The organism is Nocardia sp. NPDC058518 (genome assembly GCF_042719655.1).
In the GTDB taxonomy this organism is placed as follows: Bacteria; Actinomycetota; Actinomycetes; order Mycobacteriales; family Mycobacteriaceae; genus Nocardia.
This window is the reverse complement of sequence record NZ_JBHXNJ010000008.1, coordinates 1-54,623: the sequence shown is the minus strand read 5'-3', so window position 1 is coordinate 54,623 and position 54,623 is coordinate 1. Positions and strand designations below refer to the sequence as shown.

Below are 54,623 nucleotides of genomic sequence, written 5' to 3'. Positions count from 1 at the left end.
ACCGCGCCCCCCACACAAACACACACCTCCACCCCGCCCCCACACCGTCCCACCCCCCCCCCCGCCCCCCGGTCCGCCCACCACCCCCACAGGGGCAGTGTCGGTTTCGGGCTCGGTCAGGCGTTGCGTGCCCAGTCGACAGTCACGGCGAGCGCGTCGTCGAGGGGGGTCGGCTTCAGCTGGAGCTCCTCCTCCGAACGGCTGGAATCGACCACATACGGCTGGGTCCACTGGTGCAGCACGTCGGCCATCTCTCGCATATCGGGCACCAGCACTCCGCCTGCCCGGACCAGCCACGCCGGAATCGCCCGCGCGGTCACCTTCGCGACACCGGCGACGTCGGCGACTCGCGCGGTCATCTCGGCCATGGTCAGTGGCGGACCGGTGGGAGCGAACAGGAAGCGGTTCGACTCGGTAAGGGTCTGCGCCTGCGCGGCCGCGGTTACCATCGCGCGCGCCAGGTCCGGGACGTAGGTGAACGAATGCGGCTGATCGACATCGCCGAGGGCAAGCACGGATTTGCCTGCCAGCACCTTCGGCACGACCAGCGAACCCACATGCGAGGTCGTCGCGTGCGGGCCGAAGAAGTCCGAGGCCGCCACGCTGATCGTCTGCGCCGCGTGCGCTTCCCGGTTGCGCAGCAATTCCACCCGGATCAACGACTTGCCGCTGGTCGCGGTCTGCGGGGAGGTCTCGGTCATCGGCCCGTCCGGTGCCCCGAACGCGTACATGCTCTCGGGGAAGACGATCGGAATGGACCGATCAGCCGCGATATTCAGCAGTGCCGCCTCGATGGGTGGCAGCTCGGCACGCCAGACCCGCGCCGAGTACTTCGAGCCGTGCACCGCGCAGAAGATGGCTTCGGCTCGGCGGGCCAGCGGTTCGATCTGCTCACGTACGGACGCATCGGCGGCGGCGAGGGTGATCCCCGGCAGATCGGGACCGGAACCCGATCGAGTAGCGATCGTCACCGTATGACCCTGTTCGACAAGGATCGACGTGACGGCGCGGCCGACCGGGCCGGAGCCGATCACCAAGTACTCGGACATCTATTTCCTATCGTCTGCTGTTGTCACTGGTCGTGGCGGAAATCTGTTGGAGGGTGGTCTGATTCGCCGAGCGTGGACTAGACCCGCACTCGACCGTCCGGCGCCCGCAATCCGAAGCCGAGCGCGCGGTCGATGCAGATGTGTGCCATCCACGCCAGGCCGACGGTGAACCCGGCCGCTGCCTCGGGAATCGTGCTGGGCAGCAGGTACTCCAGCGGACCTGATATCGCGTCGCCGAACAGGTCGGGGACCAGGGCGAAGTACAGCAGCACCGCCCACGGCCCCGCGGTGCGATGCGCGAGGTTGTAGTAGGGGACGGCGGCCGGCGCCAGACGACCCCGCTCGGGCGGGGTGCGGCCGATGAACAGGGTGAGGTCCGGTGCGATCAACGCGATGATTCCCACAGTCAGCGTGGGCTGACCATGTTTTGCCATCTCGAAAATGGCGAAGGTCAGGCTGAAAATGCCGGCGATCGCATACGCGACCCGACGAATCCACCGCCGGCGTGGTGTAGATGGCATGCGTAGCCCCTTCTCGCGTGTAGGCACAACCGTAATCGCACAAGGAAAGTTCTCGCTACTGGACAAATGGCCAGCAGAAGGAGTGACCTAGACCACCTTACTGACCGGTAATCATCGACGATCGGGGTGATACTCTCAACCTCCCTATTTCGTGCGCGAAAGCCACGGAATCACCCTCTATACATGGCTGGGGCCGGTGGCGGATTCACTACGAAGATTGGTTGTTCTGCGCGCACTGATGGCAACTCCGTCTATCCGACAGGTGCCGAGCGATGAAGTCGTGCCGACGCTCGTAGACGGAATATCGAAACGGCTGAAGCGACGTATCGAGATCACCGCAGCGCCGTTACCACAGCGAATAAGCGCAGCATGGACTTCGACTGTTTCCATCGAGTTCATCGAGTACTCGCGTTCAGTTCCCCCGGCCGCCGCCTTACTGGGCATACTGCACGAGATAGGCCATATCCTCTGCGGGCACGGAACGCATGTCGAAGCGGAACATTCGAACTTGACGGCACTGGCCCCCAGTCTGAGCCCCGAACTGTCCGCACGTCTCCTACGGCGTACGAGCTCACCGATTGCATTGTCCACGCGTGAGGAGGACGAGGCAGAACTCTATGCGCGCATCATCTACCGAAGAATACTTCGCGCCTACGCGATCGAATGCGCTTCGCCGGGCAGTCGCGCCTTCAACCTTGCCGCGACACCATGGAACGACTAACCGCATCCGCTATGGCTGTGACGTCGGTCACTGGCCGTGCAACCCGATCAGCGCTGTACTAAAGTACCAATCAGCACCAACGCCTTCGGTTATACCCCCTGACTATGGCATCTGATTATGCGATAGTCATGTGTGATTGGACTGAACAATGCATGACGAATTTGCCGTGCCCCGTCCTATCGGGTGCCGATTCGGCGTCCTGGGTGAACTGCGACTACTCACGCCGACAGCGCAATCCGTAGCGGTACGAGGCCGCAACGTGTCGGCCTTTCTCGGCGTCCTGCTGGCGAACCCGAATACCGTCATTGCCGTGGACCGCCTCATCGATATCATCTGGAACGGAAATCCACCGGCTCGCGCCAGAGAGGGTGTCCACGTACAGGCGGGCAGAGTTCGAGAAACCATCGAGACGGCCGGTCTCGCACGCAGTGACCTCACGAGTGAAAATGGCGGATACCGCCTGGAGATCGACCCCGAATCGGTCGACTGGGTACGCTTCGAACGAGCCGTCCGAATCGGTCACAACAAGTTTCGGGCCGGATCGCTGGACGGCGCTGTCACCACATTGAGCCACGCATTATCATTATGGCGAGGAACCCCGTTGGCCGGCATATCGGATTCTGATGAACTGCGCGCATTTTCCACCACGATGACCGAGCTATATCTGAGTGCGCGCGAAACTCGAATCGAATGCATGACCGCACTCGGCATGGATCGAGAAATTGTCTGCGAAGCCACCTCGCTGGTGCGCGAACACCCTTATCGCGAAGATCTCTATCGCTACTTGATGATCGCCCTCTATCGCTGCAGGCGACGGACGGACGCATTAATTGTCTATCGGGATCTGCAAACCCTGCTTCGTACCGAACTGGGAATAGATCCGGACCCGATGGTCACCGACGTTTTCCAATGCATTCTCGACCAATCGCCGATTCCTGCTGGCACGAGGATCGGGCACCCCGAAAGGCAGATATATGCAGTCTGAACACCGAATCTGGTTCGTCACCGGCGGCAACGGATTCATCGGCACCCATCTGATCCAGGACCTCGTGGCGCGCGGCATCGAGGTCAGGGCGCTCGCCCGATCCGACCGCAGCGCCGCGACGATCACCGAACTCGGCGCGACGCCGATTCGCGGGGAACTCGACCGCCCCGCCGATTGGGCATCGCAACTCGACGACGTGTCCACCTTCGTTCACCTGGCCGCGGCCCATCCCCCGGAATGGCGCCGCAAGGTGTACCGCCGCACCAACGAAGAAGCGCTCCGGGTTGTTGTCGAGGAGTGTGTCCCGCGCGATATCCGGTTCATCCACATCAGCTCCGAAGCAGCGGTGATGGACGGAACACCCATGGTCGACGTGGACGAGAGCCGCCCGCTCGCGATCGGCGCGAAGGCGCTGTACCCGGCGTCGAAAGCAGCCGGTGAAGTCATCGTCACCGAAGCATGCCGCCGCGGATTGAACGGCATCATCCTGCGGCCGCGTTTCGTCTGGGGCCCCGGCGACCACAGCCTCGAGGCCGTTGTCGCGTCGATCGACGCGGGCAAGTTCAAGATGCTCGGCGACGGCAAGCAGCTGACGTCCACCACGCATATCGACAATCTCCTCCATGCGATCCACCTCGCGGAATCCGCGGGCGAACGCGGCGAGGCGTACTTCGTAGCGGACGAGGGCACCATCGAATTCGGTGCGATGGCCGGTGCGATGGCCGGTGCCCTGAACCGGGAACTCCCCACGGATTCGGTGAGCTTCGGCGCCGCGCAGACGCTGGCGAAGGTTGTCGAAGCCGTATGGCGGCTGCCCTTCACATCCGGGCCACCGCTGACCTTGTCGATGGTGTGGCTCCTCGGGCTCACCGTCACCGTCGACACCACGAAAGCCGCCCGAGACCTCGGCTACCAGCCCGCCACGTCGCGGGCAGCAGGCCTGGAAGCCCTCCGCGCCTGCTATTCCTCCACCGACCGAACGGATTCCCTGTGACTGACGTGCGCGACAGCCCCGCCGACAACGCGTCGGCCGACGAGGAGCACACCTCCGCTCTCCGTTGTCCGTATCCCTTCACCCGAAACAGTGCCGTCGACATTCCGCCCGTCTACGAAGAACTCCGAGCCGAATGCCCGGTCAAGCCGGTGACCTTCCCCAGCAACGACGAAGGCTTCGTACTCAGCCGCTACGCCGATGTCAAAGTGGCACTGTCGGATCCGCGCTTCAGCCGTCGCGCGATGCTCGACGACGGTGCGCCCAAACTGTCGAGCGTGATCTTTCCGGCGAACACCTTGTTCACCACCGATGCGCCGGAGCACACCAGGCTGCGCAAACTGGTGACAGCCGCGTTCACCAACCGCAGGATCACCGAACTGCGTCCGCGGATCCAGCAGATCACCGACTCCCTGCTCGACGCGATGGCCGAAGCGGGATCGTCGGCAGACCTGAATACGGCCTTGTCGTTTCCGATGCCGATCCAGGTGATCTGCGAACTACTCGGCGTTCCGTCCGAAGACCAGGACAAGTTCCGGACGTGGTCCGATGCGTTCGTCTCGCTGACGCATATGAGCGACGAAGAGGTGCACACGAACCGGTTCGCACTGGCGGGCTACCTCAAGGAGCTCGTCGATGCGCGGCGCGCCGATCCCCGCGACGATCTCCTCAGCGCCCTGACGACCAAGTCCGACGAGGACGGCGCGCTCAGTGAAATCGAGGTGGTGATGATGGCGATCACCATTCTGGTCGCCGGGCACGAGACCACGGTGAGTATGACCAGTTCACTCGTGCTGAATGTGCTGCGCGACGACAACCTGCGCGAGCAGATCCTGACCGCACCGGAGAAGACGCTCGGCCTGGTGGACGAACTGCTGCGGGTGAACCCCATCGGCGACGGCGGACCGTACCGGGTCACCCTCGAGGACGTCGAGATCGGCGGTCAGCTGATCCCGAAGGGCAGCGGCGTGATCGCGTCGGTCGCCTCGGCCAACCAGGACGAGGAGCAGTTCCCGCGGGCCAAGTCGGTCGATCTCGAACGCGGCAGCCAGGGACATCTGGCGTTCGGCCACGGAATCCACTTCTGCCTCGGCGCCAATCTCGCGCGGGTCGAACTCGAAATCGCGCTGAACTCGCTGTTCCATCGGTTCCCCGAGATTCGCCTCGACGACTCGGTCGACAACCTCGCGATGCGGGGCGGGATGCTCGTTCACGGCCTCGAACGATTGCCGGTTGCCTGGTAGCCGATGTCGTGGGTTGATGTGGAGGACAAGCCGGTTCGCACGGGCTCGATGTACGAGCCGGCTTGTGTTCGTCCGGAGGGTACGGACTCAGCGGAGATCGTTCAGCGGCGGAAGATTCTGCTTGTGCCGCAGATACCGCACGTACTCGAGCACTTCTTCCACATTCTCGTCGGACAAGTCCCTGGCCCGAAAGTAGATCTGCTGCACGGGCGTATCGGCGAGCAGGCGCAGCAATTCGATCTGGCTATCGATCTTGGCGCGGAGATCGTCGTCGAAGAAGTAGGTCGCCGGGACACCGAACCCTGCCGAAATCGCATTGATAGCACTGTAGGACGGATTCGATTTGCGGCCCTGGGACAGCTGATACAGGTACGCCTCGCTGATGTCGTGCCCCTTGGCGGTCGCAGCGTGGCATACCTCTTTCACGGTCATGCGACGGCCGGTGTCACTCGGCACGGAGTCGAACAACCGACGGATCTTCTCGGTGAAGTCGCCCCCACTATGCGCGATCTTCTCGCTGTCGACGTTCACGACATCCTACCTTTCACCTGGACACAATCGAAGACCGCCGATGCAGGCTGTTCGCTGTTCCGCGGTTGAGATTACACGCGCCAGAGTGATCAAATTATATTATCGTAATAACAATGGTGTTACAAGCTTCAGCGCATGAGTCCGCCTCGGTGCACCCGATCAGGCTGTCAGCGCCAGGACAGGGTCATCGCTTCGAGAGGACCGAATCGATAACTGTTGCTAGAGTAATAGTTGCTGGGCATGAGCGGTTCCGTCGGACCCTGCCGGCTCACCTGCGGTACTGACGAGGATCTGATGGTTGCGCTGTTCAGCTACTTCGCCGGCACGATGGCCCTACTACTGGTGCTGTACTTCGCCTCCGGCACGCATAGCCGCCCACTCGCGGCGGCGCTGGCCATCGCGGCACTGTGCTCCTTCATCTTCCGAGAGCCGGTGGACACGTGGATAACTCAGCACATCTACCCCAAGGTGGGTCACCTCGCGGCGGATTGCTTCATGCTGATCTCGCTCGCTCTGCTGTCCAGCATCGGATCGCCGCGAGCGACGCGACGCAAGATTTTGACGCTGACCTACGCGATCATCGCCGGTTTGTGCGTGATCTTCTTCGCCATCCCGCAAGACGAATTGGTGGATCGGATCTCGGTGCACATGTTCCAAGATCCGCGCTTCTTCGTGTACGCGATGCTGGTGAACATCGGCATCACGCTGCTCGCGCTGGTGATGTGGCGCGCCGAGTGGGTGTCGGATCTCGGTGTCACGCCGGTTCTGCTGCTCATCCGGGCGACGGCGATGCTCAGCATCTTCTATATCGCGTCGCGCATCCTGGCGCCGCTCGGTCTGGTGTCCCCGATGATCGCGGTCGTGGTGTCCACGGCACTGGCATCGATCCTCAGCGGTGGCCTGGCGCTGGTGGTGATCTGGAACATCACGTCGTTGCGCCGCAATACCCGGCGCCGGACTGCCGAACTCGAAGCGCTGCGGGAACATCTCGCCGGGCCGTACCGAATGTCGCTCTGTGAATCACTGTGGGGCCGAGTGAATCCCACCGCACGCCTCGTCGATCTGATCGCCGAACTCTCTGACCGGATCGCATTGTTACCGCCGGACGACCCGATCCGCATCCGGGCGATGGCGGTCGGCTCGGAGTCCCTGTGGGGGTCCTCCAACCGGCACGGCGGCCTTGCCGCGGGCCATTCGATCGCGGCCACCGGCGCATCACTGTTCGCGATAGCCCGCAGCGTTCGCGAAGACAGCCACGGGACGTATCGGGACAGGCGCGCGGGTAGCTCGGTCTCCTAATTCGGCGAGCAGCCGTTCGACCGCTTCCGGCTCGGCCTGAAAATTGGGCGACCTCGGCCTGCGGTCGCCGGCAGCGCCGCCATTGTGTCGGCGACGAGACGGACGATCCGCTGGGCGTCGGAGCGGTCAGGGTCCTGGTCCGGGTCGTAGATAGCCAGGCTCCAGCCAAGACATCCTCCGCATGCCACTGCGGCAGTCAGTGCACGGGTGAGCTGGTCCCAGGTCAAGCCGTGCGGTTCGTCGGCGACGTCAGGTAGGCCCTGGGCCGGGAACTGTTCGGGGTCGAGGACGTCGAGATCGACGTGCAGCCACCAGCGTCGGGCACTCTTTTTCAGGTGGTCCACCGCCGAGCGCGCGAGGTCCTCCGGTGCGGCGGCGACTTCCTGCCAGTCGCGCATCCAGACGCCGCTGTCACGCAGCGAGCCGACGTTGAACTGCTGACGCCAGCCGCCGTCACGCGGGCCGAGGAGGGCGAGCTCGTCGCGGCCGAGCGCGGGTAGTCGCTCGGACAAGGGGCCTTTCATCAGATGCCCGGAGAGCCCGAGCAGCAGGCCGATCTCGGTGTTGGCGGCCTCACCGTCTTCGGAGACGTCCAACGGCATCGTGTCTTCGTGCCCGTCCACGAACAGCACGCTCACCGGTCCGTCAGCACGAAGTGCCGGGATTGTGCCGAGCAGTGTGGTGCAGTCCGCGCCGTACACGAGCGGGAAGCGTCCATCAGTCACCGCCGTCGTGACCCGGGAGCCGACCTCCTCGGTCATGGCCAGCAGTGCGGGTTCGTTGATCAGCGAAGTCTGCGTTCCCCGCTCGGGGCTCCCAGTGGGCAGCACCATGTCGTCACGCTCGACGACCTCGAACGCCGCCAACGCGGCGCCGAGACCGGACCCACGCAACGCCGCGGCAGCGGCTGCCTGATGGCCCGACCGGCCGTATCCGTCGAAGGGAACCCCAACCAGCTCCACCGCAACCATGACATCAATCGTCGCACCTCAACCGGACCGATGTCATCAGCCAAGACATTGCCCAAGGCCGCACGATCGGTGCTCATGGTCTCTTCTGTCCTTTGTCGATGTCGGTCACGATGTCGGCGAGCAGGCGCACGAACCCGGCTAGTTCAGGGTCGATCCCACGATTGCGGTCGACGAGGAAGTGGATGTCGTCCAGTCCGGTCACCTGCATCCGGTGAGTCCAGGCGAGGGACTCGTGGACCTCACCGCGGGCGCGCAGTGCTGCCGCGAGTCCGATCACGCCCTTGGCGTTGCCCGCGACCGCGGCGATCCGCCACTGCTTCTCGGCAGCGTCGAGTTCGCCGAGTCGCTCATGCCGCAACGCCTGTCGGACTGCCCGATCCGCCTCAGCTACTTCGATCGTGGCAGCGCGGCCCGAGGCCAGGGCGGTTGTCACCTTCTCCTCGGCGACTCGATGGCGAATTTCGTGCTCGATCCGCTGCCACCACACTCCCTCGTTCAACGGATTGAGCGGGAATTCGCGATGCCGGTCGATCATCATGAGTACCAATGGCAGCGCGAGGACGATCGGGCCGGTGGCGAGAAGCTCACGAATGGCGTTCACGCGTCGGCGATCTCGGCGCCACCACCGAAACGAGACCACGAGCGTGACGACAACCAGCAGGGCCACGCAGACACCGAAATCCACCCATGGCCGCGCCAGTTCGACCGGCGAGAACGCCTCGATCGTCGTGCAGGTCAGGAACCCGGAGCCGAGCGAACCGGCCAACAGAGCGGTCTTACCAAGGGCAGGACCCCAATCCGGTGGTTCACCCGCCTGAAAGAACACGATCGCTGTGTTCAGTGGATACCTACTCGCTCGCGGATCCAACCATCGGGGCACCTCGATCGGTGGTGCAGAACTTTCGCCTGGTGTTCGCCGATGCACAGGGAATCCCTTGTCACCGCGGAGCCAAACGGTGCACGACGATGCCCGAATCGAATCGGGTGGTATCGAGCAGCCGCAGATGTGTGGTGGCGGCAATGTCGTCGAACAGCCGGGAGCCGGGACCTGCGACGACGGGAAAAACCCAGAAGCGGTATTCGTCCACCAATGCATTCTCGAGCAATGTCCGGGAAAACGACCCCGTGCCGAACTTGAGCAGGTTGCCGCTCGTCTTCGCCTTGAGGGTCCGGACGGATTCGACGACATCACCGTCGAGCAGTTCGGCATTCCAGGACAACTCTGTCGGCTTCAGGGTGGTGGAGGCGACATACTTGGGCAAGGCGTTGATACGGTCGGTGTAAGGATCTCCCGCTGGTCGGCTCGGCCACGCCTGCGCGAAGTTCGCGTAGGTGTGGCGGCCGAGCAACAGCGCATCGGCGGCGAACAGCAATTCCGAAGCGTACGCGGCATGTTCGTCGTCCCAATACGACGCACTCCACTCGTGCGGTGCGTCGACGCTGCCGTCGAGCGTGACGAACGTGGATTCGATCAGCTTGCCCATGGTTTTCTCCCGAATCAGTGGCACGAGCGTCGTGAGGAACGTACTCGGCGCTGCTTGTGGACTTCTTGCGATCCGCGTCGTTCGCGGTCAAAGGATCAGACGGTGTGGTTGCTGCAGATTCATCGGATCGTCTGGGAGGTCGATCGTTCTCGATACCGCCCGAGACGTTTTCGGCCGACCACCGATCATGGTTTCCGCCGATCACTACGCGGCGGGAATCCCCTGCCGACCCCTCGGCATGCCGTTCCGGCAGGGGACCTACGGTCGGGCTCTCAGGAGCAGGCGCCGGAGGTCTCGACGGCGATGTTGATCAGTTCGATGCAGTGGTGAGCTTCATCAGAGTGTCCTGTTCAGAGGCAAGATATCCGCAGGTCACGGAAGGCTGTCGCCCAGTCAGTCGACCGCTGCGACAGTCGATTTCGAGGTCCGGCGGTAGCGGCGACCTGTCTTGTCGGCGCCGCCTGTGACAAGGAAGAGGTGCTGACGGGAGGTGGTGTTCGTCATGACTTCAGTACAGCGTCCAGGTCACTGCGACAACATCATCGTGCCGCTCACTTACATGCGCCGTCGTCTCACAGCCGGCCATCGACACTCCGCTTCGCGCGACGCGTCAAGGACGCCAGGCAGGCGGTCATGCGACCGCGCTGCCGGGAGGATCATTGCCGCGTCGTCGGTCTCGGCGATCGAGCTCAGGACGTGGGCGGGCTGGGCGTGGTCGGTCCAGTTGTCACCCCAGCGAGCCCAATCGCGTTGTCCGGGACCGTCCCACAGCACCAGCGCGGTGGTATTGGCGAGCAGCGCGCCGACGCGCAGCCGGAACACTCCGCGCGGTTGTACCCGTCCGCGCGTAGCGTCGTGGGTTGTTCTGGCGGGCAGATCGGTTTCGGCAGATCCGTCACGAACGCCGCAGTTCGTGACGGTCTTTGCCGTGACCCCAAGACTTTTGGGGCGACCTCGCGTCCATGCGCTGCGGTATCTTCCATGCGATCGCCGCACCTTGGTCGGCGCGCAGAGGAAGCACACACCACATGTTCAACAAGTCCTTTGCGGCCGCCGCGCTCTCGGTGAGCGCCGCGGCCGTCCTCGTGGCACCGCCCGCCGCCGCCGACCCGGTCAACTGGGGCGCCGCTTCCCTCAGCGTGTGGGGCAACGTCTACGCGTTTTCGGTCAACCACCCGACGGAAGCCGACGCCATTCGAGCCGCCGACCGAGCGTGCAAGGGTCAAGGCATCATCGACTGCCGGATGGTGGTGACGTTCGCGAACGGCTGCGGTGCAGTCGTGACGAGTCCGCTCGCGATCGTCGCAGGGTTCCCGATCGTGGGCTTCGGTAAAGGGGCGAACCCAGGGGAGGCATACGCAGACGCCACCCGCAACCTCCCCACCGGCACCGGAAGCGCCGGCGCGTTCAATGGCGACCACGCCTGCACCCGGCCTTGATCTAGTTCCCGCACGGTCCTCGCTAAAATGTCGGGCTGACACCGCTCCGCAGCTCAGTGGTAGAGCACTCGCCTTGTAGCGAAAGGTCGTCAGCTCAATCCTGACAGGGAGTCGACACCTCAGGTCATGGCCCGTGAGCTATTGACGGACGCCGCTTCACCCGGCGCGGCATACGGACGGTCAGGTCGAGACGTGGGTGTGATACCACGGCCCGCGCCAGTGCTCGAAGTGAACCTGTATTGCACCGTCAATTCGTGCCCCAGCTTGTGGTCCCCGCGGAAGGTAGCTGAAATTGGCGCCGTAGTACAGCCTGTCGCTGAGCTGGAAGACGCAGCCGTTTCCCGCGGTCGGGTGGGTCTCCTTAACGTAGAACACACCGATCCGGGTGTGCTGCGCCGTGCACTGTGCCGCAGCGTCGCGCAAGGCGGTCTCGGAGAGCCGCCAGCCCAGCCAATCCGGTACTCCCGACAGCAACAGTGTGGCAAGGACGATCGCGATGAGCGGTGCGACCGCTATGCGCGGCCAGGGATTCCGGTAGCGGACGATGCCGATGATCGCAAGCACTGCCCACCCGAGCGCTGCGGCCATTACCAGCAGCAGCGCAAGCAATGCCATATCGAGGCTGGGAAAGCCATCCCCATCACTGGTTATCGTCGCGAAGAGGTAACCGCTCGTCAGTGAATTCCACAGCAGCCCAACCGCAGCCCACGCGCCGAGCAGCGGGACACCCACGCCGGTAGCGATCCGCCAGCTCCGTGCCGGACCCGGGCGCACTCGCTCGGCCGAGGATGTGTCGTACATAGCCATATGATGCCAGCGCCCGGGCTAGGGCCTTGGGTTCTAGCGGTCGTCACAACACTCTCGATGACTGGACCCGCTATGCGGTAGGGCCCCGGCCACGGACACCGTCCGGTTGGACACCACCAACTCGCGACAGTTGATTACGCGAGCCCACCAGTACCGCATGTCGCGCCGAAGGCGAAACCTTCGAGCTGTCGGCCCACAAAGACAATGACGCTGCCCGCCTATAGCGGGTAATGGGCTTCGCCGGTCATGCGCGCGCCGCTGACGGGCTCGGGTGTTGTGAGCCTTCATTCTAGATTTCACTAGCTTCGCGCCTGGCAGGATCGGGCGGCGTGCGCCACATCGGTAACCGACCTCCCGCTGTTGCTTCGGGACTGCCGATTGCGTTCTACCCCAGGCCGATAGCGGGTGAGTCTCTCTTGAGCTGCATCGATTGCGTCGGCACCTCCTTCGACATCAGCCGGTTGGCCGCCGCCGTCGTAGTAGCGCCGTTCGGCTCCGGGGCCGAGGAGGCTGGTGAAGTCGCGCATGGCTTGTGGCGATAGTTTGAAGTAGCGGCGTAGGTTCTCGGGTTTGCGGTGCCGGGACTTGGCCATCAGCTCGAGCAGGCCGGCCCCGGATTCGCATAGATGCGTCAGGCTGGAATGTCTGAGTTCGTGCAGTTCCCAATCGGTTCCGGCGCCTTCGATCGCGGTGGCGGCGTCGAGCAGATCACGCGCCTGGTCGTAGGACAGTCGCGCCAGCCCGGTGTCGGGGCAGACGTCGCGGTCGGCGAGATACTTGCCCGGCCCGGGGCGGCGGTGGGTGACAAACACGGGCCCCGAGGTCCGGTCCTTGATGAGTCCGGCGGGGTAGACCGGCCGCCGTCGCGGGAACGGTCGGTGCGTCCCAGCCCTGTTCGCGGCACCAGCTCAGCCACTTGCCCACCGCGGCGCATCGCGCGTTCCAGGTATTTACCGCCGGAATACGCGGCGGCCAGCCACCGGCCATAGTCGAGCCCGGCGGTGACCGGCTCCCACACTGTCAGCCCCTACCCGTCGCGCTCGTCGGCGTCCCTCCCGACGACAGAAATGCTCCAGGAAACTGATCAGCTAAACTGATGATATGTATACTGCACGTATGTCGAATGCCGTGGATCCCGCCGAGCTGTCCGAGGACATCCGTGCCCTGATATGGGCATACACCCGTCGCTTGAGCGGGGCGTCGCAGGCTGTCGGCGATCTCACCCTTTCGCAGCAGACCGTGCTGGCCCGGCTGCATCAGGCACCAGGTGCGACCAGTGCCGAGCTGGCCCGGGCGGAGTACGTGAGCCCTCAGTCGATGAGCAGCACGGTCTCCACGCTGGTCGACGCCGGCCTGGTCGCCGTGTCGCCGGATCCGCGCGACGGCCGTCGCCGCAGGCTGGACCTGACAGACGAGGGCACCGCCGCGATCGAGGCGGTGCGCGCCCACAAGACGGACTGGCTGCGCGGCCGGCTCGTCGCCGAGCTCACCCCGGCTGAGCAGCGGCAGGTGGCCGACGCGGTTGTTCTGCTCCGGCGCCTCCTCGTCCTCGACACCGTCTCGACCACCCCACCGAAGGGACAATCATGAGCATCACCAGGATCGACCCCGTCAGTGCGCTGATCGCGATCGACCTCCAGAACGGCATCCTCGCCCTGGCCGAGGCCGAGGACGCCCGGCGCATCGTCGAGCGGACCGCCGAGCTGGCCGACGCCTTCCACGCGGCCGGGCTGCCGGTCATCTGGGTGACCGCCCTCGGCCGACCCGCAGGGCGCACCGAGGTGCCGCTTCCCGGCGGCGAGCCCCCGGCCGACTTCGCTGTCCTGGACGCGCGGCTGCCGGTTGCCGAGACGGACCTGCAGGTGGCGAAAAGAGCCCTGAGCGCCTTCACCTCCGCAGAGGTCACCGGGCTGCTGGCCGACCGGGCAGTGACCAACGTCGTCGTCACCGGCATCGCGACCGGGATGGGCGTGGAGTCCACGGCCAGGGCGGCCTACGACGCCGGGTACTCCGTCACCGTCCCCACGGACGCGGTCACGGACCTGAGCGCCGAACGCGAACGGCTCAGCCTCACTCTCGCCCTGCCTGCCATCGCCGAGACCGGCACCACCGCAGACGTCCTCGCGGCCCTGCGCCGGACGAGGGCCTGAGCCATGCCGCGCACCACCACCCAGGAAAGCCGCGTCTTCAGCCGCGGGTTCACCTGGACCCTCCTGTTCGGAGTCACCCTCAACCCGATCAACTCGTCCATCATCGCCACCGCGCTGGTGAGCATCGCGGACGACCTCGGCGTGACCGCGGTCCAGACAGCCCTGCTGGTGTCCGCGTTGTACCTGGTCAGTGCGATCTGCCAGCCGCTGATGGGCCGGCTGGCTACCCGCTACGGGGCGCGGTCGGTGTTCCTGGCCGGAATCGTGCTGGTGGGGGTCGGCGGCGCGGTCGGCTGGGTGGCGCCGAACATCTCCTGGCTGGTGGCCTCCCGCCTGATCATCGGGCTGGGGACCTCTGCGGCCTATCCGACGGCGATGATGATGATCAATCTCGAGGCCGAGGCCGCGGGGGTTCCCCTCCCCAGCCGGATTCTCAGCCTGGTCGCGGCCGCCGGCCAGGTGACAGCGGCCATCGGCCTGCCGATCGGCGGCGCCCTGGTCGCCGGCTTCGGCTGGCGGTCGGTGTTCGTCATCAACGTGCCGCTGGCCGTGGTGAGCTTCATCGCCACCCTGGTGTTCGTTCCTCGGGGGGCCCTCGACCGCCGGGACCGCAGCGCCTCGTTCACCCGGCACATGGATCCGGTCGGGATCCTGCTGTTCGCCGGCCTGATGACCGTCCTGCTCGGGTTTCTCAGCGACCTGGCCGATCCCCGCTGGTGGCTGCTCGCCGTCTTCGCGGGAGTCGCTCTCGCGCTGACGTACTGGGAGCGGCGACAGCGTTCCCCCCTCGTTGATGTGCGGATGCTCGCGAGCAACGGAGCCCTGCGGCGCACCTACGTGCGCCTGATCATGACCTTCACCGTCATGTACGGCGCGCTGTACGGCGTGGGGCAGTGGCTGGAGGAGGCCCGCGGCGTCGATCCGGGCAGGATCGGCCTGCTGATGCTGCCGATGTCGGTCATGAGCGCCGTGGTCGCCCTGATGCTCGGCAGGAGCCACTCGATCCGGCTGATGCTCGTGGGCACGGCGGTCTTCGTCGTGGCCGGCGGGGGATTCCTGTGGCTGTCCGGCGCCCAGGACCGGCTCGTCTGGCCCGTGATCGCGATGACCTTCCTCGGCGTCGCGATGGGACTGGGCAACGTCGGCAACCAGGCCATGCTCTACCTGAAGAGCTCACCCGACCAGATCGGCGTGAACAGCGGGTTCTACCGAACCGCCTCCTACATCGGAGGGTTCATCGCCACCGGCCTCATCGGCGCTACCTTCGCCGACGGCGCGACCAACGGCGGCATCATCCTCTTCGCGATCGTTTTCGCCGCACTGGGCGCAGCACTTCTCCTGATCAGCCTCGCCGACCCCCACATCCCGACCTCGGCACCCCACAAACTCTCGAAGGGATCAACACCATGACGACATAGGCCACGGAGGAGATGCTGGCCGAATCCGGCATCACCCACACGATCTTGCGGCACGGCTGGTACACCGAGAACTACACCGCCGAAGTACCCCGCTACATCGCTCGCGGAGTGCTCGGCCGCCGTCCCCAAGCCGCAGTTCAGGTAGAAGAGGTCCGCGCTTTCGCAATGCTGCACCAGATTGTGGCCCACAAGTCCGACATTGCTATTCATTCGCAGCTCACGGCAGCGTATTCGGTCTCATCACCGCCGATCAGCGACCGAAGCGGCGCCGGGCGACCGGGTACAAGGCCACCGCAAGCCCGAGTCGCACCGCCGGTCCCCGCCCGCGCGGTGTCACGAACGCGATGTCGGCCGGGGTCGGCGTGAAGAACCGGAACAGCTCCTCGCGGCTGATCTCCGGGAACTCCCGCAGGCGCGCCGACTCTTCATCCGCGAACACCGCGTCGCCACGAACGCCGATCTCCCAGCTGCTGATCAACTCTCGCCAGCAGCCGAGCACCAATCACATTGCCCCGCACCACGAACCGTACGACCAGCAACGATACGAACTTCGTTGTTTTCTGCGCCGGTACTACCGGAACCCGAGTTGGAGTCGACCTTCGCGCTGGCCTCGGTGACGCTTGCCTTCACCGGCGCGGGCCGCTACACCCTCGACGCAGGTCGCCCGTGGGAGCGCAAGAGCCTGGGACCGCCGGCCTCACACTTACACTGGCGATCGTCACCGCGCTGTCGACCCTGATCCTGAAATGGGTGCTCTAGCACGGCGACAACCCCGGAGCACGGCCTGTCTCAGTAGACGGTGATTCGCAGCGCGCGCATCTTGGCGTAGAGCGTGGTGCGTGAGATACCCAAGGCCTGCGCTGTTTTGACTTTGTGTCCGTCGAATCTACGCAGGGCCTCGGTGATGACCTCACGCTCGGCGCGGTCGAAGGGTGCCAGCTGCCGCATCGGCTGCTGGGTGCGGTAGGCCTCGGGCAGATCGTTGAGGACGACGGCGCCGGTGCGCCGGTTCCGAACGACCTCTGTGACGACCGCGCGCAATTCGCGTAGGTTGCCGGGCCAGTTGTGCGCGGAAAGGGCAGCGAGCGCGCCTGGGGTGAAGTGCAGGGAACCTGCGGTGTCCGCCTCGCGCAGCATCGCCGCGACCAGTGCCGGGATCTCGCTGCGGCGGCTGCTCAGGGGAACGAGTTCGACACGGTCGGTGCACTCGGCAGCGAGCGCGGCGGCGCGGCCGGTGAGCGATTCCACCGAACCGGTGACCAGCACGATCCAGGGAAGCTGCTGGTCGGCGATGTGGGTGGCGACGAGATCGACGAGATTGTCGGGCAGCAGGTCGAGCCCGTCAATGCACACTGTGCCTTGCCGGGCGCGCACCCGCGCGGCGAAGTCGCGGGCCCAGGTCGTGCTGCCGTCGAGCAGGGCGCTGGCAGCGGTCAGCACAGTGACCGGTTGTTCGGTGGCCCGCTCGCGCGCGGTGCGCGAGCGTCCCGAACCCGGTGGTCCGGCGATCAGTAACGGGTCGCCGGGTTCGAGCGTTCTGCGGGAGTAGGCGACGGCCGCACGCTGGATCGGTTCGACATGGAGCAAGGCACCTCCGGCCGGGCCGCCGACACGGGTCGCTTCGACGCGGACCGCCAGCCCGGACTCCAGAGTCAGATCGATCACCGCGTCGCGATGCACATCGACGGCCATCATCCGCAGCAACGCCAGATCGGTGGTGCCGAGCAAGTCGGCGGCGGCCTGATTGGACATGACCAGGTCACGTCCGATGGCCAGCACCGCACGGCGGCGCGTGCCCGCGGCCTGGAACGCGGCGAGCAGTTCCTTGTCCGACATCCGGGAGCCGTCGAGCAGGCGTTGTTCGATGTCGGCGACCGCGCGTGCGATCAACGGCGGCAACAGAGGGCTGGTCTGCTCGACGAACGCCGACAGATCCAGCACTCCCTCGATCCGGCGCGTGGTGGGGTGGAAGATCGGGTGCCCGTAACAGCTGATCCGGCGAAACGGCACAGCGAAGTGCTCCTCGCCGTTCACCGCGACGCTGGTGCGGGTTTCCAGGACCACCCCCGGCGCGGTGGTACCGACCGCTTCTTCGAGCAGCGAGGCACCGACATCGATGCCGAGGTTGTCGAAAACCTCACGAGTGCCACGATTTCCGCACCACCGATGCGCGAGACGACCCTCCCGGTCCACGACCAGGGTCGTGAAGTCAGTGCCTTCGAGGCGCCGATTGAGATCATCGAGTACCACCGAGGCCGCGGCCAGCAGTGGGCTGGCCTGATCGACATCGGCGTAGCTGATCGAATCCAGCGCCGAACCCGGGTCCAGCCCTGCCATCGTCGCCCGATGCCAGGACGCCGCGATCGGATCCCGTTTGGTCTCACCTCCGGGCAGCTCTACCACCGCAATCACTCCATGCGCTGCCACGTTGCATGCCACAACCCTAGCAACATGACCGGTGTCACGATTGTCCAGATTCTGAACAATCATCGCCCTCCCGGGGCACGAATGTGGTTCTTGTCACGCCATTCGGGGTGCATCAATGACGAGCAGGAGTACCCGCCATGAAGACCAAGGCCGCGGTCGTCTACCAGCCCGGCAAGCCGATCGAGATCGAAGAGCTCGAACTCGACAAGCCTCGTGAGGGAGAGGTACTCATCAGGTACCTCTACGGGGGGCTGTGCCATTCCGATGTCCATATCGCCCACGGTGACCTCGAAGCGCGGCTGCCGATGGTGCTGGGTCACGAGGGCGCGGGCATCATCGAAGAGGTCGGGCCCGGCGTGACCCGGGTCAAGCCCGGCGATCACGTGGTGTGCTCGTTCATCCCGAACTGCGGCACCTGTCGCTACTGCGCCAGCGGTCAGCAGTCCATCTGCGACATGGGTGCCACCATCCTCGAGGGCTACCTGCCCGGCGAGCGCTTCCCGCTGAGTGGCCCCGCCGGCAAGTACGGCGCGATGTGCATGCTCGGCACCTTCAGCCAGTACGGGGTGATCCACCAGAACTCCTGTGTCAAGGTCGACGACGACCTGCCGCTGGACAAGGCGGTCCTGGTCGGCTGCGGCGTACCCACCGGCTGGGGCTCGGCGGTCAACACCGCCGACGTCAAGCCCGGCGATGTCGTGGCCGTCTTCGGTATCGGCGGAATCGGCATCAACGCGGTGCAGGGCGCGCGTTTGGCCGGTGCCCGCTATGTCGTAGCCGTCGACCCGCTGCACAACAAGCGTGAGAAGGCCCTCGAACTGGGTGCCACGCATGTCTTCGCCGACGCCGGTGAGGCGCTGAGCACCATCAACGACCTGACCCGCGGCCAAGGCGCCGACTCGGCGATCCTGGTCCCGGGTCTGATGACCTCCGAGGTCGTGCGCGCGGGCTTCGATGCCGTCGGCAAGGGCGGCAAGGTCGTGCTGACCGGGCTCAACAAGCTCGACGAGATCAACATCGAGCTCCCCGGCTCGATCTTGACGCTGTTCCGGAAGGAACTGCGCGGCAGTCTCTTCGGCGACTGCAACCCGACCGTCGACATCCCCAAGATCCTCGGTCTCTACCAGAGCGGCGACCTGAAGCTCGACGAGCTCATCACCCGTACCTACACCCTCGAACAGATCAATCAAGGCTACGACGACCTGCTCAACGGCCAAAACATCCGCGGCGTGCTCGTGCACGACCACTCCTGACTCGAAAGGCACAACGATGACCGAAGTACTCGAGCCCACCACCGCGGTGCTGCCGCAGGTCGCTGACTGGCTGTCGACTCCGAAGCAGCTGTTCATCGGTGGCCGCTGGGTCGACGCGGCCTCGGGCCGCACGTTCCAGACCCATGACCCTGCCACCGGGCAGGTGCTGACCGAGGTCGCCCACGCCGACGCCGTCGATGTCGACCGCGCCGTGCGCGCGGCGCGTACCGCCTTCGACGGCGAGTGGTCACTGTGGACACCGGCCCAGCGCCAGCGTCTGCTGTTCCGCGCCGGTGAGGCGATCTACGCCCACGCCGAGGAACTGGCCCAGCTGGAATCGCTCGACAACGGCAAGTCCGCCGCCGTCGCCCAGGCCGTCGACATCACCTGGGTCGCCGAGCTTTTCGAGTACTACGCGGGTTGGGCGACCAAGATCGAAGGCCGCACCATCCCGATCTCGGTGCCCTGGGCGCCCGGCACCCAGTGGCACGCCTACACCCTGCGCGAACCGATCGGCGTGTGCGGGGCGATCGTGCCGTGGAACTTCCCGCTGCTGATGGCCGCGTTCAAGATTCCCGTCGCCCTGGCGACCGGCAACACCGTCGTCCTCAAGCCCGCCGAGGACACCCCGCTCACCGCCCTGCGCCTGGCCGAGATCCTGGCCGAGGTCGGGCTGCCCGACGGCGTGCTCAACGTCGTCACCGGGTACGGCGACGCCGGTGCCGCGCTGGCCGCCCACGACGATGTCGACAAGATCGCCTTCACCGGCTCCACCGAGGTGGGCAAGCTCATCGTCGACGCCGCCAAGGGCAACCTGAAGAAGGTCAGCCTCGAACTCGGCGGCAAGAGCCCGCAGGTCGTCTACGCCGACGCCGACCTGGATCTGGCGATCCCCGGCACCGCGTCGGGGTTTCTGTTCAACCAGGGCCAGACCTGCACCAGCGGCACCCGGTTGCTGGTGGAGGACAAGATCTTCGACGAATTCACCCAGGGCGTCGCAGAAGCCGCCGCGGCCAGCAGGATCGGCTCGGGCCTCGACCCGGCCACCGACGTCGGCCCACTGGTCTCGCAGACCCAGCTCGACCGGGTCCTCGGTTACCTCGACGCCGGAGTACGCGCCGGCGCCCGGGCACTGACCGGCGGGCGCCGCCACGGCGAGAGCGGCTATTTCGTCGAACCGACGGTGTTCGTCGATGTCGAGTCCTCGTTCAGTGTGTACCGCGAGGAGATCTTCGGCCCGGTCGTGGTGGCGACCCCGTTCAACGCCGAGGAGGGTGTGGCCGCGGCGGCCAACGACACGCCGTACGGACTGGCCGCGTCGGTGTGGACCACCGACGTGTCCAAGGCGCATCGCACCGCCCGCCAGATCAAGGCGGGCACGGTGTGGATCAACGCGCACAACGCCTTCGACGCCGCGCTGCCTTTCGGCGGCTACAAGCAGTCGGGCTGGGGCCGCGAGCTGGGGGCCGCGGCGATCGACGCCTACACCGAACAGAAGACGATCAACACCTACCTCGGCTGATTGTCTCGGCTCCGGCACCGAACCCTTCGACCGGTGCCGGAGCCGATCCTCGCCGCCTCGTTTCCGGAGAGAACCCCATGACTACGCCCGTGTCCACGATGAACCCCTTCGCCCAGGACTCCTACGCCCGAGGCGACACCAGTGTCCCCCTTCTCGAGGAGACCATCGGTGCCTGCTTCGAACGCACCGTCGCCACCCACGGCGAACGGGAAGCCCTCGTCGAGGTCACCACTGGTAGGCGATGGACATGGAACCAGCTCGACGACACTGTCAACGCCGTGGCACGCGGTCTCCTTGGCGCAGGCATCACCCGCGGCGACCGGGTCGGCATCTGGGCACCCAACTGCGCCGAATGGACGATCATCCAGTTCGCCACCGCCAAGATCGGCGCGGTACTCGTCAACATCAACCCTGCCTATCGAACCCACGAGTACACCTACGCCGCCGTCCAATCCGGGCTTCGGCTGCTGCTGGCGGCGACGAGTTACAAAAGCAGCGACTACCGGACGATGATCGAGCAATCCCGGTCCCGGACACCGGCACTGGCACGCGTCGTCTTCCTCGACAGCGGCGACTGGGACGAGTTGCTCGCCGACGGCACCACCATCGCGGCCCCGACCCTGACCGAGCACATCGAGGCGGTGCGCCCCGAGGACCCGATCAACATCCAGTACACCTCCGGCACCACCGGATTTCCCAAGGGCGCCACGCTCAGCCACCGCAACATCCTCAACAACGGCTACTTCACCGGCCAGACCCTGGCGTTCACCAACGTGGACCGCCTGTGCATTCCGGTGCCGTTCTACCACTGCTTCGGCATGGTCATGGGAAATCTCGGCGCCATCACCCACGGCACGACGATGGTGATCCCGGCGCCGGGATTCGACCCCGCGACCACTCTTGCCACCATCGCCGATGAACGCTGCACCGCCGTCTACGGCGTGCCGACGATGTTCATCGCGATGCTGGGCCTGCCCGACTTCGACACCTACGACCTGTCCTCGCTGCGCACCGGCATCATGGCGGGCTCACCCTGCCCGGTCGAGATCATGAAGCGCTGTATCGATGACATGCACCTGGCCGGAGTCTCGATCTGTTACGGCATGACCGAAACCAGCCCGGTCTCCACCCAGACCCGGATCGACGACGACCTTGATCGGCGCACTGCCACGATCGGCGCCGCGCACCCCCATACGGAGATCAAGATCATCGACCCGGCGACGGGGGCCACTGTCGGACGCGGGGTGCACGGGGAGTTCTGCACCCGTGGCTATTCGGTGATGCTCGGCTACTAGAACGACCCGGCCAAGACCGCCGAAGCGATCGACGCCGAGGGCTGGATGCACACCGGCGATCTCGCGGTGATGCGCGAGGACGGGTACTGCGTGATCGTCGGCCGGATCAAGGACATGGTGATCCGCGGCGGGGAGAACATCTACCCGCGCGAGATCGAGGAGTTCCTCTACACCCATCCCGACATCGACGACGTCCAGGTCGTCGGCGTACCCGACACCCGCTACGGCGAGGAACTGTGCGCGTGGATCCGCCTGCGCCCCGGCGCCGGCGACCTCGACGTCCACTCACTGCGAGAATTCGCATCCGGCAGGCTCGCCCACTACAAGGTGCCGCGGTACGTGCTGGCCGTCGGGGAGTTCCCGATGACAGTGACCGGCAAGGTCCGCAAGATCGAAATGCGCCAGGAATCCATCCGCAGACTCAACCTGACCTGATCGCCGCACGGAACCGCACCCGGACCGGTACCCGAACCAAACCACGATCCTGGCCATTAGCGGCGTAGGTTCTCGGGTTCGCGGTGCCGGGACGTGGCCATCAGCTCGAGCAGGCCGGCCCCGGATTCGCACAGATGCGTCAGGCTGGAATGTCTGAGTTCGTGCAGTTCCCAACCGGTTCCGGCGCCTTCGATCGCGGTGGCGGCGTCGCTTGCCGCATCGATGACGCGACGTGAGGGCCTCAATCGCCGCGATGCGCGCGTTGGCGAACATGTGTCGGGGCCATACCGAACCAGCGGTGGCAGGCGCGAGTGAGCACGGACTGCTCGGAGTAGCCAAGGATGCTCGCGATCTGCCCCAGTGGCAGATCGGATTCGCGGAGAAGTCGTCCCGCTGCGCGCCGCATCACCTCGTCGCGGATCGTTTCGAAGCTGGTGCCCTCGCCGGCCAACCTGCGTTGCAGTGTTCGGGGGTGCACGCCCAACGCGGAGGCGACCTGGGCCCTGCCCCCTGCGCCGGCGCCCATTGTCACCACCAGCGCATGCGCAACCTGGTCCGATATCGCCGGGCGGGCATTGTCGTCGCGGCGGAGCCCGAGAAAGTCGAGAGCCTCGCGCCGCAACAGCGGCAGCGCCGGTCGCAGATCCATGTCGATATCGCCGGCGGGCACATGTAGTCCTGTGTACGGCTGACCGAAGTAGACGGGCACACCGAAGAATTGCCGGTACCGGGAGTTCTCCCCCGGGGGACTATGCGGCAGGGTCACTGCGTGCAGGCGCATGTGGTTGTGGGTCAGTATCCGGGCCAGACGCCACGTCGCACCCAGGCAGCCGTCGATGAGCTGCCGGACAGGGACCTCCGGTCCCAGGTCGATCTCGAATCGGAGGCTCGCGCATCCGGAGAACAAAGGACTGCGGCGATCGAAGGTCAGCTGGAAGGCCGGACTGTGCACGAACAGGTAGCGGATCGCGTCCTCTATGGCTGCGGGAACGCTCGGGCTGTTCAACAACACGACTGCCAAGACGCCGAGCATCTGCGGCGATTGCGCGCCAGAGAGCCGCAATCCCAGGTCCGGACACCCGATTCGGGTCGCGGTGTCCTCGAGCAGAGCAGCCACCGCAGACAAAGGAATCAAGGCCTCGGGATCATCGAGTTCCATCGAGGTCAATCCGTGTCGGCGCAGGAACTCTCGCGGCTCACCACCTGCTGCACGCACCAGATCCGAGTACCCCTCGAGAGCGGCAGCGCGCACGACATCGGTCACGAGCCGACACTGCCCAGGCTGTCTCGAGATGTCAAGCCCGCCATCGGATGGCCACCTACTCTTCGGTTCCGGAACAACGAGAGGAGCCACATCATGAGCAACGACGTAGTGCTGATTCACGGCACATGGTGCAACGGGAGCAACTGGGGCGAGTTCGCCACCGAACTCGAAAAACTGGGATACACGGTGCACACTCCGACACTGCGCTTCCACGGCGCTCCCGGCGCTGTCGACGTGTGGGCCAACGCGCAGCGCGTCGGCGAAGCGGGGCTGGGCGACTACGTCGACGACCTCGCCGAGCTGGTCGAATCGCTGGAGGCTCCCCCGATCGTGATCGGTCATTCCGTGGGTGCCCTGCTGGCGCAATTGCTGGCCGCGCGGGTGCGCACCGCGGGCGTCGTTCTCCTCGGCCCGGCACCGACTGCAGGAATGTGGAACGCGTACCCGTCGATGTTCCGGATCTGGGCCAGGTACCTGCCACAATGGCTCGCCGGCAGGCCGATGTACCCGGTGTCGTGGAAGGTCTGGACAACACTGATCTGCAATACGACCGCCCCCGAGATCCAGCGCTCGTACTACGCCACACTCTGCGCCGAATCTGGCACCGCGTATCGGCAGATGTCGCTGTGGTTCCTCGATCCCGGCAGGAATGCCCGTGTCGACTTCACCGCCGTCGACGCTCCTGTTCTCGTGATCGCCGGGTCGCAGGATCGATGCACCGTCCCCCGAATCGGCAAGATCACCGCCGCCAAATACCGAACACGCGGCAGCTACGTCGTACTCGAAGGCTCCGACCACATGATGACTGTGGGAAAGTACCTCCCGATCACCGTCTCCGAGATCGGGGCCTGGGCCGATCAGAACGGCCTGCTCCCGAACCAGCCCGTCGTGTAATGCAATTCTCCGACGATTCCGGCCCGGTCGCGATCGCAGGCTAGGTCCGGCGGGGCTCGGAGGCGTCGGAATGTCGTCGAGTAGCTGTCCGGATGCCACACGCGTGCGCGGCTGCCTCTTGGCTCACGCCGAGCCCAGTCCTTCGGGCGCGCACCCGCGCGCCGAACGCCTGGGCCGTCGGGTTGATTGGAGGCTTGGCTGGTCGGGACATACATTCGCCAGTACTGAACTAGCGACTAGCGGCGCGGCGGTGTCGAACCCACCCTTGTACGACGAACGCCCCACGATCGGTTGAGCGTGGGGCGTTCGTGATCGGGTAATCGGCCGTGCAGACAGGCTTGATGCAAGCTGTTCGGTTGGCGGGTCTGATCTTACGGGGCGGGTGCGGTCGGCGGTTGGGTGACGTGTCGGCGTTGCGAAGGGGTGGGACTACCTCTGGGACCCGTCACCATCGGAGCGGCATTGCCACACGGAGAACCCGACATCGACGCCACAGCCCGACGCCTCGCCGTCAGCACCCGCACCCTGCAGCGCAGATATCGAGACGAGGCGATATCACTCGACCGCGGTTGCCTCGAGCTCGACCAGCTGGCCGGGGATCGCGAGCCGGGTGACTCCGAGCATCGTGGTGGCCGGTGCTACCCCGGCGGCACCCAATCGCGAGGCGAGTACGCCGTAGTGTTCGAAGAGCAGGTCGACGTCGGTGGTATAGACATTGAGCCGGACAAGGTTCGCCAGGGACATTCCGGCTTCTGTGAGGACGGCTTCCACGTTCTCCAGGCTCAGCGCCAGCTGTGCGGCCATATCACCGGCGTGCTGAGGCTTGCCGTCGCTGCTCATTGCGGTCTGCCCGGAGCAATACAAGGTCCGGGTGTGCCCGACGACGAGCTCTCCCTGGTTGAATCCCATCTCCACCGACCAGGTCACCGGGTTGATTGCCGTTCGTTGTGTTACCACATCAGTTCCATTCGATTCGTAGATATGTCCGCTTCCACTGACCACTGGCCACTGGAGTCGGACGGGGGTCGTCAATGCTGCAACGTCTTTGGTCGCTGCTATGGGCTCGCGCAGGCACGGATCGGCGTCTTTCACGCGGCAAGACTTTCGGATCGGATCGGCGCGGGGGTTTCACGGACGCGTTTGCCCAGCGTGATGAAGAACAGAACCAGACCAACGGTGAGAAAGATGTGGCCGCCTCCTGCGAGATGAGCTGCGATTTCGCTTGTTTCGTGGCCGAGGACCGTCCGGGTGCCGCGCACGGTCATCACAGTGACGGTCAGCGCTAAGCCTGCGTTGTAGGTCCAGAAGAACGGGTTGAACAGCTTTTCCGCCGTGAGCGTGAACAGCTTCTCCAGCGCCAGGACGATCAGGAAGAACAGCATCCCAAGGGCCAGCAGGTGGGTGTGGACAAGCCCGAGTTGGGAGTCGCCGGTGAAGTCGTTGAGTTTGGTGATTTCGCGGTAGTAGAGGCCGGAGACAAGGCCGACGATCATGTAGGTGTGCGCCGCGTTGACGATCTTTTTCACGACATTCCTCGGATTCAGGCGATGAATAGTAGAGCGGCACTGATCAGTACAACCACTGCGGTGGCGAAATGGATGCCGAACGCGGTGGCCTTTGTTCCCCCGTGGCGCAGGACGATGAGCGTGTCGCCGAGGGGGATGAGCGCGACAGCGAGCATGTACCAGCCGACCGCGTCCGCGTTGGCGAAGATGATCAACGCCAGGCCGATGACGCCAGAGGTGAAGTCACGCAATCCTTTGACAGTCAGGTACGCCGCGTCTCCGTCTGGTTTCGCGGGTACGCCGAAGCCGTCGGCGGCGGATTCCGGGGTCAGCAGAAACCGTGCTCCGATGAAAAGGACGAAGACGATGAGGAAGATGGCGAGGCCATAGGCGAGGGGGGTGAGCATGATCCAACTCTCAGGACGAGACAGTGCGATGTTCGGCCGGTGAATTGCCGGCGGCCGCTACCACCAGGTCAAAACCGACCTCTTTGAATATTTCCCGTACGAAGTTCAATGATCGAGCGTTCGCCGACCGTGATCAACGACAAATCACCCAAGGGTCGTTAACCAGCGGGCAATGATCGCGGGGCACAGGTGAAGCGGCACGAGATCGAGGCGTTTCTGACGCTGTGCTAGGCGCTGCACTTCGGTCGGATCACCGAACGACTTCGACCTCGCCCGACCGCAACCGGTTCGAACCATCGCTGAGCTGCATCTCGGTAATCCGCACTTCACACTCGGGTTAGCGCACGTGAAACGCCTCGCCGACATCGAGCAATCAAGGCGGTCGAACGCCAGGTCGGGGTGGCGTTGTTCGACCGGACGAGTCGCAAGGTCGCCCTCACCCCAGTGGGGCGCAACTATGTGAGCGCAGCGTGCGCAACGCCAGACCCAGGGACGTTGCGGGTCGGGTACTTCGGATCCGCTGGTGGACGGTTTCTCTGAGAACGGCGCGCTGTCGACCACGTCTGTTCGGCCGCGTTCTTTCGAAGCAGGTATGAGCGATAGCTTTGATCGTGCTCACGGTGACGATGAACGACCGCACGGCAAAACTACTCAGTCTGCGGGACGGTTTCGGCGGCCTCGATCCAGAAGAGGGCTTGGCGTCCGGCTTGCGGACATGGGTGGACGGCGGGATCGGATGCCGCGACGAGGTGGTGTGCTGGGCACCAGTTCCCGCGCACGCTGATGACGCACCCGGGCGATACTTCGATCTCATCGGGTGGGAGTGCTTTCATACCGTCCTCCACCTCGAAGATTTTGTGCCCGTAGACAGAGCTCATGCCGAGGTGCCGATCATCGGTATCGACGCGCAGCGGACCCTGCTTCGACAAGGCATCGCCCTGGCGCGGGAGGTCGGGCGACTGGCCGGGGAACTGAGCACACCGATTCCGCTGCGATGCATCGTTGCGACCAACGAAACCAACGGCACGTTCAGGTTTCATCGGATCCGGCCCAATGAAGGCTGGCTACTCGATGACCTCGACAGCTACGACCGCGGCTACGTAGTAGCCATCGACTTCTTGCCCCGGCCTCTCGATAGGTTCCACAGCGCGCACATCGCGGCGGCGCAACGGGCGGCACTTCTCGACCTTGTCTCACTCATCGCACCCGACATCGAAAAGGCTTGTGGCAGGTTGGAGAACGCCCTCGAGAATACGTCGTGGTCGGTATTCGACCCAGAAGACGCGGTGATCGAGGTCTTGGTCGACGGCATCGACAGTGGTTTGGTCTACTTCGATCGCGTATCCGCCGGTCCAGACACGATTCGCAGCCGCCTGGCCCTGCTACCCACCTGTCCGGAAGGATTTACCTGGGACTGGTACGACGGCGATGCCAAATTCTGCGAGACCGAGACCGATCTCCAGACCTACCTTCGGTTATTGGCCGATCACTGCCGTACGTTCGGCACCGCATTGATCGGCGTCTTCACCGGCAGGGATGGACTGGTGCTCGGTTTCCTGCCGTTGGACAAGCTCGAGCGATTCGTCGAGCTCGCCGCGTTGGCCGAAGCGGAGATCGTCATCTACGGCACGATTGAGCTGGGCGCGCATTGAATCAGGCTCGATGACGCCAGGCCGCTGCAGGAACGCACTCCCCTGGCCACGAACGTTCGCTTCTGCCGATGCGTGGATCTCTCACGACGATGAGCGGCCGTCAGCCTGCGGCGATCTGGTTGTATCGAGGCATGATGCGATTCCGGTTCGAGCTGGTGCCGGTCGACGAGGTCAGTCCGTGGGGGTCTGCTGGAAGCCGGCGTCTGCACTGGTTCGCCCTCACCGAGGGCTGGTTCTGCCTAGAGATGGGTGGAATCGAGTTGCTGCGATATACCGAGCAGACGATGGCCACGTTCCCACGCGAGGGCGACCAAGCGCCGCCGTGGGTGGACTATTACGTGGTCCGACTGTGGGAGGACATTCTGCACGCGTTGCCGTACATACTCGAACCCGTGCCGGACGATCTGGCGGGATTCGTGGCAGCCGGATCCACAGAATGGGTCGACACCGACGAGGTCTTGGACAACACGCAGATCGACGCCGCCTACGACTCCCACGGTCAGCGGTGCATCGACACCGGCTATCTACGTTTCGGGCCCGTGCTGAGGTGGTGGCGCACGGTCGATCCTGTAGACACTGTCACCGTGGCTTGGCAGTTCTCTGTCGATCCCGATGGTGAAATCGCCTTCACCGCACCGCTGTCGGGTCGGGTTTCGGTCGGCACGGATGAATTCATCGACGCTGTAACAGATTTCGATCATCGGCTGTTCGAGCTCATGCAGCAGCGGGTGGACCGACTGGCCGCAACCGGCGCTCCCGTGGGAATCGAACTCGATACTGCCCTCCTGATCCAGGAACAGGCGGAGCGACACACCTTATTGCCACGGGCATTGGCGCAGCAAGTAGGCACTGACTGGGATGCGGTGCGGGCAGGTGTGCCGATCCTGGCGCCGCACCAGATGTGAGCCAGCAAGGGTTTACGACTATCGACCAACTGGGCAGCAACATACGCACATGCCGCCTGCATATTCTTCTGTGACAGGTGTCCTGTACAACGCCCTGTGGGCGTTGCCTGGTGGCGCATGGAGATGACCGACAGCCTCCCCGGCTGCGCCGTCCGAGAAGCCAAGGAAGAAACCGGACTCGACATCGAAATCACCGGTCTCGTCGGGACTTACACCGATCCGCGCCACGTGATCGCCTACAGCGATGGCGAGGTCCGGCGCCAGTTCAACGTGTGCTTCCTGGCTTGTCTCATAGGGGATGACCTCGCTATCTCCGATCAGTTTTCAGCGGCCCTGAAGACCGGCTCGTCAGGAGACTGAACTGGCCGGTGCACTCCATGTGTTGCATTCAGCCAGGCTATTTTCGGTTCCGCGTTTCACCCAGGCCCCGTTGTTCTGAGGAGAGCCGTGATCAGGGCTGTCGCCGTGATAGTCGCCTCGTTGGGACCGATCGCTGATGACGCGCGTGTACTGAGCGGGACTCAAACTGCTGTATGCGGCCACGAAGAACATGCCAGCGAAGCACTGCGCTTGCAGCTCGAGGCGGCGCGACATGTCGAGCTCATCAGGGGTACCGTCGCCGAAAATCCATCGCTTCATATTGGCTTCTGATGTGATTCCCGAGATGCTCTGCACGTGATGCCCGTATTCATGGGCGAGGGTACCGAGGTAGATGACCGAATCGTCGCCGTACTGATCGATTCCGATGGTGTCCATCGGCATGTAGATGGTGTGGTTGGTAGGGCAATAAAACGCCGCAAAGGAGTTGGTGGAGGATCGTGTGCACGGGCTCGATGCCAACGCTGCGCGGGTGGGAACTTCCAGATTGGGTTCAGAGAACGGTAATATCTTGTCTGACGTCACCGTGCGCCAGGCTTTGTTCATACATGCCAGGGCGCTTTCGTAGAAGCGGCGCGCTTGGTCAGCTTCCGACGCCCACGGTGCGTAGGTGCAGGCGATATCGTAGAGCCCGGTGTTGCGGTCGGTGGACAGCGGGTGATCGCCAAGTGCGGCAACTTGTTGCGGTCCGCGCTGGGTCGTAGACGTTGGTATCGGTCGCAGTGAGCTCGCCGAGGGAAAAGCGGGGACATCGGCAGGTGGCGAGGTCGCTTGTGTCGAGGATCGTTGATGGATCAGGGCCGCTGCCCCGACTAGGACGGCGATCATCGTTACCGCCAGGGTGGTGATGATCAAAGCCCTGTGCCCACTTGACGGTTGGTGGGGCCGCTGGCCGGGGCCAGATGGCAGGTAGGGCTGCGGTGCATGTGGTGGCTGCTGTGGATAGGGGTGCTGCGAGGTCGGGCGATACGGGCTGTGTCTCGGTGGTGGTTGTGTCATACGAAGAGACTCATCTCGTACTCGAGAGCGGCAATGGATCCGCTGGGAACGTGATAATTCGGTCGGTCACAGTGTCGCCGCATCCCACCATCCCCTGACAGTGTCTTGGGCATACGGTGGCGCGGTAGTCACTACACCGGACGGTAACCTGTCTCCCGTTGTTCCCCACACGCTGATGAACAGCAGATAGTTCGAACGGTCAGGATCGTTGTCGAAACTGACCACTTTGTTCACCGTATGATAGGGAACAATGCCGCCGGGAGCTGTTTCTCCGGGAACGGTCCAGTCGTGACTGATAAATGCCTCGCCATCTTTACTGCCGGCTTCGGTGCTGTGGGGTGGCAAAGAGGAAATGACCGCCTGCGCATCGGCAGCGGAGCCGTACCCAAGGATCACGTAGTCCTGGGCGAGCATTGGGTTCTCGGCGGATTTGAGGTCTTTCTTGCAGTCCCACAGCAGAACCCAGGGAGACGAGGCCATCGGCTCGATTTTCAGACTGTTGTAATCGCTACGCTTCTTCGCGGTACATTCCGCATTCTGATAAGCGGCACCGGACTTTCGAGGACCGTTCGCCGACTGGGGCAGCAGGGTGGGAAAAGCCCGGCCGCTCTTGTCGAGCAGATCATACGACGATGTAGTCGTGGGGGCGGCGGAGGTGGCCGAAGCCGACGAGGGTGAGCCCGGTGCCGCTTCACGACCGGAATCTTCACCGCCGCCGATCGCGAATACCGACACCACTATCACGACGACCGCCACCGAGATCGTGGCCAGACAGGCTAGGAGTATCTTGCCGGAGCCTGAAGGCGGACGCGGACCAGCGCCCGCTGGCGTCGGGGACGGAAAGCCGGGTTGCCCGTAGTGAGTTGGCCCGGGTGCTCGGACACCAGGATTTGGCGACGACCACTGCGGCGCGAGGCTGGGTGGCACAGGATTGTGCGGTCCGCTGGTTGCATGTCCGGGTGTCTGCCACGCTGGCTGCTGCTGGGGGTGCGCACGGTTGTCACGGGATTGTTGGTCGTGCCTGCCTGGCGGGTATCCCGGTAACGGTCCGGTCATCTGAGAACCTGTCCCCCCGTGGACTTCAGGTGTGTCGAGCACATCGTGCCGATATTGCCTGGCGCAGTGTACGACACGTGTGGACCAGCGGTGCTAATGGTCGGGTTCACCTGCAGCGCGCTGCTCGGGAGTGATCGGGTCGTTGGCTGCTAGCCTGATCGGCGCTCGACTTCGTTTCAATGGAGAAAGAGATCCACGTGGGGTATCCGGGTCAGGGCTACAACAATCCGATGGGCATGCCTGGACAGAGGCCGCCCGCTGATCAGTACCCACCTGCTGTTCAGTCGGGGCCAGGCGGTGCCTCATGGCCGACGTGGCCTGCTCCTCCGCACGGAGGGGTGCCGCACCAGCAGTCGTTCAGCAATGGGTATCACGCTCCCGGGCCGCCGCCTGGCCCAGGGGCACGAAACCACACACGGTGGATCATCGGCGGTGTAGTCCTGGCCGTCGTGGTCATGCTGGCGATCGGTGCCGCGCTGTTCGTTGGCGGTGGGTTCGGCTCCTCAGACGCCTATACCGTCGATGGCGTCGAGAATGCCTGCGACCTGGTAGATCCGTCGCCGTTGAACCGGTGGGAAGACCAGCGGAAGACAATCGAGCACACTGAGACACCAGCGAAAGGTGACCGTGGTGGGTCCTTGCGCTGCCTGATCCGCAATCAGAACTTCTACGATGTCGCCGAACTCTCAGTGTTGGTATCGCTGAGCTCCCGGGCGGAGGAGGGCTACCGTACTTGGAAGAATCTTGCTCAGATTGGCACCGAGGTGGTCGAGATTTCTGGCCTCGGACAGCAGGCGTATTTCACATCGGATTCGGACGGCTGTCACCACTCAGCCGACGGGTCATGTCTCGAGTACACAATCGGTGTACTGGACAGCGTTCTGAACCTGCAGATCACGTTGCTTGTCGAGGTCGGTGACGGGCGAGCGATCAACGACTCCGAAGTCGCAGATGTCGCTCGGGTATACGCCGAAAGGATGATGGCGTCGCTGCGGAAGTGATCAACGATTGCAGGTCGGAACCCCCTGAATTCACCGTGTGGGCCGTTGAGCCGCAAACGGACACAATCACCAGCTCGCGCCGTCGGTGAGATCGGTGAACGCGAGCATGCGCCAGTCGGCGATGATCGCGGCGAGCAGGTCGACAGGTTGGTTGTCGCCGGTGTCGCACGGCCTCACGGACCTGGCGTGGTTCCGAAAGGTACTCTTGCGCAACATAATTCCGGCGCCGACCATTTTCCGGTGATTACGAGCAGGGTGGCGGCTCGCCGGGCGGGGCGCATCCGCGATGGGCTTTGCGGCGTGCCCCTAGACCGTAGCGGTGAAGCCTACGCTCGGTACTGAGGTTTGCTCCCAAGTCTATCGGCGATGTGGCATACTGGCGCCAGGCGGCATCGCGTTCTTCGGTGCTCGGCCAGTCTTGGCTGCGGTGTAGATCGACCCGCATCCCCTTCCTCGGCACGCATTCCGCGACGAGCACATCAGATTCGCCCCTCCCCTGGTTCGCCTCCGTCACTGGACGCGTGGTGCCCGACCCGGGATCAGTCGCTGACGCTCCGGTTACCCAGCATCGCCGATGACTTCGATCAGCAAGAGAATGGAGTGAAAGTCTATGGTTACCAACCCGATTACCATCGGCGCCGAGCGAGCGATGATCGAGAACACGCTCGATCGCAACCGCGAAGCGCTGATCGCGACCGCACGCGGGCTGTCCGATGCCGATGCCCGCCGACGGCTCGTCGCGTCGCTGACGACACCGATCTCGTTGATCAAACATGCCGCCGCGGCGGAACGGATCTGGTTTCAGCGGTTCTGGGGCGGACTCGACGAATCCGAATGCGACGGATACTCGAAGCGGGACGAGGGCACTTTCGTCGTCGCCGACCACGAGTCGCTCGCCGAGGTGATCGCCGAATTCGAGCGCGCGAGCGGGCGATCACGGGTGATCGCCGCTCGCTTCGACCTCGACGAGACCAAGGACAATCCTCGCGAAGGGACGGTGAGCATGCGATGGACTCTGCTCGCCATGATCGAGGAGTTCGCGCGTCACGCGGGCCACGGAGACATCCTCCGCGAACAGATCGACCAGCTCTCGCCTCGGCAATCGCACCCGTGAAACGATCGTTTCGTCGCCGACCGGCGGCCCGTACCCTTGCGACACTCTAGGAACGGCAAATATCGCCTGAATTGCTGGTCATTGGCTATCTTGCGGGGTGTGCGCCCGACTCCAGACGACTCCAGGTTGCTCGATTCACCCGCCGATTCAGCCACGTCCTCACCGATGCTCGGGCAGTCCTATCGAACCAGCGACTGCTATGTCGTCGGGCGCGAGAAGATCCGCGAGTTCGCCCGTGCGGTTCAGGATCATCATCCGGTTCACCGGTCCGAGCAGGCGGCCGCCGAGCACGGTTACACCGGCCTCGTCGCGCCGTTGACGTTCATCTCGATACCGGGGTTTCTGGCCCAGATAGGGATGTTCGATCGAGTCGTCCAGGGCTACGACCTCAGCCAGATCATGCAGACCGACCACTCCCTCACTATCCACCGGCCGATCCTGGCGGGCGACGCATTGCGTTTCGAGGTCGAGTTCGAATCGCTCCGAAAAGCGTTCGGCGGCGAAATCTTCGGATTCAAATGTTCGGTGACCGACCAGCACGGCGACGAAGTCGTCACCACACGCACGTCCTTCGTCGGCAGGCCGGAGGTGAACATCGCCGCCACGCGCATCTGCGACGGACTGCTGATGCAGAACTTCCGCCATGGCACGTCGATTCCACGGCAACTCCACACACCCGAGCATCCCGATCGGCCACGTCGGGTCACAGACCGAAGCCGGAATATGTTGCCGTTCAGCGCGATAGCCGTCGGCGACGAACTTCCGCCGAGAATCGTGACCGTGCGACTCGGCGATCTGGTCAATTACGCAGGTGTGGCAGGCGACCCGAACCCCATTCACTGGAGCGACGACGCGGCGGCGTCGGTGGACCTGGATTCGCCTGTCGCACAGGGCATGCTGATGATCGGCATCGGCGCGGGGTATATCACCTCATGGGCCGGCGATCCCGGCGTGGTGACCGAATACGCGGTACGGCTGACCAGCCCGGTCTACGTCCCGACCGGCGGAGCCACGGTCGAGTACACGGGCAAAGTGAAGGCTGTCGATCCGGACCGCAAGACCGCGACGATCGCCATCACCGCCAAACAGGACGGCAGGAAGATCTTCGGACGAGCCGTAGCGGTGATCCAGTGCGCGGATCGATAGCCGCACCGTCGACAGGTAGGTCAGTACGTCGGCCAGGGTCCACCCCGGACCGGTTTGGTGGCGGTGACGCGGTGCTCGTTGTCCCGGAAGCGGGGTTCGTAGTGGGTGAAGAACACCTTGGCGACCAGGTCACGGCGACTGTGGACGCCGGTTTTGTCGAAGATGCTCTTCAGATGCTGCTGCACCGTATGTGCCGAGACGGTCATGTCCTGGGCGATCTGCGATGTCGAGGCGCCCTGTAGCACCAGCCGGGTGACGTCGCGCTCGCGCTCGGTGAGCCCATAGGCCGACATCAGCAGCGGGTAGATGCGGCTGGGGTGGGCGGGTTCGATGATCACCGCCACCCTGGTCTGCGCCGTCGAGGTCAGGCGGGCGCCGTGCAGCACCACCCAGGTTCCCGACCTGGACAGCGCTCGCGACACGAGCACCTCGTCGGGCCGGTCGTCAGCCGCATTGCGAAACGCGCGGGCGGCGAGGGTGACCACGGCGCTGGGCAGCTTCGCGCGATCCCAGTCGCCGTCCGGCAGGTCGGATATCCAGCGCTGCACACCGGCGCTGGCCGATTCGATCTCGCATGCCGAGTTGAGCACCAGCAGGCCGGGCGAGTCCGCGTACTCGGGTTCGCCCGCCTGCCCGATCAGCAGGGCCCGGCGTACGCCGTCGGCCAGTGTCGGCGCCACCGTCGCCACGAATTCCTTCTCGGTGGGGTCGAACATCGCGGCACCGGGTTCGCGATAGAGCGCGAGCGCCCCCCACACCTCACCGGAGCGGGTGCGCAGTCGCGCGATCAATTCCTGATCGCCACCCATCGTCATATTGCGTTGCCAGCGTTCACTTTTCGACGGGTCACCGCCGAGGGCTTCGTGCAACGTCGATAATCCGGTCACCGACTGGACGACATCGACGATGCCGTTGCGCTCCTCGCCGTATTCCTCGGCCAGCCACTGCGGCGGAAACTCGGCGAGGCCGAGGTGGAAGTGACTGGTCATCAGCAGCGACGCGGGATCGAGGGTGTACCAGCACGGCGTCCAGTAGTGCGGGACGGCGGTGGCAAGAACCTCGGTCGTCTCCTGCCACAGCGACACCAGATCGTGCGGCTCCCGGCACAGCCGCCCGATCTTGTCGGCGGCGCGTTGCATCGAATCCGTGCTCACCAGATCAACGGTAGGCCGCACTCGGACCAGGGGAAATACCAGGTTTGTGGGATGTCGCGGCGACCGGGAGATTCCTAGCCTCGATGTATGACGAACACCGGAACCACGAATGTGCGCCTCAGTCCGCCGCCGCCGGAATTGATGCGACTGATTGTCGGCGGGGCACCCGTCACCGTCACCCATCGCGGGCATGTCCGCCACGGCCGGGCGGTGCTCGTCGATGCCGCACCTTCACAAGTCGGTGCCGCGCTGCGAGCGGCGATGGATGACGGTGCCCGTCCGTTCGAGCTCGGGCTGAAGATCACGCGCGGATACGACCCGACCGCCGACGATCTCGCCGTCATCGCACGCTCGATCATTCGGGTCGATTTCGAGGACTGAGGAAACGCCATGCGTATCAATCGAATCCAGCACGACATCACTGTTCTCGCCGATGAACTGGAGGTTCCGGGTATCGGCCATCTACCGGTCAACGCCTACGTTCTGCACGCGGCGGAACCCGTCGTCGTCGACACCGGACTCAGCCTGCCCGACCGTGGATTCATGGCGGCGCTGAGTTCGGTGGTGGATCCCGTCGACGTGGAATGGATCTGGCTCACCCATCCCGATCGCGACCACACCGGATCGCTGTTCGACCTGCTCGATGCCGCCCCCAACGCCCGGCTGGTCACGACATTCCTCGGCCTCGGCATCATGTCGTGCGCTCGACCGGTCCCGATGAATCGCGTGTACCTGCTGAATCCGGGACAGTCCCTCGATGTCGGCGACCGACGCCTGACCGCTTTTCGCCCACCGCTGTTCGACAACCCGAGCACCGTCGGGTTCTACGACGAACACAGCGAATCATGTTTCACCTCGGACTGTTTCGGCGCTCCGATGCCGAGCGCCGAGCTCGCGACCGCCGACGACGTCGGTTACGCGCCGTCTGACGCGATTCGTGCGGCGCAGCATCTCTGGACGGCGGTGGACAGCCCGTGGGTGCACATTGTGAACGAGAGCAAATACCTTGCCACCGTGTCGGAATTGCGTGCGTTCGACCCGCAACGGATTCTCAGTACACATCTTCCGCCCGCCCGAGGACGCACCTCGGAATACCTGGACATGCTTGCCGAGGCGCCCCACGCCGCACCGTTCGTCGGTCCCGATCAGGCTGCGCTGGAGCAGATGCTGGCGAGCTTCGAACCCTGAGCGTCAGGCGGGCCGCAGAATCCTCAGCGCGGCCCGCTCGATGCGGTCGGCGATCTGGGAGTACGACTCGTAGCCCATTCCGGCCCGCACCAGCGCACCGGCGTAGATGATCTCGAGCCATTCGATGACCTCGTTGTCGGCGTCCGGGCCGAGCGCCCGCGCGATCCTGCCGCGGATCTCGATCCCGATGCGGGTGCGCAGGTGCTCGACATCGGGGTCCGACCCCAGCAGCGCGCCGGTGACCGCGCCGGCCAGCTCCTGCTCTTCGGCCACCAGCAGCGCGATATTGCGCAGCTCGGCGAGCACTCGCACGGTCGAGTCGGGATCATCGCTCGCGGGTGAACGCGAGGCCAGTAGGCGACGCCAGAAGATCTCGGCGACCAGGTGCTCCTTGGATGAGAAGTAGGTGTACGCGGTCGCGGTGGCGACGCCGGCCTCCGCGGCGACCAGCCGGATCGTCATGCCGGAAAAGCCATCGCGTGTCAGCACCACCAGCGCGGCCCTGGTCAGCCGATCGACGGTGTCGGCCTGCTTACCGGTCAATCGACGCCTGGTCGCTTCGAGGCTGATGGAATCGCTTTCAGACATGCGTCCGGATGTTACTCGTCAGTCCCGACGCCTCGGTGAACCACACCGCGTCGGCGGTTGTCCGGGGGTTGATTTGGAATACCGTCCAGAATAGAATCTGGACACATGTCTGATGAACGAACGGCGCGGTCCACCGTCGGCAAAGTAGTCGTTGTCACCGGCGGAGCCCGCGGTATCGGACGGGCGGTCGCGAGCGCACTCGTCGACGCAGGCTCGATCGTCGCCATCGGCGACATCGATGCGACCACGGTCTTCGACACCGGAAAAGAGATCGCGGCAACCGTGGCGCTGCACCTCGACGTCACCGACCCCGCCTCGTACGCCGCCTTCCTCGCCGAGGTCGAAAAGTCCTGCGGCCCTGTCGATGTGCTGATCAACAATGCGGGCATCATGCCGGTCGGCCGGTTCACCGAGGAGTCCGACGAGATCACCCGCCGGATACTCGATATCAATGTCTACGGCGTCGCCCTCGGCACCAAACTCGTGCTGCCGCGGATGCTGGCTCGCGGCCGCGGCCATATCGTGAACATGGCCTCGATGGCCGGTGAGAACCCGACGCCGGGGATGGCCACCTACTGCGCGAGCAAGCAGGCCGTGCTCAGTTTCACCGAGACCATGCGCCTGGAGCACCGCGGCACCGGCGTGCGGTTCTCGGCGGTCCTGCCGACGTTCACCAGGACCGAGATGATCACCGGAACCCGTGCTCCGCGCGCATTACTCGCCGACCCGGCCGATGTCGCCGCCGCGGTCGCCGCACTGATCGCCCGGCCACGCCGACGCGTCTCGGTCACCCGCCTCGCGGGCGTGCTCGCCGCCTTCAACAGGCTGACCCCGCGCCCGCTCGGCGAATTCATGGCTCGGCGGTTGGGCGTGCACCGCACCTTCATCGATGTCGACCGCGATGCCCGCCGTGCCTACGACGACCGGCTCTCGACCGACTGACCGCTCAGGCGCCGGTGCGGGAGAGGAGCACCACGGGGATCTCCCGCTCGGTCCACGACTGGTAAACATCGAAATCGGCGTAGAGCTCGGTCAACAGCGGCCACAACCGTTGCCGCTGTTCGGCATCGGCGACACGGGCCAGGACCGGGTAGTGCTCGGCGCGGATCCGGACGTGCGCGTTCGGATCCGCGAGCAGATTCAGATACCACTGAGGGTGATTCGCGAGGCCGCCCTGTGAGCCGACGATGACGAGATCCTGGCCGTCGACGAGGTAGAGCAGCGGCGCGGCGAAGATCTTGCCGGACTTGCGACCTCGATGTTCGAGCAGCAGGGTCGGCACCGGGCGGCGGAACCCGGCGCCGATCCGCCAGGTTCCGCCGACGCGCCCGTTGGTGCGGCGATAGACCCACGCTTGCACGCGCGACCCGTATCGGATGATCCGCGTCGTCATCGGCGCGTTCAGCCCTTTCGGCTGATTCTTCGGCATACCCATCGACCGCACGCTACAGCGATCGCGAACGGCCGGGTTCGGAGTGCGTCATTTCTTGCGCCGCTCCTGCGCGATCACCTTGCCGACGGTGCCGTCGAGCTTCGTGCCCGCGGGCCAGCCGACATAGTGGCACAGGAACAGCGCGATCTCGCGCAGCTGTTCCTCGGACAGTTCACCGTTGCGCAAGGCCGCGCCGATCTGGATCTCGGCGACGTCGAGATTGCCCTGCGCGGTGAGCGCCCCGATCAGCAACAGCCGCCGCTCGCGGACGGTCAGCTCGGGACGCGACCAGATGTCGGCGAACAGGTGGTCGGCGGTGACGGCGAAATGCTCGCCGGGGCCGTCGGCGAATTCCCAGCCGTAGACCTCGCTCATCTTGGCCAGGCCACGCTGCCGCACGTCGGCGGGAGTTTCTCCGTTGGTGGTCATGACGACTCCTTGTCGAGCACAGGGTGGGCGACGCCGAGCCCGTCGGCCAGGCGTTCGATGGCGAGTTGGGCAAGGGGCAGGTCGACCCCGAGCCGGTCACCGAGTTCGAGCGCGAGGGACAGGTCCTTCTCGCCGAGATCGCGCACGTGACCGAGGATGGGGAACCAGAAATCGTCCTGCTCGATCGGCGCGGTGGTGTCGCGCAGCATGATCGCGCCCGGCCCGCCGGTCACCGCGTCGGAGTGCCGGACCACCTTGCCGAGTGCGGTGAGACTGAGCCCGGCGGCGTCGGCGAGGCGTTGCGCCTCGGTGGCGGCGGTGAACGAGATGAAGTGGAGCAGGTTGCGCGCCAACTTCATTCGCGTGCCCGCTCCGACCGGACCGGCGTGCACGACGAGGTCGGCGAAGCACGCGAACGGCGCCCTGATCCGGTCCACCGCGGCGGCACTGCCGCCGACCATCACCGCCAGCCTGCCCTGGGTGGCGCCGGGCGCGCCGCCACTGACGGGCGCGTCGACGAACTCGACCTCGTGTTCGGCGCAGCGGGCGGCCAGCTCCTGCGCGGTCCGGTCACTGATAGTGGAGTGCACCGCGACGACCGTGCCCGGTGCCGCGGTACTGAGGATGCCCGCCGGGCCGGTGAGGACCTCGGTCACCTGCGCGTCGTCGATGACGGTCACGCAGATGATCCGCGCGTGCGCCGCGACCTGCGCCGGATCGGCGACCGAACGCGCGCCCGCCGCGACGAACGGTTCGGTGACCTCGGCGCGCACATCACAGACCGTCAGCCCGCCCGGCCATTCCAGCAGCCGTCGCGCGATCGGCGCGCCCATATTGCCCAGTCCGATGAATCCGACCGGGGCGCTGGTGGATTCGGTCGTCATCGGATGATCTGCCCGCCGTCGACATTGAGGATCTGGCCGGTGACCCAGCTCGCCTCGTCGGAGAGCAGGTACAGGCAGGCGCCGACCAGGTCCTGCGGGGTGCCCATCCGCTTGATCGGAATGCGCTTCACCATGTCCTTCACCATGTTTCCCGGCGTGACGGTCTGGGTGGCCTCGGTGTCGATCGGGCCCGGCGCGATGGCGTTCACCCTGATCCGGGAACCACCCAGCTCGGTGGCGAGCTGCTGGGTGAGGCCGTTGATGCCGACCTTGGCCAGCCCGTAGAAACCGGAGTACAGCCAGGCGGCGGTGGAGGACTGGTTGACGATCGAGCCGCCGCCCGCGGCGATCATCGGCTGCCAGACCGCACGCGTCACATTGAGCGCGCCGTCGAAGTTCACGCCCATGAACTTCTTGTAGTAGTCCCACGGCACGGTGAGCAGCAGATCGAGCTTCATCTCGCCGTAGATGGCCGCATTGTTGACCAGGTGATTGATCGCGCCGAACTCGGCGACGGTGAATTCCGCCAGTGCGGCAGCGGATTCGGGATCGGCGACGTCGACGCGACGGAAGGCCGCCGACCCGCCGTCGGCGACGATCTGCTTGACCACCTCCTCGCCGCGCTCGACATTGAGGTCGGCGACAACGACATTGGCGCCCTCGGCGGCCAGCGCGGCGGCGTAGACCGCGCCGATGCCCTGCGCGGCGCCGGTGACGATCGCGGTGCGACCGGTGAAACGTGCCATGGTGTTCAGCTCCTGAGTGTGGTCGATGTCGGTGAGGTCAGGCGGGGGTGGCGATCAACTTGGTCTCGAGGTATTCCTCGAAACCGGCGACGCCCATCTCGCGGCCGATGCCGGACTGTTTGTAGCCACCGAACGGCGCGTCGGCGTGGTACCAGAGCCCGCCGTTGACGCTCAGCGTCCCGGTCCGCACCCCCGAGACCACACGCTCGACCCGGTCCGGGTCGGTGCCCCAGACCGAGCCCGACAGACCGTAGGGCGATTCGTTGGCGAGCCGGATCGCGTCGTCGTCGCCGTCATGGGCGATCACGACGAGCACCGGACCGAAGATCTCCTCCTGCGCGACGGTCGCGGTGTTGTCGAGCCCGCTGATCAGCGTCGGTTCGATGAAGTACCCACGCTCCTTGTCCGCGGGCCTGCCGCCACCGACCTCGATGTGCCCGCCCTCGGCGCGCGCGATCTGGAGATAACGCTCCACCCGCGCCCGCTGCCGCTCGGAAATCAGTGGCCCGCAGACGGTTCCGGCATTTGTCGGATCACCGGCAGCGAGTCCGCGCAACGCACCGGCCGCCGCGGTGACCGCTGCGTCGTAGGACTCGCGCGGCACCAGCAGCCGGGTGGTGAGTGCGCAACCCTGGCCGGCGTGCACGGCGACCGTGAACGCGGTGTAGCTCGCGGCGGTGGCGATATCGGCGTCGTCGAGCACGATGGCGGCGGATTTGCCGCCCAGTTCGAGGAAGGTCCGCTTGAGCGTGGCCGACGCGCCGACCATCACCGAGCGCCCGGTCTGGGTCGAGCCGGTGAAGGTGATCATGTCGACCCGCGGATCGAGGACCAGCTGGGCGCCGAGGCCGTGATCGGAGGAGGTGACGATATTGATCACGCCAGCAGGGAAATCGGTGTGCTCGGCGATGAGCGGGCCGAGTACCGCGGCACACCAGGGAGTATCGGGCGCGGGCTTGAGCACCACGGTGTTGCCCGCCGCCAGTGCGGGCCCGAGCTTGGCCAGGTTGATCTGGTGCGGGAAGTTCCACGGCGTGATCGCGCCGACGACACCGACGGCCTCGCGGCGGATCACCCGGCGGCTGGCGATGCCCATCAGGTCCCTGGTGCCGAGATCGGTTTCCCAGGTGTAGTTCTCGGCCAGGTCGGCGGCATAGGACAGATCGGCGATCGGGCCTTCCAGCTGCGGTCCGCTGGTCAGCATGACCGGTGCGCCGACCTCGGCGATCGTGATCGCCCGCAGTTCCTCGAGGTGTTCGCCCAGCACGTCACGCAATTGGCGCAGGCAGTGCGCGCGGAACGCCGGATCACGCGACCACTGCGTCTCGTCGAAGGCGGTGCGTGCCGCGGCGATGGCCGCGTCCATGTCGGCACCCGAGGCGTCGGCGGCGTATCCGAGCACCTCCTCGGTGGCGGGATTGATGGTCGCGAAGACACCGGAGCCACCCGGGATCAACTTGCCGCCGATCAACAGTGGTGTGCCTTCGGCGGGGACGAGGCCGTTCATAGCGAGGCTCCGATACGTGTCTGGACAGGTGTACGGAATATAGTTCGGTTTATCGATCGGACGCAAGACCATGCACGTCGATTGGCCCGTACACCCGACTGTAGTAGCATCCAGACACATGTCCGAAAACGCACCTACCGGCATCGAAGCAACTCGACGACGCTTGACCGAAAAGCAGGCCGATACCGTGGACCGGTTGACGGTCGCCGCCGTCGACGTGCTGTCGCGCGAGGGCTATTCGGGGACGACGATCCGGCTCGTCGCCGCGTCGGCAGGGGTCGGGACCGCCACCGCCTACACGTACTTCTCCTCCAAGGAGCACCTGATCTCCGAGGTGTTCTGGCGACGGCTGGTCGCCATGCCCCCGCTGGAGGCAGGCGACGCCGACGCGACCACGCGTGTGGTCGGCGTCCTTCGCCAGGTCTCGATGCTGGTAGCCGACGAACCCGCGCTGGCAGGCGCGGTCAGCAGCGCATTGCTCGGCGACGATCCCGACGTGCAGCACCTGCGGGTGCGCATCGGCATGCAGATCCGCCATCGGCTCGGCGAAGCCCTCGGCGCGAAAGATCCCGAACGCCTTGCCGCCCTCGAACTGCTGTACGCGGGCGCGCTCCTCCAGGGCGGCATGGGACTGCTGTCGTACGCACAGGTCGCCGATCTGCTCGAGATGTGCGCGCGCCGGTTGATGGCCGAGCCCGCTACCGACGACTAGCGCGTTCGACGACCGGATTCGGACCGAACCCTGTCGCGCACCAGGAAACCGTAGTACTGTCCAGACACATGTCCAAATATTGTCTGGACATTATTCCGGGAAGGACTTTCCAATGACGCTGGTCAAACCGCAGCGCGTATCCGGAGGCGAAGACGAACACGGGCACCTGACCGAGTTCCGCACCGATCCGATCGCACTGATGCGGCGTGTTCGCGCCGAGTGCGGCGATGTCGGTACCTTCGAACTCGCGGGACGCGATGTCGTCCTGCTGTCCGGCGCCGAAGCCAACGAGTTCTTCTTCCGCGCCGGCGACGATGATCTCGACCAGGGCGCGGCCTATCCGTTCATGAAGCCGATCTTCGGCGAGGGCGTCGTCTTCGACGCACCGCCCGAGCGCCGCAAAGAGATGCTGCACAATTCGGCGCTGCGCGCGGACCATATGCGCGGGCACGCGGGCACCATCGCCCACGAAGTGGATCAGATGGTCGCCCAGTGGGACGACGAGGGCGAGATCGACCTGCTCGAGTTCTTCGCCGAGCTGACCATCTACACCTCATCGGCCTGTCTGATCGGGGTGAAATTCCGCAAACAGCTCGACGGGCGCTTCGCGCACCTCTATCACGAGCTCGAACAGGGCACCGACGCCCTGGCCTACGTCGATCCGTACGCGCCGATCGAGAGCTTCGCCCGCCGCGACGCCGCACGGATCGCCCTGGTCGAGCTGGTGCAGGCGATCATGGATCAGCGGGAGGCGAATCCGCCCGCGGGCAAAGACGATCGCGACATGCTCGATGTCCTCATCTCGGTGAAGGACGAGAACGGGGCGCTGCGGTTCTCGGCCAGCGAGATCACCGGCATCTTCATCTCGATGATGTTCGCAGGCCACCACACCACCTCGGGCACGGCCGCCTGGACGATCATCGAACTGCTGCGCCACCCCGAGACGCTGGCCGGCGTCGTCACCGAGCTCGATGAGCTCTACGCCGACGGGGCCGACGTCAGTCACCATGCGCTGCGCCAGATCCCGAATCTGGAGGCCGCGCTCAAGGAGACCTTGCGGCTGCATCCGCCGCTGATCATCCTCATGCGCCTGGCGCGCGGGGAGTTCGAGGTGTGCGGGCACCGGATCGGGCCCGGCGACATGGTGGCCGCCACCCCCGCGATCTCCAACCGGATTCCGGAGGACTTCCCCGATCCGGACGCCTTCGATCCCGCGCGCTACCTCGATCCGCGCCAGGACGACACCCTCAACCGATGGACCTGGATTCCCTTCGGCGCCGGCAGGCACCGCTGTGTGGGCGCGCCGTTCGCGCTGATGCAGCTCAAGGCGATCTTCTCGATTCTGCTGCGGGACTGGGAGTTCGACCTCGCGCAGCCGTCCGACACCTACCGCAACGATCATTCGAAGATGGTGGTGCAGCTCGAGCAACCCTGCCGCGTGCGTTACCGCCGCAGGCAGCGCTGAGCGCGGGCGGAGACCAGTGTGACAGCGTCGTCGCTCCCCAGCGGATTCGATTTCACCGATCCGGCCCTGTGGGAATCCCGCAACCCCGTCCAGGAATTCGCCGAGCTGCGCCGGACCGCGCCGGTGTGGTGGAACGCCCAGACCGACCCGCAGTCTGGCGGGTTCCGCGACGGCGGCTACTGGGTGATCACCAAACACGAGGACATCAAGGAGATCTCGCGCAATCCTGAGCTGTTCTCCTCCCAGCAGAAGGGTTCGGTCATCCGGCTGCCCGGCGAGGTGACTCCCGAGCAGATCGAACTCACCGGCGCCCTGTTGCTGAACATGGATCCGCCCAAGCACACCAAGATCCGGCGGATCATCTCCAAGGGGTTCACGCCGCGCGCGGTCGAGGGGTTGCGCGCGGCGCTGACCGAACGGGCGGCCGCGATCGCGCACGCGGCGCGGGCGGCGGGCAGCGGTGATTTCGTCGAGCAGGTGGCGTGCGAGCTTCCGTTGCAAGCCATCGCCGAACTGGTCGGCGTTCCCCAGCAGGACCGCCGCAAGCTGTTCGACTGGTCGAACCAGATGCTCAACTACGACGACCCGGAATACGGCGACGCCACGACCACCGACGCCTCGTCGACCGCGGCGATGGAGATCCTCGGCTATGCCTGGAACATGGCCGAGCAGCGGCGCACCGAACCGGCCGGCGACATCGTCAGCACGCTGGTGCACGCCGATCTCGACGGGGAGGCGCTGGGCTCCGACGAGTTCGGGTTCTTCGTGATCCTGCTCGCGGTGGCGGGCAACGAGACCACCCGCAACGCCATCACCCACGGGATGAAGGCGTTCATCGACAATCCGGAGCAGTGGGAGCTCTTCAAACAGCAGCGCCCACGCACCGCGACCGACGAGATCGTGCGCTGGGCGACCCCGGTGACGGTGTTCCAGCGCACCGCGACCGCCGACACCGAGCTCGGCGGACAACGCATCCGGGCGGGTGAGCGGGTCGGATTGTTCTACAGCTCAGCGAATTTCGACGAGGATGCCTTCGAGCACCCGTTCAGCTTCGACATCCTGCGCGACCCCAATCCGCACCTGGCCTTCGGCGGCACCGGCACGCACTTCTGTGTCGGCGCCAACCTGGCCCGGCTCGAAATCGATCTGATCTTCAACGCCATCGCCGATGTGATGCCCGATCTGTCCCAGGTGTCGGAGCCGCAGCGACTACGGTCGGGGTGGATCAACGGCATAAAACACTGGCAGGTCAGCTACGAGTCAGGAGCAAGGGACTGATGCGGATCGCGCTGCTGTCCTACCGGAGCAAGCCGCACTGTGGCGGGCAGGGGGTGTATGTCCGGTACCTGAGCCAGGGGCTCGTCGAGCTCGGCCACGAGGTCGAGGTTTTCTCCGGCCAGCCCTATCCCGAGGATCTCGATCCGCGGGTGCGGCTCACCGAGGTGCCGAGTCTGGACCTCTATCGCGACGAAGATCCCTTTCGCACACCGCATCCCCGCGAGATCCGCGATCGTGTCGACCTGCTCGAGCTCGCCACCATGTGGACGGCGGGGTTCCCCGAACCGCGCACGTTCAGCCTGCGCGTCGCCAAGCTGTTGGCGTCGCGCGCAGCTGATTTCGATGTCGTGCACGACAATCAGTGCCTCGGCTACGGCCTGCTCGCCATCGCCGAGCAGCTGCCGCTGGTGGCGACCGTCCACCATCCGATCACTCGCGACCGCGCGGTCGATCTGGCCGCGACGCCGTGGCGGCGCAAGCTGTTCGTGCGGCGCTGGTACGGCTTCCTCGGCATGCAACAGCAAGTCGCACAGCGGATTCCGGATCTGATCACGGTGTCTTCCTCGTCGGCCGCGGATATCGCGGAAGACTTCGGCGTGACGCCGGGACAGTTGCACACCGTTCCCCTCGGCGTGGACACCGAACTGTTCCGGCCGCGCGAGACACCGCGGGTGCGTGGGCGGATCGTCGCGGTCGCCAGTGCCGACAAACCGCTCAAGGGCATCGCACACCTGCTGAAAGCTGTTGCCCAGCTGCGCCATACCTGCGATGTCGAGCTACGGCTCGTCGCGAAGCTGGAACCGAACGGCCCCACCGAGAAACTGATCGCCGAACTCGGCATCGCCGATATCGTCACCCCGGTCAGCGGAGTGAGCGACGAGCAGTTGGCCGAACTGCTCGCCTCGGCCGAGATCGCCTGCATTCCGTCGATGTACGAAGGGTTTTCACTGCCCGCCGTCGAGGCGATGGCCAGCGGGACCCCGCTGGTCGCCAGCCGGGCAGGCGCGCTGCCCGAGGTTGTCGGCGAGTGCGCCGAACTGGTCGCGCCGGGCGATGTGGACGCGCTCACCCTGGTACTCGGCGAATTGCTCGACGACCCCGGCCGACGCGGGCTCATGGGCGCGGCGGGTCGCGCTCGCGTCCTCGACCTGTTCAGCTGGTCGGCCGTCGCCGCGCAGACTGTCGCGATCTATGACCAGGCGATCGCCCGCCGCTCCCCCACCCCGCCGGGCACCGCCCGATGACGACCCCTTCCGACCCTTGCCAGGAGGCCTCATGTTGACCGTCGATTTCGACCGCTTGGGCGTCGGCCCCGGGTCGCGGGTGATCGACATCGGCTGCGGCGCGGGCCGGCACTCCTTCGAGGCCTACCGCCGCGGGGCCGACGTCGTCGCCTTCGACCAGAACGCCGCCGACCTCGCCGATGTCGATGTCATGTTCGAGGCCATGGCCGCGGCGGGCGAGGCCCCGGAGTACGCCAAGGCCGAGACCGTGCGCGGCGACGCGCTCGATCTGCCCTACGGCAACGACGAATTCGACGTCGTGATCGCCTCGGAGATCCTCGAGCACGTCCCGCAGGACACGCGGGCGATCGCCGAGCTGGCGCGGGTGGTCAAACCCGGTGGCGCGCTGGCGGTCACGGTGCCCCGCTGGCTACCCGAACGCATCTGCTGGGCGCTCTCGGACGAATACCACGCCAACGAGGGCGGCCACGTGCGCATCTATCGCGCCGACGAGCTGCGCGACAAGATCACCGCGCGCGGTCTGCGCTACCACCACCAGGACTTCGCGCACGCGCTGCACGCGCCTTTCTGGTGGCTGAAATGCGCTGTCGGCGTGCGCAATGACAAGCATCCACTGGTGAGTGCCTATCACCGCATGCTGGTGTGGGACATGATGTCGGCGCCCGCGGTGACGCGCACAGCCGAACGGGTGCTGAACCCACTGGTCGGCAAGTCCGTCGCGCTCTACTTCACGAAACCGGCGGTGCGTGCCGATGCCCGTTGAGCTACCGGCAGTTCCCGGGGTCGTCTCCGCGCGCGATATCCGGCTGACCGCCGAATCCATCGCCGCCGCACAGGAACCCGATGGTGCGATCCCCTGGTTCAGTGGCGGTCACACCGATCCTTGGGACCACATCGAGTCCGCGATGGCACTGACCGTGGCCGGCCTGTGGGACGAGGCCCGCGAGGCCTACATCTGGTCGGCGAAGTCGCAGCGCGACGACGGCTCGTGGCCGATGCAGGTGCGCCGTGGCGTGATCGAGAACCACGACGCCGACACCAACTTCTGCGCCTATCTGGCCACCGGTGTCCTGCACGCCCTTTCGATCACCGGCGATACCGGCTTCGCCGCCGAGTTGTGGCCGACCGTCCGCGCGGGCGTCGACTTCGTCCTCGGTCTCCAGCTGGGCGCTCACGGCGAGATCCACTGGTCGGCAAACGAATCCGGGTCCTCCGGGGAAGCCCTGCTGACCGGCTGCTCCAGCATCTTCCACAGCCTCGGCTGCGCGGTGACGCTCGCCGAGCGGGTGGGCGATCCACGCCCTGATTGGGCGGCGGCCCGCGACCGGCTCGGCGATGCCCTGCGTCATCATCCGGAAGCCTTCCTGGACAAGAGCCGCTACTCCATGGACTGGTACTACCCCGTCCTTGGCGGCGCGGTGCGCGGCGCGGCGGCCACGGAGCTGATCGCACGGCGCTGGGACGAATTCGTGGTCGCCGACCTCGGCATCCGCTGCGTCTCCGATGCACCGTGGGTCACCGGCGCCGAGACCTGCGAACTGGTGCTCGCCCTGGATGCCATCGGCGACACCGCTGCCGCCACCACGCTGTTCGGCAATATGCAGCATCTGCGCGAACTCGACGGTTCCTATTGGACCGGACTGGTTTTCAGCGATGGCAAACGCTGGCCCGAGGAACGCACCACCTGGACCGCGGCGGCTGTCGTACTCGCCGCCGACGCCCTCACCCGCACCACCGCGGGCAACGGCATCTTCCGCGACGCGCTCCCCCGCTGAGGCGGCTCAGCCGCAGGCGGCGGTGCGCTGCAGGATGCGCAGCGAACCGGTGACCGAGAGTTCGGTGAACTTGCCGCTGTCGAGTGCGCGGCGGTAGATGTTGAACGGCGCGCGGCCACCATCGGCGGGGTCGGGGAAGACGTCGTGGATGGCGAGCAGCCCGCCGCCTGCCACCCAGTGCACCCAGTTGTCGTAGTCGCGCTGGGCGGCTTCCTCGGTGTGGCCGCCGTCGATGAACAGCATGCGCAGCGGGGCGCGCCAGATGTGCGCCGCGGCGGTGGAGGAGCCGATGATCGCGGTCACCGTGTCGGTGAGGCCCGCGCGAATCATGGTGCGCCGGAACGTGGTCACGGTGTCGAAGACGCCGGTCTCCGGGTCTACCAGGGTGGTGTCGTGGTACTCCCAGCCCGGCTGGTGTTCCTCGGAGCCGCGGTGGTGGTCGACGGTGAACACGGTGGCGCCGGTTTCGCGGGCGGCGGCGCCGAGATAGACGGTCGACTTGCCGCAGTAGGTGCCGATCTCCATGATGGTGCCATCGCCCGCGTACGCGCGGGCGGCGGTGTAGAGCGCGTGTCCCTCGTCCGGCGGCATGAATCCGATGGCCTGTTCGGCGAGTGCGAACAGGTCGCTGGTACCGGCGGAGATTTCGTCTACAGCTCCCATGCGGGCCACGCTAACATACGACCTGGAATACAATCCGGACTACTGTCCGGAAACCTGCTCGGATAGTCGGAACCAAAGGAGAACAACGATGAAGACTCGCCTCAACTGCCCCTGCGGCGTCGCCATCAAGGGCACCGACGAAGCCGACCTGATCAAGCAGACCCAGGAGCACCTGGCCGAGAACCACCCCGGCCACGACTACACCCCTGACGAGATCCTCTTCATCGCCTACTGAGGCTGAAGAAGACGGTCGCCGAGCGAACCGGGAAACTTCTGAGCCCGAGCGTTGCGTGCTCGGTTGCGTGAAATCTCGCGAAAGCATCCGCGGCGAGGATGGTGCAAGGCGCACTCGCTGCGCTGTGTGGAGAGCTTGGTCGCCAACCACAAACGGACCCAGAGCCTTTGGCGTGAGGAAGGGTTGAAGCGACCGGCCCCGGTCCGCAAGAAACACGGGATCGGGGCCGCCCGCAACCAACGGTTGCGGGCATGCTCGCCCGATCAGATGTGGGTAGCGACCCCAGACGCCGCACCATGGAGCAGGCGGTTGAGCTTCTGGTCGAGGCTGCGAGTCAGCGGGGGGTAGACGTGCTGCCCGAGGTGTCTGTGCTCCAGCACCCGATGGAAGTCGCGACCGAAGATCGGCGCGGAAGCCAGGAAGACTTCAGCCTCCTTCTCCCCCACGGTCTGAAGCACAGGAATCTCGATGGGGCTGTCCTTTTCGAAGACTCCGGCTCGTTCGTGGATGGGCGATCGCCAGGCGGACATAGCGATAAAGAAGCGCACATCGCCCAGTCCCATGTCATGCCCCGCGGCCTGGCGATGAAGGGCCGCGGATGCGATCGCGGCACCTTCGCAGAAGCCGGCGATGCCAGCGAAAGGTCCGTGATCTTCGGCGAGGGCTCTGATGTAGGGCAGCGTCGAGCTCAAAGCCCCTTCAGGAGTGGCGGTCTCAGCGCTGATCGGCAGACCGTAGAATTCGTTCCACAACTCCAGGAACCCGGCATTCCACTCTCGATAGCTTCCCGCGATATCGTAAACACCTTCCTCTGCCAGCGTTTTCAATCCGATCATGTCGAGCTGCTCGACATTGGTGAATGCGGGCATCGCGAACGGTGCATCGGGGATCACGAACTCGAGATCTTCGCGTTTCGTCCAGCCAGTCCTGTCCAGCAGAGCCCTGGAAAGACGTGCATCGGTCCCCTGCCCCGGCAGGAACAGCACCCTGTGCCGATGCGGAACGAGAACGCTGACCGGCCCGAAGCGGGCATGCTGAACACGCCTTTCCACCGGGAGGCCAGGTTCCCTTCGATGCCGAATTGCCATCGTGGGAGACATCAGATCCCATAGACCGTCGACGTCTTCTGCGTGGTCTCCGAACGACTCCGCGTACGTCTGCCATTCCGCTTCCCGTTCTCGTTGGAATCGGTCGAATGGGCAGAGTTCGAGGGTTCGCGACGCAACGTTCTTCTTGGCAGGCTCGATGAAGTCCCACAGCTCCACGAGCACCCGCTCCGTGTACGACCTTCCCGAAGATTCGGAGGAGATTCTGTCCAGCGATGATTCGAGTTCGGCAGGATGATCCCGGAAGTGCAGATAGGCTTCAGCGAAAGCCTGCAGGAAGAATACGTAACTGGAACAGAGGAGGGACCCGACCTTCCGAGGGATCTGCGCACCGTCGTTGTAGGTGAACAGATTCGCATCACCATTGACCCAGAGGCCCTCCATTCTGCTGCCGGCACCGAAGATGTTCAGCAGAACATCCTGGTCTGTGTGCGATCCCAGGCATTTGACCAGCACGTCGGCGGCTACCTTCCGACCACCCGTCGTAGTGATGGAATCGGTCGATACGGTGGCGACTTCATCTTCTATCACGGTCACTTTCCCGAGCTTTTGCGCGAGGAAGTAGAGATCAGAGGCCGGCGGAACGGTCGACTGGTCGAGTAGGTAGCTTCCGTCCGCATCCTGCGAGAGCGAGGGCAGCGAATCAATGTCTATGCCGCAGGAGTGATAGAACGGCCTCATGATTTCGACTACATCGCTGACCGTCGTCGCCCCGTCGCTGGAGTTGATCATCCAGTTGCAGAGCGTGGAAACGACGAGATTCCGTCGTCGACAAATGATCGTGACGTGGCGGGCGCCGCTCTCCAGAGCGGTTCGCATGTTTTCCAGGGCGAACGCCCCATGGCCGACGATCACCACAGATGCGTCGAGGAATTTTTCCGGGGGTGTGTCATCGGACATCCCGATCCCCACATGCCCCGCAAAGCGATGCTCGTCAGGGAATCTTTGCTCGACTGGACGATGAAGCCCGCCGGTGAAGGCGGCGACGCCGGAGACTCTGACAGACTTGGTGGCGCCGTCTTGAATGTACACGGCCTCGTACTCCTGAGCTCCGATTTTCCGTACCGAAGTCAATTCGCAATTGAAATTGATCGGCTCCTTCAACTCGGAAGATACAGCGGCTGCCTGCTGCAGTACCTCGATCTTGCCCGGGAAAACAGTTCCCCATCGATGATCACCACTCAGCGTTGTCGACACGCTGTCGAAACTGTATGCCGGGGAATCGATTTGAAGCTTCGAGTACGTATTCGCCAGGGTGCTCCACACCCCACCGACGTGATCCCGCCGCTCCATGACCATTGCTGCCACGCCAAGCTTTTCGAGCCTTCGCGCGAAGCCGATGCCACCCACACCCGCTCCGACCACCAGGACGGGCAGATGGGAGGACATCCGAGTCGATGCGATAGGCGTGATCTCACCTCGGCGACTCTGCATCAGTTCGAATACGTACCGAACCATGGAACCGATGTCCGGCGATTCCAAAGCGAAGGCCGCCGGGAGCGAAACCTTCAAATCGGACGCGATTCTGTTTCGGAGAGATATGCTCCCCAAAGAATCCAAACCGGATTCCAGCAATACGGCGTTGTCGTCGATCTGCTTTCCAACGGCTTCCCACGCCGCCGTGCGAATCGCTTGCCGGACGTCGCTCAGTTTCGGCGCAGGGCTGAGCGATTCGGTTGGCTCCCGGGTTGTGAAGGATGAAACGAATCGGGTATCCAGCCCCAACGTGTCCCAATCGATAGGAGACACACACACCGTTCCCCGAGCATCCCCACCCAACAACCGACCCAGTACCGCGGTACCGAGCTCGTTGTCGATCACACCGAAACCAGAAGCCTTCGCACGGGCCACCGCGTCGTGACGGACCGCCATACCAGCGTCGGACCACGCACCCCACTGAATCGACAACACACGCTCACCCCGAGCCGACCACGACTCCGCCAACGCATCCAACGTCGCATTCGCCGCCGCATAACTCCCCTGACCCGCCGAACCGAAAGTCGCAGCAGCAGAAGAGAACAACACCAAGAACTCCAACGGAGCGAACACACTCCGCAGATTTCTCGCACCCCGAACCTTCGCCCCATACGCCAACTTCAACTTCGCACCGGACTGATTCGCCAACACACCATCAGTCAAAACACCCGCCGCATGAACCAACCCGGCCACCGACGGCATTCCCGCCTGGCTCACAGCCTCCTGCGCTTGACGAACACTACGTAGGTCACTGACATCGCAGGCCACGCACTCCACCCGAGCGATCTGCCGCAGCTGTGAAACCTTCTCCGGCACAGCCGCTCCGGCAGACCGCGACAGCAACACCAGGTGCCGCGCCCCGCGATCCACCAGGAACTCCGCCGCGACCAAGCCCAGGGCGCCCAAACCGCCACTGACCACATACGTCACATCCGGCCGAGCCACGAACGACCCATCACCGGGCACATATCGTTGCAGTCTCGGCACTTCCAGAGCGCCGGTTCCGGTGAACCTGTACTCCTCCTCCAAACCATTACCCTGACTCAGCCGCAGGGCAGCCAGCAGCTGTTCTCTCGATGCCTGGATGCAGTGAACCGCCAGATCAGGATGCTCCAACCGGGCTGTCCGAGCCAATCCCCACAGACCGGAATCATCAGCGCCTGCCGTCGAGAGCACCACCCGATCAGGAGCGAGAACCTTTCCCTCCGAACACATCTGGAGCACCCGAAGCCCCATGGCCACATCGGACTCACGGCCATCACTCAGGACCGCGACACAACCCCAAGCCTGCTCGCCGAGGACGTCCGCCAGGGACTCCGCATCGAAGACAACCCGACTGACCCACCCCTGAGGCAGATCGACATCGACATCCGAACTCGACACCAACACGTGCGAACCCGGCAGGGACGACCCAGCAGGCTCCCCCGTCTCCATCCACACGGTCGAATACAGACAGTCTGTCGATACAGTCGAAGATGCGGCGACATCAGAATCCCCGCTGGACTCGGCATGGTTCCACGGGATCGGTTTGTGCTGAAAAATGTGCGTCCGATTGGACATAAGTCGAGCTCCTAGCTTCGAATATTGTGATTATTGATCAAGACTCGGCAGGATCCGGTTGGTCATAAGACTCCAACACCACATGAGCATTCGTCCCACCGAAACCAAACGACGACACACCCGCCACCAACACCCCCGACGACGCCAACCCAACCGAACCAGACCCGATCACCACATCGAAACCCGACACATCAATCTTCGGATTCAACGAACTGAAATGCACATTCCCCGGAACCACCCGACGCCGAAGAACCTCCACCGCCTTGATCAAACCAACAATCCCCGCAGCACCCTCCAAATGACCAATATTCGACTTCA

At 64.9% G+C, this 54,623-nt stretch carries 55 protein-coding genes and 2 pseudogenes; 30 read left to right on the top strand and 27 right to left on the bottom strand.

Annotation, left to right across the window (positions count from 1 at the left end; all coding sequences use genetic code 11):
- Positions 1-116 precede the first annotated feature (116 nt).
- The gene (locus tag ACFWPX_RS16315) at positions 117-1,049 is read right to left on the bottom strand and encodes an NAD-dependent epimerase/dehydratase family protein (protein ID WP_378928049.1); all 933 of its coding nucleotides are present in this window, start codon (positions 1,047-1,049) and stop codon (positions 117-119) included.
- 77 nt (positions 1,050-1,126) lie between these two features.
- Positions 1,127-1,570 (bottom strand): DUF4260 family protein, encoded by a 444-nt coding sequence (locus ACFWPX_RS16310; protein ID WP_378928048.1) that lies wholly within the window; start codon positions 1,568-1,570, stop codon positions 1,127-1,129.
- Between the two features lie 151 nt (positions 1,571-1,721).
- Between ACFWPX_RS16310 and ACFWPX_RS16305 the strand changes: the two genes are divergently transcribed.
- From ACFWPX_RS16305 to ACFWPX_RS16290, 4 genes are all read left to right on the top strand, one after another.
- The gene (locus tag ACFWPX_RS16305) at positions 1,722-2,291 is read left to right on the top strand and encodes a hypothetical protein (RefSeq protein ID WP_378928047.1); all 570 of its coding nucleotides are present in this window, start codon (positions 1,722-1,724) and stop codon (positions 2,289-2,291) included.
- A 148-nt stretch (positions 2,292-2,439) separates the two neighbouring features.
- A complete protein-coding gene (locus ACFWPX_RS16300) occupies positions 2,440-3,276 on the top strand; it encodes a BTAD domain-containing putative transcriptional regulator (protein WP_378928046.1) in 837 nt (278 codons plus the stop codon).
- Positions 3,266-4,270 (top strand): NAD-dependent epimerase/dehydratase family protein, encoded by a 1,005-nt coding sequence (locus tag ACFWPX_RS16295; RefSeq protein WP_378928045.1) that lies wholly within the window; start codon positions 3,266-3,268, stop codon positions 4,268-4,270. The genes ACFWPX_RS16300 and ACFWPX_RS16295 overlap by 11 nt, the downstream gene beginning before the upstream one ends.
- Entirely contained in the window at positions 4,267-5,511 is a 1,245-nt protein-coding gene (locus tag ACFWPX_RS16290; protein WP_378928044.1) for a cytochrome P450, read from the top strand. Before ACFWPX_RS16295 ends, ACFWPX_RS16290 begins: the two co-directional genes overlap by 4 nt.
- An 87-nt stretch (positions 5,512-5,598) precedes the next feature.
- On the opposite strand, the gene ACFWPX_RS16285 is transcribed toward ACFWPX_RS16290, so the two are convergent.
- Positions 5,599-6,042, bottom strand: a complete 444-nt coding sequence (locus ACFWPX_RS16285) for a hypothetical protein (RefSeq protein ID WP_378928043.1) — start codon at positions 6,040-6,042, stop codon at positions 5,599-5,601.
- Positions 6,043-6,282: 240 nt separating this feature from the next.
- On the opposite strand from ACFWPX_RS16285, the gene ACFWPX_RS16280 reads away from it, so the two are divergent.
- On the top strand, positions 6,283-7,341 hold the full coding sequence (locus tag ACFWPX_RS16280) for a hypothetical protein (RefSeq protein WP_378928042.1): 1,059 nt from the start codon (positions 6,283-6,285) through the stop codon (positions 7,339-7,341).
- Here ACFWPX_RS16280 and ACFWPX_RS16275 read toward each other — a convergent pair.
- The 4 genes from ACFWPX_RS16275 to ACFWPX_RS16260 form a co-directional block, all read right to left on the bottom strand.
- Positions 7,338-8,312 carry an arginase family protein gene (locus ACFWPX_RS16275; RefSeq protein WP_378928041.1) on the bottom strand — a complete coding sequence of 325 codons (975 nt, stop codon included), beginning with the start codon at positions 8,310-8,312 and terminating at the stop codon, positions 7,338-7,340. The two genes, ACFWPX_RS16280 and ACFWPX_RS16275, sit on opposite strands and share 4 nt — an antisense overlap.
- A 73-nt stretch (positions 8,313-8,385) precedes the next feature.
- Positions 8,386-9,138 carry a hypothetical protein gene (locus ACFWPX_RS16270; RefSeq protein ID WP_378928040.1) on the bottom strand — a complete coding sequence of 251 codons (753 nt, stop codon included), beginning with the start codon at positions 9,136-9,138 and terminating at the stop codon, positions 8,386-8,388.
- Positions 9,139-9,250: 112 nt separating this feature from the next.
- Complete coding sequence (locus ACFWPX_RS16265; RefSeq protein ID WP_378928039.1) at positions 9,251-9,796, bottom strand: dihydrofolate reductase family protein; 546 nt, start codon at positions 9,794-9,796, stop codon at positions 9,251-9,253.
- A 555-nt stretch (positions 9,797-10,351) separates the two neighbouring features.
- Positions 10,352-10,618, bottom strand: a complete 267-nt coding sequence (locus tag ACFWPX_RS16260; RefSeq protein WP_378928038.1) for a hypothetical protein — start codon at positions 10,616-10,618, stop codon at positions 10,352-10,354.
- A 206-nt stretch (positions 10,619-10,824) separates the two neighbouring features.
- Here ACFWPX_RS16260 and ACFWPX_RS16255 point away from each other — a divergent pair, with 206 nt between their 5' ends.
- Positions 10,825-11,235, top strand: coding sequence for a DUF4189 domain-containing protein (locus ACFWPX_RS16255; RefSeq protein ID WP_378928037.1), 411 nt, complete (start codon positions 10,825-10,827; stop codon positions 11,233-11,235).
- Positions 11,236-11,415: 180 nt separating this feature from the next.
- Here ACFWPX_RS16255 and ACFWPX_RS16250 read toward each other — a convergent pair whose 3' ends face one another.
- Entirely contained in the window at positions 11,416-12,036 is a 621-nt protein-coding gene (locus ACFWPX_RS16250; protein ID WP_378928036.1) for a hypothetical protein, read from the bottom strand.
- A gap of 305 nt (positions 12,037-12,341) precedes the next feature.
- On the bottom strand, positions 12,342-12,854 hold the full coding sequence (locus ACFWPX_RS16245) for a hypothetical protein (RefSeq protein WP_378928035.1): 513 nt from the start codon (positions 12,852-12,854) through the stop codon (positions 12,342-12,344).
- A gap of 304 nt (positions 12,855-13,158) precedes the next feature.
- On the opposite strand from ACFWPX_RS16245, the gene ACFWPX_RS16240 reads away from it, so the two are divergent.
- Genes ACFWPX_RS16240 through ACFWPX_RS16230 form a run of 3 tightly spaced genes read left to right on the top strand, consistent with a single transcriptional unit; the run spans position 13,159 to position 15,602 of the window.
- Positions 13,159-13,632: a MarR family winged helix-turn-helix transcriptional regulator gene (locus tag ACFWPX_RS16240; RefSeq protein ID WP_378928034.1), complete on the top strand. Its 474-nt coding sequence runs from the start codon at positions 13,159-13,161 to the stop codon at positions 13,630-13,632.
- Positions 13,629-14,192: a cysteine hydrolase family protein gene (locus tag ACFWPX_RS16235; protein WP_378928033.1), complete on the top strand. Its 564-nt coding sequence runs from the start codon at positions 13,629-13,631 to the stop codon at positions 14,190-14,192. Before ACFWPX_RS16240 ends, ACFWPX_RS16235 begins: the two co-directional genes overlap by 4 nt.
- 3 nt (positions 14,193-14,195) lie before the next feature.
- Positions 14,196-15,602: an MFS transporter gene (locus ACFWPX_RS16230; protein WP_378928032.1), complete on the top strand. Its 1,407-nt coding sequence runs from the start codon at positions 14,196-14,198 to the stop codon at positions 15,600-15,602.
- A 291-nt stretch (positions 15,603-15,893) separates the two neighbouring features.
- Here ACFWPX_RS16230 and ACFWPX_RS16225 read toward each other — a convergent pair.
- Both ACFWPX_RS16225 and ACFWPX_RS16220 read right to left on the bottom strand, forming a co-directional pair.
- Positions 15,894-16,049, bottom strand: a pseudogene (locus ACFWPX_RS16225) (DUF4158 domain-containing protein); the annotation flags it as partial.
- Between the two features lie 350 nt (positions 16,050-16,399).
- Complete coding sequence (locus ACFWPX_RS16220; protein WP_378928031.1) at positions 16,400-18,013, bottom strand: sigma-54-dependent Fis family transcriptional regulator; 1,614 nt, start codon at positions 18,011-18,013, stop codon at positions 16,400-16,402.
- Between the two features lie 161 nt (positions 18,014-18,174).
- Between ACFWPX_RS16220 and ACFWPX_RS16215 the strand changes: the two genes are divergently transcribed.
- The 3 genes and pseudogenes from ACFWPX_RS16215 (at position 18,175) to ACFWPX_RS16205 (ending at position 22,542) form a co-directional block, all read left to right on the top strand.
- The gene (locus ACFWPX_RS16215) at positions 18,175-19,290 is read left to right on the top strand and encodes an NDMA-dependent alcohol dehydrogenase (RefSeq protein WP_378928030.1); all 1,116 of its coding nucleotides are present in this window, start codon (positions 18,175-18,177) and stop codon (positions 19,288-19,290) included.
- Positions 19,291-19,306: 16 nt separating this feature from the next.
- On the top strand, positions 19,307-20,812 hold the full coding sequence (locus tag ACFWPX_RS16210) for an aldehyde dehydrogenase family protein (protein WP_378928029.1): 1,506 nt from the start codon (positions 19,307-19,309) through the stop codon (positions 20,810-20,812).
- Between the two features lie 98 nt (positions 20,813-20,910).
- Positions 20,911-22,542: pseudogene (locus ACFWPX_RS16205) on the top strand (AMP-binding protein).
- Between the two features lie 241 nt (positions 22,543-22,783).
- Here ACFWPX_RS16205 and ACFWPX_RS16200 read toward each other — a convergent pair.
- A complete protein-coding gene (locus tag ACFWPX_RS16200) occupies positions 22,784-23,806 on the bottom strand; it encodes an AraC family transcriptional regulator (protein WP_378928028.1) in 1,023 nt (340 codons plus the stop codon).
- Between the two features lie 93 nt (positions 23,807-23,899).
- Between ACFWPX_RS16200 and ACFWPX_RS16195 the strand changes: the two genes are divergently transcribed.
- Positions 23,900-24,700, top strand: a complete 801-nt coding sequence (locus ACFWPX_RS16195) for an alpha/beta hydrolase (RefSeq protein ID WP_378928027.1) — start codon at positions 23,900-23,902, stop codon at positions 24,698-24,700.
- Positions 24,701-25,255: 555 nt separating this feature from the next.
- Here the strand turns inward: ACFWPX_RS16195 and ACFWPX_RS16190 are convergent.
- From ACFWPX_RS16190 to ACFWPX_RS16180, 3 genes are all read right to left on the bottom strand, one after another.
- The gene (locus tag ACFWPX_RS16190; protein ID WP_378928225.1) at positions 25,256-25,609 is read right to left on the bottom strand and encodes a RidA family protein; all 354 of its coding nucleotides are present in this window, start codon (positions 25,607-25,609) and stop codon (positions 25,256-25,258) included.
- A gap of 179 nt (positions 25,610-25,788) precedes the next feature.
- Entirely contained in the window at positions 25,789-26,226 is a 438-nt protein-coding gene (locus ACFWPX_RS16185; RefSeq protein ID WP_378928026.1) for a DUF2871 domain-containing protein, read from the bottom strand.
- 14 nt (positions 26,227-26,240) lie between these two features.
- Positions 26,241-26,612 carry a DUF4267 domain-containing protein gene (locus ACFWPX_RS16180; protein WP_378928025.1) on the bottom strand — a complete coding sequence of 124 codons (372 nt, stop codon included), beginning with the start codon at positions 26,610-26,612 and terminating at the stop codon, positions 26,241-26,243.
- Positions 26,613-26,984: 372 nt separating this feature from the next.
- On the opposite strand from ACFWPX_RS16180, the gene ACFWPX_RS16175 reads away from it, so the two are divergent.
- From ACFWPX_RS16175 to ACFWPX_RS16160, 4 genes are all read left to right on the top strand, one after another.
- Positions 26,985-27,152 carry a LysR family transcriptional regulator gene (locus tag ACFWPX_RS16175; protein WP_378928224.1) on the top strand — a complete coding sequence of 56 codons (168 nt, stop codon included), beginning with the start codon at positions 26,985-26,987 and terminating at the stop codon, positions 27,150-27,152.
- Positions 27,153-27,232: 80 nt separating this feature from the next.
- Positions 27,233-28,264 (top strand): hypothetical protein, encoded by a 1,032-nt coding sequence (locus tag ACFWPX_RS16170; protein ID WP_378928024.1) that lies wholly within the window; start codon positions 27,233-27,235, stop codon positions 28,262-28,264.
- Positions 28,265-28,332: 68 nt separating this feature from the next.
- Entirely contained in the window at positions 28,333-29,169 is an 837-nt protein-coding gene (locus tag ACFWPX_RS16165; RefSeq protein ID WP_378928023.1) for a DUF5984 family protein, read from the top strand.
- A gap of 123 nt (positions 29,170-29,292) precedes the next feature.
- Positions 29,293-29,529 (top strand): NUDIX hydrolase, encoded by a 237-nt coding sequence (locus tag ACFWPX_RS16160; RefSeq protein ID WP_378928022.1) that lies wholly within the window; start codon positions 29,293-29,295, stop codon positions 29,527-29,529.
- Here ACFWPX_RS16160 and ACFWPX_RS16155 read toward each other — a convergent pair.
- Together ACFWPX_RS16155 and ACFWPX_RS16150 are read right to left on the bottom strand one after the other, a co-directional pair.
- Positions 29,518-30,402: a neutral zinc metallopeptidase gene (locus tag ACFWPX_RS16155; RefSeq protein ID WP_378928021.1), complete on the bottom strand. Its 885-nt coding sequence runs from the start codon at positions 30,400-30,402 to the stop codon at positions 29,518-29,520. The genes ACFWPX_RS16160 and ACFWPX_RS16155 overlap by 12 nt on opposite strands.
- 210 nt (positions 30,403-30,612) lie before the next feature.
- A complete protein-coding gene (locus ACFWPX_RS16150) occupies positions 30,613-31,302 on the bottom strand; it encodes a hypothetical protein (RefSeq protein WP_378928020.1) in 690 nt (229 codons plus the stop codon).
- Between the two features lie 755 nt (positions 31,303-32,057).
- Between ACFWPX_RS16150 and ACFWPX_RS16145 the strand changes: the two genes are divergently transcribed.
- The 3 genes from ACFWPX_RS16145 (at position 32,058) to ACFWPX_RS16135 (ending at position 34,863) form a co-directional block, all read left to right on the top strand.
- Positions 32,058-32,603 (top strand): hypothetical protein, encoded by a 546-nt coding sequence (locus tag ACFWPX_RS16145; RefSeq protein WP_378928019.1) that lies wholly within the window; start codon positions 32,058-32,060, stop codon positions 32,601-32,603.
- A 610-nt stretch (positions 32,604-33,213) separates the two neighbouring features.
- Positions 33,214-33,717, top strand: a complete 504-nt coding sequence (locus ACFWPX_RS16140; protein ID WP_378917093.1) for a DinB family protein — start codon at positions 33,214-33,216, stop codon at positions 33,715-33,717.
- A gap of 99 nt (positions 33,718-33,816) precedes the next feature.
- Positions 33,817-34,863 carry a fused (3R)-hydroxyacyl-ACP dehydratase subunits HadA/HadB gene (locus tag ACFWPX_RS16135; RefSeq protein WP_378928018.1) on the top strand — a complete coding sequence of 349 codons (1,047 nt, stop codon included), beginning with the start codon at positions 33,817-33,819 and terminating at the stop codon, positions 34,861-34,863.
- A 20-nt stretch (positions 34,864-34,883) separates the two neighbouring features.
- Here ACFWPX_RS16135 and ACFWPX_RS16130 read toward each other — a convergent pair whose 3' ends face one another.
- Positions 34,884-36,017: a helix-turn-helix transcriptional regulator gene (locus ACFWPX_RS16130; protein WP_378928017.1), complete on the bottom strand. Its 1,134-nt coding sequence runs from the start codon at positions 36,015-36,017 to the stop codon at positions 34,884-34,886.
- 87 nt (positions 36,018-36,104) lie between these two features.
- Between ACFWPX_RS16130 and ACFWPX_RS16125 the strand changes: the two genes are divergently transcribed.
- Together ACFWPX_RS16125 and ACFWPX_RS16120 are read left to right on the top strand one after the other, a co-directional pair.
- Positions 36,105-36,398: a hypothetical protein gene (locus tag ACFWPX_RS16125; protein WP_378928016.1), complete on the top strand. Its 294-nt coding sequence runs from the start codon at positions 36,105-36,107 to the stop codon at positions 36,396-36,398.
- A gap of 9 nt (positions 36,399-36,407) precedes the next feature.
- Positions 36,408-37,205: an MBL fold metallo-hydrolase gene (locus ACFWPX_RS16120; protein ID WP_378928015.1), complete on the top strand. Its 798-nt coding sequence runs from the start codon at positions 36,408-36,410 to the stop codon at positions 37,203-37,205.
- A 3-nt stretch (positions 37,206-37,208) separates the two neighbouring features.
- Here ACFWPX_RS16120 and ACFWPX_RS16115 read toward each other — a convergent pair whose 3' ends face one another.
- Positions 37,209-37,793 (bottom strand): TetR/AcrR family transcriptional regulator, encoded by a 585-nt coding sequence (locus ACFWPX_RS16115; protein ID WP_378917101.1) that lies wholly within the window; start codon positions 37,791-37,793, stop codon positions 37,209-37,211.
- Between the two features lie 105 nt (positions 37,794-37,898).
- Between ACFWPX_RS16115 and ACFWPX_RS16110 the strand changes: the two genes are divergently transcribed.
- On the top strand, positions 37,899-38,735 hold the full coding sequence (locus tag ACFWPX_RS16110) for an SDR family oxidoreductase (RefSeq protein WP_378928014.1): 837 nt from the start codon (positions 37,899-37,901) through the stop codon (positions 38,733-38,735).
- 4 nt (positions 38,736-38,739) lie between these two features.
- Here the strand turns inward: ACFWPX_RS16110 and ACFWPX_RS16105 are convergent, their stop codons facing one another.
- From ACFWPX_RS16105 to ACFWPX_RS16085, 5 genes are read right to left on the bottom strand one after another with little or no spacing between them, the layout of a single operon-like run.
- Positions 38,740-39,222, bottom strand: a complete 483-nt coding sequence (locus ACFWPX_RS16105; protein WP_378928223.1) for a nitroreductase family deazaflavin-dependent oxidoreductase — start codon at positions 39,220-39,222, stop codon at positions 38,740-38,742.
- A 51-nt stretch (positions 39,223-39,273) separates the two neighbouring features.
- Positions 39,274-39,654 (bottom strand): carboxymuconolactone decarboxylase family protein, encoded by a 381-nt coding sequence (locus ACFWPX_RS16100; RefSeq protein WP_378917104.1) that lies wholly within the window; start codon positions 39,652-39,654, stop codon positions 39,274-39,276.
- The gene (locus ACFWPX_RS16095; RefSeq protein ID WP_378928013.1) at positions 39,651-40,538 is read right to left on the bottom strand and encodes an NAD(P)-dependent oxidoreductase; all 888 of its coding nucleotides are present in this window, start codon (positions 40,536-40,538) and stop codon (positions 39,651-39,653) included. The genes ACFWPX_RS16100 and ACFWPX_RS16095 overlap by 4 nt, the downstream gene beginning before the upstream one ends.
- Entirely contained in the window at positions 40,535-41,284 is a 750-nt protein-coding gene (locus ACFWPX_RS16090) for an SDR family oxidoreductase (protein WP_378917108.1), read from the bottom strand. The genes ACFWPX_RS16095 and ACFWPX_RS16090 overlap by 4 nt, the downstream gene beginning before the upstream one ends.
- A 37-nt stretch (positions 41,285-41,321) precedes the next feature.
- The gene (locus tag ACFWPX_RS16085) at positions 41,322-42,791 is read right to left on the bottom strand and encodes an aldehyde dehydrogenase (protein ID WP_378928012.1); all 1,470 of its coding nucleotides are present in this window, start codon (positions 42,789-42,791) and stop codon (positions 41,322-41,324) included.
- A 118-nt stretch (positions 42,792-42,909) separates the two neighbouring features.
- Between ACFWPX_RS16085 and ACFWPX_RS16080 the strand changes: the two genes are divergently transcribed.
- The 6 genes from ACFWPX_RS16080 (at position 42,910) to ACFWPX_RS16055 (ending at position 49,265) form a co-directional block, all read left to right on the top strand.
- Positions 42,910-43,503: a TetR/AcrR family transcriptional regulator gene (locus ACFWPX_RS16080; RefSeq protein ID WP_378917112.1), complete on the top strand. Its 594-nt coding sequence runs from the start codon at positions 42,910-42,912 to the stop codon at positions 43,501-43,503.
- A 112-nt stretch (positions 43,504-43,615) separates the two neighbouring features.
- A complete protein-coding gene (locus ACFWPX_RS16075) occupies positions 43,616-44,968 on the top strand; it encodes a cytochrome P450 (RefSeq protein WP_378928011.1) in 1,353 nt (450 codons plus the stop codon).
- A gap of 18 nt (positions 44,969-44,986) precedes the next feature.
- Positions 44,987-46,246 carry a cytochrome P450 gene (locus tag ACFWPX_RS16070; protein WP_378928010.1) on the top strand — a complete coding sequence of 420 codons (1,260 nt, stop codon included), beginning with the start codon at positions 44,987-44,989 and terminating at the stop codon, positions 46,244-46,246.
- A complete protein-coding gene (locus ACFWPX_RS16065; protein ID WP_378928009.1) occupies positions 46,246-47,490 on the top strand; it encodes a glycosyltransferase family 4 protein in 1,245 nt (414 codons plus the stop codon). The genes ACFWPX_RS16070 and ACFWPX_RS16065 overlap by 1 nt, the downstream gene beginning before the upstream one ends.
- Positions 47,491-47,521: 31 nt before the next feature.
- Positions 47,522-48,253 carry a class I SAM-dependent methyltransferase gene (locus ACFWPX_RS16060; RefSeq protein ID WP_378928008.1) on the top strand — a complete coding sequence of 244 codons (732 nt, stop codon included), beginning with the start codon at positions 47,522-47,524 and terminating at the stop codon, positions 48,251-48,253.
- On the top strand, positions 48,243-49,265 hold the full coding sequence (locus ACFWPX_RS16055) for a prenyltransferase (RefSeq protein WP_378928007.1): 1,023 nt from the start codon (positions 48,243-48,245) through the stop codon (positions 49,263-49,265). The genes ACFWPX_RS16060 and ACFWPX_RS16055 overlap by 11 nt, the downstream gene beginning before the upstream one ends.
- A gap of 6 nt (positions 49,266-49,271) precedes the next feature.
- On the opposite strand, the gene ACFWPX_RS16050 is transcribed toward ACFWPX_RS16055, so the two are convergent.
- A complete protein-coding gene (locus ACFWPX_RS16050) occupies positions 49,272-49,928 on the bottom strand; it encodes a class I SAM-dependent methyltransferase (protein ID WP_378928006.1) in 657 nt (218 codons plus the stop codon).
- Between the two features lie 88 nt (positions 49,929-50,016).
- Between ACFWPX_RS16050 and ACFWPX_RS16045 the strand changes: the two genes are divergently transcribed.
- On the top strand, positions 50,017-50,163 hold the full coding sequence (locus ACFWPX_RS16045) for a DUF1059 domain-containing protein (RefSeq protein ID WP_378917126.1): 147 nt from the start codon (positions 50,017-50,019) through the stop codon (positions 50,161-50,163).
- A 263-nt stretch (positions 50,164-50,426) separates the two neighbouring features.
- Here the strand turns inward: ACFWPX_RS16045 and ACFWPX_RS16040 are convergent, their stop codons facing one another.
- A complete protein-coding gene (locus tag ACFWPX_RS16040) occupies positions 50,427-54,305 on the bottom strand; it encodes an SDR family NAD(P)-dependent oxidoreductase (protein ID WP_378928004.1) in 3,879 nt (1,292 codons plus the stop codon).
- 37 nt (positions 54,306-54,342) lie between these two features.
- On the bottom strand, positions 54,343-54,623 hold a 281-nt coding region (locus ACFWPX_RS16035), incomplete at its 5' end, for a ketoacyl-synthetase C-terminal extension domain-containing protein (RefSeq protein ID WP_378928003.1).

Bases quoted from the DNA above. Each gene is read 5' to 3' on its own strand.
- ACFWPX_RS16315 (WP_378928049.1), bottom strand. From the start codon at position 1,049: ATGTCCGAGTACTTGGTGATCGGCTCCGGCCCGGTCGGCCGCGCCGTC.
- ACFWPX_RS16310 (WP_378928048.1), bottom strand. From the start codon at position 1,570: ATGCCATCTACACCACGCCGGCGGTGGATTCGTCGGGTCGCGTATGCG.
- ACFWPX_RS16300 (WP_378928046.1), top strand. From the start codon at position 2,440: ATGCATGACGAATTTGCCGTGCCCCGTCCTATCGGGTGCCGATTCGGC.
- ACFWPX_RS16295 (WP_378928045.1), top strand. From the start codon at position 3,266: ATGCAGTCTGAACACCGAATCTGGTTCGTCACCGGCGGCAACGGATTC.
- ACFWPX_RS16280 (WP_378928042.1), top strand. From the start codon at position 6,283: ATGAGCGGTTCCGTCGGACCCTGCCGGCTCACCTGCGGTACTGACGAG.
- ACFWPX_RS16275 (WP_378928041.1), bottom strand. From the start codon at position 8,312: ATGGTTGCGGTGGAGCTGGTTGGGGTTCCCTTCGACGGATACGGCCGG.
- ACFWPX_RS16265 (WP_378928039.1), bottom strand. From the start codon at position 9,796: ATGGGCAAGCTGATCGAATCCACGTTCGTCACGCTCGACGGCAGCGTC.
- ACFWPX_RS16255 (WP_378928037.1), top strand. From the start codon at position 10,825: ATGTTCAACAAGTCCTTTGCGGCCGCCGCGCTCTCGGTGAGCGCCGCG.
- ACFWPX_RS16250 (WP_378928036.1), bottom strand. From the start codon at position 12,036: ATGTACGACACATCCTCGGCCGAGCGAGTGCGCCCGGGTCCGGCACGG.
- ACFWPX_RS16240 (WP_378928034.1), top strand. From the start codon at position 13,159: ATGTCGAATGCCGTGGATCCCGCCGAGCTGTCCGAGGACATCCGTGCC.
- ACFWPX_RS16235 (WP_378928033.1), top strand. From the start codon at position 13,629: ATGAGCATCACCAGGATCGACCCCGTCAGTGCGCTGATCGCGATCGAC.
- ACFWPX_RS16230 (WP_378928032.1), top strand. From the start codon at position 14,196: ATGCCGCGCACCACCACCCAGGAAAGCCGCGTCTTCAGCCGCGGGTTC.
- ACFWPX_RS16215 (WP_378928030.1), top strand. From the start codon at position 18,175: ATGAAGACCAAGGCCGCGGTCGTCTACCAGCCCGGCAAGCCGATCGAG.
- ACFWPX_RS16210 (WP_378928029.1), top strand. From the start codon at position 19,307: ATGACCGAAGTACTCGAGCCCACCACCGCGGTGCTGCCGCAGGTCGCT.
- ACFWPX_RS16195 (WP_378928027.1), top strand. From the start codon at position 23,900: ATGAGCAACGACGTAGTGCTGATTCACGGCACATGGTGCAACGGGAGC.
- ACFWPX_RS16190 (WP_378928225.1), bottom strand. From the start codon at position 25,609: ATGGGATTCAACCAGGGAGAGCTCGTCGTCGGGCACACCCGGACCTTG.
- ACFWPX_RS16180 (WP_378928025.1), bottom strand. From the start codon at position 26,612: ATGCTCACCCCCCTCGCCTATGGCCTCGCCATCTTCCTCATCGTCTTC.
- ACFWPX_RS16165 (WP_378928023.1), top strand. From the start codon at position 28,333: ATGCGTGGATCTCTCACGACGATGAGCGGCCGTCAGCCTGCGGCGATC.
- ACFWPX_RS16160 (WP_378928022.1), top strand. From the start codon at position 29,293: ATGACCGACAGCCTCCCCGGCTGCGCCGTCCGAGAAGCCAAGGAAGAA.
- ACFWPX_RS16145 (WP_378928019.1), top strand. From the start codon at position 32,058: ATGCTGGCGATCGGTGCCGCGCTGTTCGTTGGCGGTGGGTTCGGCTCC.
- ACFWPX_RS16140 (WP_378917093.1), top strand. From the start codon at position 33,214: ATGGTTACCAACCCGATTACCATCGGCGCCGAGCGAGCGATGATCGAG.
- ACFWPX_RS16125 (WP_378928016.1), top strand. From the start codon at position 36,105: ATGACGAACACCGGAACCACGAATGTGCGCCTCAGTCCGCCGCCGCCG.
- ACFWPX_RS16120 (WP_378928015.1), top strand. From the start codon at position 36,408: ATGCGTATCAATCGAATCCAGCACGACATCACTGTTCTCGCCGATGAA.
- ACFWPX_RS16115 (WP_378917101.1), bottom strand. From the start codon at position 37,793: ATGTCTGAAAGCGATTCCATCAGCCTCGAAGCGACCAGGCGTCGATTG.
- ACFWPX_RS16110 (WP_378928014.1), top strand. From the start codon at position 37,899: ATGTCTGATGAACGAACGGCGCGGTCCACCGTCGGCAAAGTAGTCGTT.
- ACFWPX_RS16105 (WP_378928223.1), bottom strand. From the start codon at position 39,222: ATGCCGAAGAATCAGCCGAAAGGGCTGAACGCGCCGATGACGACGCGG.
- ACFWPX_RS16100 (WP_378917104.1), bottom strand. From the start codon at position 39,654: ATGACCACCAACGGAGAAACTCCCGCCGACGTGCGGCAGCGTGGCCTG.
- ACFWPX_RS16095 (WP_378928013.1), bottom strand. From the start codon at position 40,538: ATGACGACCGAATCCACCAGCGCCCCGGTCGGATTCATCGGACTGGGC.
- ACFWPX_RS16090 (WP_378917108.1), bottom strand. From the start codon at position 41,284: ATGGCACGTTTCACCGGTCGCACCGCGATCGTCACCGGCGCCGCGCAG.
- ACFWPX_RS16085 (WP_378928012.1), bottom strand. From the start codon at position 42,791: ATGAACGGCCTCGTCCCCGCCGAAGGCACACCACTGTTGATCGGCGGC.
- ACFWPX_RS16080 (WP_378917112.1), top strand. From the start codon at position 42,910: ATGTCCGAAAACGCACCTACCGGCATCGAAGCAACTCGACGACGCTTG.
- ACFWPX_RS16075 (WP_378928011.1), top strand. From the start codon at position 43,616: ATGACGCTGGTCAAACCGCAGCGCGTATCCGGAGGCGAAGACGAACAC.
- ACFWPX_RS16065 (WP_378928009.1), top strand. From the start codon at position 46,246: ATGCGGATCGCGCTGCTGTCCTACCGGAGCAAGCCGCACTGTGGCGGG.
- ACFWPX_RS16060 (WP_378928008.1), top strand. From the start codon at position 47,522: ATGTTGACCGTCGATTTCGACCGCTTGGGCGTCGGCCCCGGGTCGCGG.
- ACFWPX_RS16055 (WP_378928007.1), top strand. From the start codon at position 48,243: ATGCCCGTTGAGCTACCGGCAGTTCCCGGGGTCGTCTCCGCGCGCGAT.
- ACFWPX_RS16050 (WP_378928006.1), bottom strand. From the start codon at position 49,928: ATGGGAGCTGTAGACGAAATCTCCGCCGGTACCAGCGACCTGTTCGCA.
- ACFWPX_RS16045 (WP_378917126.1), top strand. From the start codon at position 50,017: ATGAAGACTCGCCTCAACTGCCCCTGCGGCGTCGCCATCAAGGGCACC.
- ACFWPX_RS16040 (WP_378928004.1), bottom strand. From the start codon at position 54,305: ATGTCCAATCGGACGCACATTTTTCAGCACAAACCGATCCCGTGGAAC.